Genomic DNA, 57,671 nt, shown 5'->3' with positions numbered 1-57,671 from the left:
CCAACCCATCGATTCCATTAACGCTTCCTAAAACAACTGCTGAAATTATTGATCCACCACCAAAAGCAATTACGATTAGTATTAATGCAAATGGTGAAGTGGCTTGGGATACTCAAGTAATTAGCCTTGATGAGCTTCAAAAACGTTTCCAAGAAGCAGGTCAAGGTGATGTTAAACCAACAGTTCAGCTTCGTGCAGATAAAGAGTCGAAGTACGATACTGTTGCACAGGTAATGTCTCGCGCCAGTGAAGCCGGACTGAGCGATATTGCCTTTGTCAGTGAAAACTAAAATTTAGTTTATCTAATAAAAAAGCAACCAAATTGGTTGCTTTTTTATTGCTCTAATTTATTGATCTTTCATAAGATGCTGGAATTTACTATAGAGCTTGAGCAACTTAGGTGGAATCGCAAAGTTGCAATAACCTTGTGAAGGATTCTTTGCATAGTAATTCTGATGATATTCTTCGGCTGAATAGAACGTTGGAACAGGAGACAATTCAGTCACAATATCAAGATCATCATCTTTTAACGTTTGAATCGTATGTTCCGCTGCTTGCTTTTGCTCTTCATTATAGTAATAAATAACAGAGCGGTATTGCGTGCCGATATCATTACCTTGGCGATTTAAAGTCGTTGGATCGTGAGTCGCGAAGAATACATCGAGTAACTGGGAGTATGTTACTTGCTCTTCATCAAAATCAACCAAGATCACCTCAGCGTGCTGGGTATCTCCTTGACATACTTGCTCGTAGGTAGGGTTAGTCGTGTGCCCACCTGCGTAACCACTAGTTACTTTTTCTACACCGCGTATTTGTAAAAATACAGCTTCGACGCACCAAAAACAGCCGCCGCCAAATAATGCCTGTTGCATTGTTTTTCCCTCTATTTCCTGCCTATTACAATAGGGTTTATGTATTTAAAATACAAAGTAAAGCATGTATAAAAAAGTAAAGAAAAGTGCATTACTTATTTCATTTAGCTTTAGGTAAACCTTGTCGAACGATTTGAGAGAAGTGTTCACTACTCTGATCTGAGAGCTGTTCAAAATTTTCAGTACGTGGATTGATATGTGCAATTTGATACCACTGTTTTAAACTGACGTTTTGATTAAGTGCTTTAAGATCATATAAATAATTAGGTAAGTAACCTGAAGCAATTAGACGATAATCTTTAGGAAGTTGATATGGGTTAATCGCTTGAACCATATCAAAAATTAGAGTTGTACAGTTACTGGTGAGCGTATTGTACCACTCTGGTTTTGTACGTAACTCATCTGATTTTTTAAGATATTCTAAAAATAAAGCTTTTTGCTCAGATCGTGGCATATTGATAGGAAAATTATAAACTTGTTCTTTGCGGATGTTGCTACGCGTATAGACAATATCTTTTTCATCAGAAGCAATTAAGCTCAGTTCATATTTTCTAAAAAAACCACCGATTGCCGAAAACTCTTCAGTTTTTTCTTTGCGAATCTCGATTGAGAAGACTAAAGGTTGTTGATGTGCAAATTCGAAGCTGACCAGTGTATGGGCAATTTGTGGCCCCATCCAGTAAGAAGCAATGATGTTTATTCCATTTAACTGGTTAAGGTCAAAAGTTCGAGTTTCCCAGCGAACATCATAGGTTCCATCGGGATGCCAGTTAAAGTTACGGACATTATGCAAAGTGACAACATCGCCGTGCTTTTCATAGCTCAGCATATTGGCAACTTCAGGGTTCCAGTCACGGTCTTGACGTGCAGTAATCGAAAAATACCAAACGAGAGAGCAGGCAAATGCTAAAAGGTAAATTAGGATGTCTGTACGTCTGCTAACAAGATGGCCTTCCACATATAAGCCAGCCATACTGAGTGCAAAAGCAATCCAGATGCCAATGAGTATGCGGCTGCCTAACCAGCCAAAAGGTTGTTGAACCCAGAGCGCTACACATACCCAAATGCTAGAGAACACAATAAACAGTGTGAATAAACTATGCAAAAGCCCCAAAAGTAGGGCAGTAATAAATTCACGTGTTCCGATATTGTGCATAGGCATCCATAGAATTATTTTTTATAAGTAGCAAACTCGAATGAAGTTCCTGATTTTTCATCAACTTGCTGTTCACTCGCAGTTTTATGAAATTCACTCGGTATTGTTGGATAATGTGCATCACCTTGCACATCTAAGTCAACATGAGTGAGTTCAAGACGGTCTGCAATCGACAAAGTCTGCTTAAATATCTCACCACCACCAATAATGAACAGTGCCTGCTTTTCAGTATTTTTCACATCTTCTAAAGCTGCATTTAAAGCATCTTCAATTGAATAGGCAACTTTAACGCCGTCAAATTGCCAGTTAATGTCACGGGTAATCACCCAGTTCACACGGTTTGGTAGCGCACGGCCCATAGACTCAAGCGTTTTACGGCCCATCACGACCACGCCGCCTTGTGTGATTTCTTTAAAATGCTTTAAGTCGGCAGAAATATGCCATGGCAACGCATTGCCTTTACCAATACAGTGGTTTTTGTCCATTGCCACAACGTGAACAACTTCTACATTTTGCCATGCCATAATCTTATTCTCTAAACCGTAACCTAATGAAATTTGAGTCGTCGTTATACTGCAACTGGTGCTTTAATAGCAGGATGCGACTCATAACCTACAATTTCAACATCTTCAAATTTGAAATCAAATAAGTCTTTTACTTCTGGATTCAGTTTCAATTGGCATAGGGGTAAAGGTTCACGTGTCAATTGAAGTTGTGCTTGTTCAAAATGATTGACATAAAGATGCGTATCACCGCCTGTCCAAACAAAGTCACCGACTCCTAAACCGCACACTTGAGCAATCATATGGGTGAGTAGAGCATAACTGGCAATGTTAAAAGGCACGCCTAAAAACACGTCTGCACTACGTTGATAAAGCTGGCATGACAATTTGTTATCTTGTACGAAAAATTGAAAAAGCGTGTGGCAAGGTGGTAAAGCCACTTGTCCAGCTTCGTTTGGATTCCAGCCGGAAATAATTAAACGGCGTGAATTCGGATTGGTTTTGATTTCATTAATTAACCATTTAATTTGGTCAAAACCATCTTGGTTATAAGTACCATCGGCATTTTTGGTCGCACCGAAATTACGCCATTGATGACCATATACCGGTCCAAGTTCATGTTCTGGGCGGCCAAAACGTGCAGTTTGTTCTGCTGTTGCCCATTCGTCCCAAATTGAAACTTTATTATCTTTTAGATATTGGACGTTGGTGTCGCCTTTTAAAAACCAAAGTAACTCAATCACAATAGAACGGAAGTGAACTTTTTTTGTGGTGAGTAAAGGAAAACCTTTAGAGAGATCAAAACGCATTTGATGACCAAATACAGAACGGGTTCCTGTGCCTGTACGGTCGCCTTTGTCACCGCCATTATCAAGGATATGTTGTAGAAGGTCTAAATATGCACGCATAACACTCTCGAGTTCGGATTAATTCCATAAAATAAAAGGGGGAGATAGCTCAATGATAAATAATTACGCAATAGAGCTGCTTCATCATGAACCACTGAAGATGATACCTGTTGTAGCTCAAGATGAAAATCTAAAAATGGTTGTATAGCATTTCAATGGACGTAATTAGTCAAATCGCTTGGCGCGATTTTGATAAATCGAAACAAGAAAAAAGCCAACCAGTACAAAGCCTAAAGCTTGTAGCGCAAGAATCCATTTATGCTGAGCAGGAAGCAGATACATCAAAATAACAACGATAAAAATAGGATAGATGCTGCTTAAAATTCCAAAGCTCGATTTATATGATTTGTTATTTGAAATTTTGCTATTTAAGTAATGTCCAACATGTAAACCAAAACCGAAAATAAGGCTGAGTACAGTATGAATAGGAGACAAGGGCTGAATTTGATTAGCTACGTAAACTGCCACACAAACGGCAACAATGAAGATGAGTTTGATATGGCGCGGAGCGTTGTACCAATAAGCCAACATGAAAACTAAACCTATTTTTTAAAAAGCGATTGAGGTGAAAAAATAAAAGCAGCAAGTGCCATAAAAGCAATCCCTTGCACGCCCCAGATCAGCAAGTTCGGCATCGCTTTAACAAAAATAAGGGCAAACAAAAGGGCAATAGGGATCCAAGTAAATAGACGGTAGAGTAAACCCGTCGGGTTGCTTTGAGCGAAATGAAATTTAAAATAACGACAGATTAAAAAAATTACCCCAGTTCCAGTAAACATCAGAATCGTATCTAAAGGCAGTGGTTGGTATTGATATAGCGCAATACAACTAAGCAGCGTAATAATCAAAATCACTAGTTTTTTAAGTGTTGGGACTTGCGTGTCAAACCAGAATTCCAGCATGGTATATCTTCATCTTGGGAGAGTAAAAACTGTAGCATAAAAAAAGAAAAGAGGAGCCGAAACTCCTCTAATTTAGATATTAACTATTCTTTTGTGGACCCCAGTCATAAATTTTCTTTTGATAGGCATACCACATCATCCAAAGGCCAATTAGCAACATTGGAATTGTTAGAATCTGTCCTTTCGTCATCCAGCCAAATAGAATAAAACCTTGGTCGGCATCTGGTTGGCGGAAGAATTCCATAACAAAGCGGGCAACGCCATATCCCATTAAGAATAGGGCAGAAACGGCCATACGAGGACGCGGTTTTGAACTAAACCACCACAGAACAATGAATAGAATTAAACCTTCACAAAGCGCTTGATAGATTTGTGATGGATGGCGAACTAGGTGTAACGGATCCGTTGGGAAGATCATACCGAATGGATAATTTGGGTCAGTTACCGCACGACCATATAACTCTCCACCAATAAAGTTACCAATGCGTCCGAACATTAAGCCAGTCGGTACACAAGGGGCGATAAAGTCGAGCGTTTGGAACCATGTTTTTTGGTATTTTTTACACCAAAATAGCATAGCAACCATAACACCGAGAAAGCCGCCGTGGAAACTCATGCCACCTGTCCAGACTTGGAATAACCAAATCGGATTTTCGAGGAATTTATCAAACTCATAGAAAAGGACATAGCCGACGCGACCGCCCAGAACAACACCTAGGGCACCATAGAACACTAGGTCGGAAACCATTTCTGATGTCCAGCCATCACGTTGTTTGGCACGGTAGGAAGCGAGCCCCCAAGCACATAAAAATGCCAATAAATACATGAGTCCATACCAATGGACTTGAAGAGGTCCTAAGTGTATTGCGACCGGATCGATATTAGGATAGGTCAGCATTGCTGCTCCTTGATCTTACGTTTTGACAGATTGTAGCGGAATGATGTGAAAAATGTTGTACATTCAATGTGTAAAGATAGGGAACAAGAATCAATGTGTATTGTGGCTTTAGCATGGCATGTTTTGGATGATATGCCCTTGTGTCTTATGTCAAATCGGGATGAGTTTTATCATCGTCCAACAGCTTTGTTACATCAGTGGGAACATACTCCCATTGTTGCAGGACAAGATTTGCAGTCGGGTGGCACGTGGATGGGCGTTACACCTCAAGGTCGATGGGCTGTTTTAACCAACTTCCGTGATGGGCGAGATCAAAAGTCTTATGAGACTTCTCGAGGGCATTTGGTTCAGGCTTTTTTAGAGTCTGATTTATTGCCGATTCGATTTGCTCAACAATTAGAACAGCAGCAACAGAATTTTGCTGGCTTTAACTTGTTTATGGGAAATGCTGATCAAGCGGTTTATATGAGTAACCGTGGTGAAGCTCCGCAAGTATTGGCTAACGGTGTGTATGTGGTTTCGAATGGCTTGATGTCCGAACATTGGGAAAAAACTAAACATTTACGAACACGTTTTACACAAGAGTTTTTGCCTATGCTTCAGCATCAGACAGAAGAGTTAACTTTGCAACATGCGGCGTGGGATATTCTGGAAGATGAGCGTAAAGTCACAACTGCTTTATTACCGAATACTGGCATTCAAGCAGAGATGGAAGAGTTATTGTCATCTACCTTTATTCAAAGTCCTGTATATGGCACACGCTGTTCGAATTTTCTACGAATGACGAATAATGAATGGCTTTGGTTTGAAAAGACCCAACAAGGTGAGCACAGCGGTCAAATTGTAGAGCAGCAGGTGCCTTTAAATCGATAGCAATAAAAATGCCGATCAATTGACCGGCATTTTTATTGGCATAAACGAATTAGCCTGCGATCACACCGCCATCTTTACGGGTAATCACAACAGTTGCTGAACGTGGACGTGCTGTTTTATTGTTTGGATCTTTCTGGGTTGCTGGCCAGTTACTGTCTGGTGTTGCGTAACTTTTCGAGTCTTCGCCAGGGTGTTGAACATTAATAAAAATAGCTTTGTGATCAGGTGTCATGGCAATACCTGTAATTTCACATTGCTTTGGTCCAACTAAGAAACGGCGTAATGTTGAGTCTGTAACTTTAGCACCGACTAGCGTTTGTTGGCCATTTGACGTAGTGGCAGCAGCACCATCACCAATTTGACCCGGTAGTGCTGCAAGCATCATACAGTTAGTGACATCGGTGTAAGCACCATCATCTGTTTGAATCCAAAGTACGCCACGTGGGTCAAACCACATCCCGTCAGGAGATGACAAATCATTATTGTCGGTTAGACCCGATAAGTTGATATTTGAAGCCATCGATGCTTCTGCACCAAATAGGTAGATATCCCATTTGAAGGTTTCGGCAGTGGTTTTGTCATCAGTTTCTTTAAAACGGATAATGTGACCGTTTACATTACCTTTTTGCTCTTTCGTGCCGTTGTAGAGGTCGGTGTAGTTACGTGGATTAGCTGCATCGGTCGCGTAATCTTTACCACGGTTCGAGTTGTTGGTTAGGGTGACATAAACTTCGCCGTTTACTGGGTTAACTGTACACCATTCTGGACGGTCCATTTTTGTAGCGCCGACTGCATCACCCGCCAAACGTGCAAATGTGACAACGTCTGCCTGAGATTTGAAAGGGTATGTAGTGTTGCTTTCATTTAAGCCATTTTTGCCATAGGCAAGTTCAATCCATTGACCTGAACCATCATTATTAAATTTGGCAACATACAATTTACCCGCGTTCATATATTTGTCGCCAGCTGTATAACCGCCGTTTACGTCTTTGACATCCCATACAGCAGTCGAGACAAATTTATAGATGTATTCACCGCGAGAGTCATCACCCATATAAAACGCTAATGGTTGACCTGCTACGGCACGGCAAGCACTGTCTTCATGTGCAAAACGACCCAGCGATGTTCTTTTAACCGGATTTTGGCGACCATCAAACGGATCGATCTCGACCATCCAACCAAATGTATTCGGCCCATTACGATAATCTTGGGTAGCTTGTGCTGCTTTTACGTCGGCATTCCAGCGGTCATACAAGTCTTGTGACTCTACTTGACCAATTGCTGTTTCCCAGCCGTAGCGTGAACTTACGCCTAAATAAATTTGTCGTCCTTGTTCATCAACGTTAGGGATGAACTCACCATTTTTATCCTTTTCATAAATGATTTTGCCCTCTGTATCTTTTTTAGGGGCACCTTTTTCATCTTTCTCATAACGGTAGAGTTCATCTTTTTTAACACCTAACCCATAACGTTTTAATGCAATTTTTTCTGCATCTGTACGTGCATATTCATCGCTACCTGAACGTTGGAAATAACCAATAAAGTTTTCTTCAGTGGTTAAATAAGTACCCCAAGGTGTATATCCATTACCACAGTTATTATGAGTGCCACGTGTTTGACGTCCAGCAGGTGAGAAGCGAGTTGCAAGCAGGCTTGAACCCGCTGCAGCACCTTCAAAATCCATCTCTGTTGATGCTGTAATACGACGGTTAAAAGCAGAACTTTTATCAATTGTTACTTGTTGAGTTGTTGGATCTTTTTTAATGTGAACAATAGATACGCCATGCGCATTGGTTTCACGAATGACTTCATCTTCAGGGCGGCGTCCATCAACTCTTGTTGGACCTTTTGGGTGAAGGAAGGTCTGGTTGATATATTCGTGATTCATGACTAACAAACCTTGCGCTGAAACACTCTCGTCAAAGCGGTTTGTTGAAGTATTTAAGCCAAAGAAATGCATGCCGTCATGGCAGTCGCCAGAGCGAAACTGGAAACTTGGACCAAGTGGAATTTTATTGTCATCCCAATCTCCAACTTTTGGATTGATTGAATCCCCTAAAGCGTAAATAACATTGGCTTCATAGCCTTCTGGTACAGTCACGATATCGTTGTGGTTTTTTGCCACTGCTGTAAAAGTTAATTTCTCTGGTTTTTTATTTGGATCTACAGGTGGGATTCCACCGTTGTTAGAACCTGAGTCATCATTACTATCATTACAGCCTGTTAAAGTAGAGGCTAAAGTTAAAGCTACAGCACCGCTTGCTGCTTTAGTAATTAAACTACGGCGACTTACATGTTGTTCTAAAATGTCACGAAAGTGGATATTGTCAGAAGTATTATTGTCCAGTTCTTGATCTTCATGATATGGCGTCAGCTCTGTCATGGGAAATTCCTAAGTAAGTAAAGAAATAAAGAGATTGTTCTAAAAATCTTCATTAGCTTAGTTGGGGAGTGTGACGAGGCTTTGACGTTTTGATGATAGGTTTGTGAAATAATTGATCGTTTAGTCAAAAAAAGAAACCTGCACAAGGCAGGTTTCTTCTATTTTGGTGAAAGAGATTATTTTTTCACAACAGATGGAGCAATTGGGTCAGCAGTGATATAGCCAACTGCTGCTGCAAATTTATTGCTGTAGTTTGTATTAATCGCAGTATCAATTTGCGAAAGTAAATCTGCACTGATACCAGTACGAACACCGTTAGTTTCTTTATAGAAACGATTCCATTCATCACCTGGATGTTGGAAGTTACTCATGATGTAAGTCCAACCGTTTACTTCATCGACTGCGTGTAGACCAGTTGATTCTGCACCTGCTGGTGTAGACAAGATACGGATGAGCTGTTTAGTGTCGACATTGTAAGCCCATAAGAAGTTATTTAAGTGGTTACCAGAGTCTTCACCGATAAATAACGTACGTAGCTTTTCAGAGAACTTCAAGTTGTCAGGGCTAGCAATCTGTTCTGGGTCAGCAGTGTTACCTAAGCTGTCAAAGCTAATGTCTTTACCTTTAATGAGAAGACTAGATTGGCTAGGTACCCATTCACTGTTAATTGCCACATTTGAGCTGTCTTTTTGGCCGCCTGTCAGTTTATGCTCCAAAATACCACCAGCCGTGATTTTCGGGAATTTAACGTTGTGCTCAGCAAGGTAACCGCTACCACCTTCAACCATTGAATCAACAATGTTAGCTAAAGCTGAATATGCGCGTTTATCTGCAATATTTACAGTCGTACCTTCGTTCTTGGTCAATGCCATTGAAGCACCAACGTAAGCCGCATAGCGGTGTGTCTCAAGGAAAGCCGCTGCAAGTTTAGTTTTGTCGCTGTTATCTTTAAGCTTAAGATAAACACCAGTTTTGCTCAAATAAGTGAATTTGAAACCTTGTGCTTCCAATTCTGCTTTTTGAGCAGCTTGTTGGAGTTTTAAACGATCTTTCGCAGCTTTTGCTAAAGCTTGCTGTTCAGGCGTACCTTTATCTCCAGCATCAATAGCATCTTTTTCTGCTGTCGTTGCATCACTTGGATATTTGGCAATTTGTAGAACCGATTCGAAAATATCAGTTCCTTTGATACCGCTCTTGATTAGGTTTTCAATCTCTACACTTGTTGCATGACCAAGCTTGATCCATGAGATCTGACCCGTCGTTGTATCTGTAAGTGCTGTTGTATATTTTGCAACGTAAAGTGTGCCGGCAGATAGGTCTTTCTCTTTATCTGCAACGAACATGAAGAGACCACCATTGGTATAGTCGTCACCCATCAAAACTGTACGGTTATCTGGGAAAACTTGTACAAGCTCATGTGAAATACGGCCTAAACAGTAGTGCTTTGTTACACGACCCGTACCATCTGCATTTACGGTAATTTCTGGTAAGTGACCGTAGTTATATGGGTTAGCCGCATTTTCATCACCATACACATTTTTACTGAATGCTTTAAGTGTTGAAAGTGATTGACCTAACTTTTGGTTGAAAGCATCTGGCTCATATTCTTCACTCGATAAATGAGTTCCCCATGGTGATAAGCTTGCACCACAAGTAATCCATAAACCATGCGCACTTGAAGTGTCTACATTGTGATATTTAATTAAAGTCAAATGACCAGTTTTCGGGTCTTGATCTAAAGTAAGCACTGCAATCGGAGATGATAATTTACCGTACGTATCACCACCATTTTGGTCTTTTGATAAATATTCAAATTGAACCACATGGAACACTGGATTCCCAGTTACACCTAATGCTTTCTTGTCTGCATCTGTGAAATCTTTGCCAGTCGCTTGTTTAAAGCTAATCAAAGAACTACCATCTGGACAGTCAGAGAAGAATTGACGTTCTTTACCTGCAACTGATTTATCAATAATTGGCTTATTATTAATGTCAACATAACCACCCGCGATAATCTTTCCGCCTTTACCATCAGGAACTTCTGTACCTGTTAAGAAGAATGGTTTGTAAGCAAGTTGATATTCAGTTTTACTGCCATCTTCCCATGAAATAGCAAGCTTTGATGCACATGCTGTCGTGGCAATATCAGCTACAACGGAAGGAGCAGGCATTGACGTGAACGTTGCATTTTTAAAGTTAATTGGTTTTGATGGAGTGGTAACGTCTGAATCATCATTACTATCGTTACATCCTGCTAACGTTGCTGCCGTAGCCATCGCACCTAATGGAAGAAAAGGGATCCCCGTAAACCATTTTAAAATGTCGCGACGTGTTGGGTGGTTAGAAGCAGTTGTCATAATAAATCCGTAACTTTTGTGAGTATATTTGTTGAGTTGATTCTATGGACTGGAAATGACACTTTTCTTACATTTTTAAGTCACTTTGAAGACAGTTTATTGCTTTGTAGATTAAAAAGTGGTCTATATGAAAAAACCTGAACTTAGAGGTTCAGGCTTTTTCTTAAATATTATTTTATTCAGCAGATTGAGCTTTTCTTTTCTCAAGAATTTTACCGAACAATAATCCAAGTTCGAAAAGCAACCACATCGGGATTGCCAACATCACCATAGAAATTGCATCTGGTGGGGTAATGAACATCGCTACAAAAAAACATCCCACAATGATAAAACGTCTTTTTTCAGCAAGACTTTTTGTATTTACCACACCAATTAAAATCAATAGAAGTGTCGCGATTGGAATTTCAAAAGTGACACCAAAAACTAAAAACAGCTTTAAGCAAAAGCTTAGGTAGCTATTAATATCAGTCATAGGTGCAACAGTTTCAGGCGATACACTAATAAAGAAATGTAAAATCGCAGGAAGTGTAATGTAGTATGCAAAGGCAACTCCCGCATAAAACAAAACAATACTGCCGATGAGTAACGGCAGTGCTAAATGACGTTCTTTTTGATATAACGCTGGGCGGACAAAAGTCCAGATTTCATAAAGAATAAATGGCATTGCCAGCACAAGCGCGACAAATAAATTGAGCTTAAAAGGCGCCATAAAGGTTGCAGTTACATCTGTTGCAATCATTGAAGATGATGCTGGAAGTTGCAGCCTTAAAGGTTCAGATAATAATTGGTAAGTATTATTTCGAAAGGGTAATAAGCAAAAGAATAAAAATAATGTTACCCCGACAATCCTAAATAAATGACGTCTTAAAACGACCAAATGATTCATGATTGGCATTTGGTCTAAACTTTCTTGTGTATTTACAGTCGTTGAAGGCAGTTGGTTCATACGGCAATCTTCAATTTAACGGGAGGTGTTTCTAAAGTGCCGCTTTCAGATACCAAAGGTGTAAATTTGGCAAGAAAGGGCACTTCATAATGACCCGATACAGGGGAGTACATCGTAGACTGAGATATAGTTTCAGCTACCTCAGTTTTTTCTGAGTTGTCTGAAGTAGTCTGTTTTTGTATTTCTTCAAGTTGTTGTTGTACTTTGCGTTCTAGTGCTTCAATGCGGTTGAGTTCTTCTTGCATTTCTTTTCGAAATTCAGAAAGACGCAACTCTTGATCAATCTCATTTTGCAAATTGGTAATATAACGTTTTAGGCGAACATACCAGCGACCAGCAAAGCGTGCGGCTTCTGGAAGTTTATCTGGACCTAAAACTAAAATTGCAATAATTGCAAAACAGAGTAGCTCTGTCATTCCTACATCAAGCATGGTGGAAAACCTTTAGCTTTTCACTGATGTGCTGTCAGGGGTTTTGACTTGGGCATCAATTGTACGTGGAGTATTAAGAGCAGCAGTTTCGTCTTCTTCACGAACTGATTTTTTAAAGTCTTTTACTGCACCGCCTACGTCTTTACCGATATTTTTTAATTTAGATGTACCGAATAATAAAATAACGACAATTGCAAAAATAACGACGTGCCAAATAGATAAACCGGCCATGATCTTATACCTCTTTTCAGTTTGCTTTATATCAACAGGTTGCTATGACAACAATGTGACATTTATATGTCATTTTTAAGACAATAGCCGTCAGTCAAAATCTAAAAGGGTAGTTTTATAAAGGCTGTATTGGATTGTTATTTTAGAGAGAGCTGAGAAAGTGAAGCTTAAATTACTTGAAATGGAGAGTACATTTCACTTTGAAAAGGTGTAGCATAACAAACTGATTTTGATGGGTGAGAGGAGAAAACGTGGCGTTATTATTGCCAATATTGGCGTTTATCACTGGACTTTTACTTGCTCAGACTTCTCTTTCAGAAAAGATAAAACCTGTTCTTTCAGCTTGGCTTGCCCGCTTACTAATTCCAGTTGTGATTATTTACAACATGGTATTTTATCAGCCGGGTAGTTTGAGTTTGATGCTCTTTAGCTTCGGTTCAGCATTTCTTATTTTCTTTGCATATTTAGCTTTATTTAAAGACAGATTATTAGCGCTTTGCGTGAGTTATACCAACATGGGCTGGCTCGGTTTTCCTTTTGCCATGGCTTTATTTGGCCCTGATGCTACTGCCCCAATTGTTGCGCTATATATTGGTATGTCTCTTTTTGGAAATGCATGGGCGGTTACTGCAGTCACTACTGCACCACAAAGTAAGCTCAATATATTAAAAAAGGTTTTAACTTCTCCACCGTGTATTTCAATCTTTTGCGCGCTTGTGCTCAGGTTGTTAGGTGCTCAGCATATCGAGCATCCTGCTATACATTGGGTATATGAGGTTGCCAAGTTCGCAATGACGTTTGCTGGAATGTGTGTATTGGGAATGTGGTTACGTCGTACTCGAGTGCATTTAAAAGACTTAATCTATAGCACCAAAGCTCAAGCATTTAAGGTGGTGTGTGGACTTATTCTTTGTGGCTTAACTTATAGATTTCTACCGATTCCAAATATAAGTCAGCAAATTGGAGTCATGTTTTTAATGTTCTGTTTGCCACCAGCAGCCAATATTGTAGCGCTAGAAACACATTACCAAGGAACAGGAAGATCTGCGGCTTATATCGCTTCTGGGACGATTGTGAGTTGTGTGTGTATTGCGATTTATGCTGTGTTTTTGCATTTTCCAATATAATTTTTAAAGTTCTTTCCCCACATTTGCGTGTGAGAAGGCGGCATGGATGCCGCTAGTTAGACTGTGGCACAAGGACGTGCCATCAGTCTAACAAAAGATTTTTGCTTACTTTTCATCTTTGAAAAGTAAGGGTTGCCTATACAAAGTCGAATACTCTCTAACGTGGTATTCAAAGGCTATATGGAAAAAATTATACTAAACTTTCTCTAAATAACCGCATCGCTTGTCCACGATGACTAATCTTATTCTTGTCTTCTTTAGAAAGTTCAGCGCTAGAAATTTGTAACTCAGGCAACCAGAACAGTGGGTCATAACCAAAGCCGTTTTCACCACGTGCAGCTTCTAAAATTTCGCCGTGCCAGATGCCTTGGAAAATTTGTGGTAAAGGATCTTCCGCATGAGTGACTAAAGCAAGTACGCACACAAACATACCTTCAATCACTTCACCATTTTTACGAAATGGCAAAAGATCATTTAATAATTTGGCATTATTCGCTGCATCGTCACCGTGTTCTCCAGCATAGCGTGCAGAGTAAATGCCAGGTGCACCATCCAAAACAGGAACACAAATGCCTGAGTCATCAGCCATAGCAGGTTTACCTGAAATTTTAGAAGCATGACGAGCTTTAATAATGGCATTTTCAATAAAGCTTAAACCATCTTCAATTGCATCAGGAATATTAAGACGACCTTGAGGAATAATTTCTACAGGTAACTTAAGCTGTTCAAAAAGTTTTTCAAACTCAGCGACTTTACCTTTGTTATTGCTGGCAAGAACTAAACTGCCCTGATCAAACCAATGTGGGGTAGACATAATAAAACCAAACTTTATAGCTAATATCGAACGTGAGTTATGTTACGTGTTTTTTAAGAGGGGATATAGAGGGAAATAAATAGAATATAAAATGAGACAACCTAAACTAAAGCCACCTTGTACAGCATACAAGGTGGCTTTAGTCGAGTAAGGTTTTTTTACGGATGAACCGTTATTATTGTGCTTGAATCCATTTGTCTGCACGGTCACGCGCTGTACGGATTTGTTCTTGAGTTAAGTTCGCCGCTAGAGCGGTTTTCTTACCTTCAGATAGGCTAATCACTTTATTATCGAGCATGCCATCACGAGTTGAAAGCTCATACCACTGGTAAGCACCTACGTAGTTTTTCTTTTGCTCTTCCATCATCGCGAGGTTGTAGCTTGCACGGTTATCACCATTGCTTGCTGCTTTTTCAAAGTATTTACGAGCCATTGACTCATCTTTTTTAACACCAATACCGTCGGCGTACATACGACCCACGTTGAGTTGTGCTGGTGATAAACCTTGATCAGCTGCTGCTTTAAACCATGCGAAAGCTTGTTTTTCATCTTTTTCTACATCTTTACCATATTGGTAGTGTGTACCAAGGTAAAATTGCGCGCCTGCTTGACCAGCTTTTGCAGCTTTCTGAAGGTCATTAACCCCCATTGTTGAAAAGCGTGCAGCCTGACTCGCAACCGATTGTGGCTGGGCGATATAATCTGCATGAGCCTGCATACTTAGCAGTCCTGCAAATAGTGTGCTAAATAATGTCTTTTTCATAGTGCACTCACTCGATAAATAGCGACTTCACCAAACAAATTAGGAACATGTTTGCTTAACAGGCTTCCCTGCTGATTTCCATTGACGGCGAGTCGATTAATAATTTGTATCTGATTTTCAGCACAGAGTGCTTCGAAATCTTTAAATGTACATAGATGAATATTGGGGGTGTTATACCACATATATGGTAAAGCATCCGATACAGGCATCATTCCTTTTAATGCAAGAAAAGAACGAGTCTTCCAATGCGCAAAGTTTGGAAAAGTAATAATTGCCTGTTTACCCACACGCACCATGTCTCTTAATAAAACATCCGGTGCATCTACGGCTTGCAAAGCCTGTGCCATAACCACATAGTCAAAAGACTGGTCGGCAAAACGGCTCAAACCGAGATTCAAATCTTGTTGAATAATATTTAACCCGCGACTGACGGCAATTGCAATCTTTTCTTGATCAATTTCTAAACCATAAGCACGAATTTGATGCTTTTGGCTCATATGAGCGAGTAATTCACCATCACCACACCCTAAATCGAGTACGCTTGAGCCGGGTTTAATCCACTTTTCTGCCAGTTGTTGATCAATACGCATTAACTTGCCTCCAGTGATGTCGATTTTAAGTGTTCTTCACCGCCTAAGAAAGCGCGCATGGTTTTGACATACAGTGGAATCGGGAATAAGAACGAGTCATGGCCTTGCTCAGCATCAATATCGAGATAACTGACTGGCTTATGATTGGTAATAAGTGCATCTACAATTTCTTGCGAGCGACTAGGAGCAAAACGCCAGTCTGTTGTAAATGAGACAATCAGGAACTGACATTTGGTTTTACCCATCGCTTCTGTTAACGAATGATTGTATTCACGAGATGGGTCAAAATAATCTAAAGCTTTGGTCATGATGAGATAAGTATTGGCATCAAAGTTACGGCTAAACTGTTCGCCTTGATAACGAAGATAGCTTTCGACTTGAAACTCAACATCAAAACCATACATAAATTTGCCAGATTTTAAATCACGGCCAAATTTTTGTTTCATGGCTTCTTCTGAAAGATAGGTGATATGACCGACCATGCGAGCCAAAATCAGACCACGTTTCGGGTAGCTATCATTTTCTAAATAACGACCATGATGGAAGTCTGGATCAGATAAGATCGACTGACGTGCAACCTCGTTAAATGCAATATTTTGTGCTGAAAGTTTTGGTGCACTGGCAATAATCACACACTTTTGTAAGCGGTCAGGATAGTCTACTGACCATTGTAGTGCTTGCATGCCCCCTAATGATCCACCCACAACTGCATACCAAGCATCTACACCTAAAAGGTCAGAAAGCATGGCTTGAGTTTTGACCCAGTCGCGTACCGTTACTAACGGGAAATCCGGTCCATAAGGGCGATTATCATTTTCAGGATTTGGTGACGTTGGACCAGTTGAGCCGCTACATCCACCAATATTATTGAGCGAAACTACAAAAAACTTATTTGTGTCGATTGCTTTACCCGGGCCAATACAGCTATCCCACCATCCAGCTTTTTTATCATCTTCATGGTGATAACCCGCTGCATGATGATGTCCGGAAAGAGCATGACAGATTAAAATGGCATTTGATTTATCTGCATTTAAAGTGCCGTAAGTTTCAACCATTAATTCAAAACGTGGCAAAACACGCCCACATTCAAGATGTAATGGTTCTTCAAATTGGAACTTTTGCGGAGTGACTAACCCCACTGAATCAGCTGGAAAAGACACGGGAACATTTCGCCTTTTAAATCTTTCAGGAATAAAAAGAAAGGATACCAAGCTAGGTATCCTTTCAAAAGAGTTTTTTTAAATTAAACAGCGGCGGCAACAACCTGATCTGTACTTAAAACGCCTTGATCAATCAAACGGTTAGTACATGCAATAATTGCTTCAATCGATGAGGTAACTGTATTGTCATGAACACCTGCACCAAATGAACCTTTACCTGTACCTTTGACTTGAAGTTCGATCAAGGTTAATGCTTTCGCATTTGCACCTGAACTAATACTACGTTCTTCATAGTTCAATACGTCAATTGGTAATTGAAGCGCATTTAAGAATGCAGAAATCGGTCCGTTACCTTCACCACGAAGTTGTTGTGTTTCACCTTCAACATCAACATCAAGTTCGATAATTTGAGTGCCATTAATGTCAGATAATCTGTAGTTTTTGACTGTGTAATGGTGGTTTTTCACATCAACATAAGTGTCTTTAAACAAGGTCCAGATTTCTTTTGCATTAATTTCTGTACCATTATCATCAGCATATTGTTGAACAACTTGGCTGAATTCGATTTGTAAACGGCGAGGCAATACAACGTTGTAGTTCGCTTCTAATAAGTAAGCGATACCGCCTTTACCAGACTGACTATTTACACGAATAACTGCGTCATAGTCGCGGCCCAAATCTTTCGGGTCGATTGGCAAGTAAGGCATATCCCAGATTTCTTCGTTTTTCTGGTACTCGAAGCCTTTTTTGATTGCATCCTGATGCGAACCAGAGAATGCAGTAAATACCAAGTCACCTGCATATGGATGGCGAGGGTGTACAGGTAAACCAGTACATTCTTCAACCGTTGCAATCACTTCATTAATGTTAGAGAAATCTAATTCTGGCGCTACACCTTGGGTGTACATGTTCAATGCAATCGCTGCAACGTCAACGTTACCTGTACGCTCACCATTACCGAACACACAACCTTCAACACGGTCAGCACCCGCCATAATGGCAAGTTCTGATGCAGCAATACCACAGCCGCGGTCATTGTGACAGTGAACAGAAATGATTACACCATCACGACGTGCCAAATTACGATGCATCCATTCAATTTGGTCTGCATAAACATTTGGCGTAGAAACTTCTACAGTCGCGGGTAAGTTTAAAATCACTTTATGGTCAGGACGTGCATCCCAAATTTCTGTGACGGCATCACAGACATCTTTTGCAACTTCTAATTCAGTTGCAGAGAAACACTCAGGGCTGTACTGGAAAATCCAGTCAGTTTGAGGGTACTGCGCCGCATACTCTTTAACTTTTTGAGCAGCATTAATTGCTAATTGTTTTGCACCATTAACGTCTACATTCAACACCTTTTGACGGAAGGTTGGAGAGTTAGAGTTATAAATATGCACAATTGCGCGTTTAGCACCTGCCAAAGATTCAAAAGTACGTTCAATTAAATGGTCACGTGCTTGAACCAAAACCTCAATGTATACGTCATCAGGAATATGATTTTCTTCGATTAACATGCGAGTAAAATCGAAATCAATCTGAGACGCAGAAGGGAAACCGATTTCAATATGTTTAAAACCGATTTTTACAAGCATTTTGAACATTTTGAATTTTTGTTCCATGTTCATCGGTTCAAAAATTGCTTGGTTACCGTCACGTAAATCAGTACTCATCCAGATTGGCGCTTTTGTAATTTCTTTATTTGGCCATTGGCGATCTGGTAAATCCACTCGTTGGTACATACGGCGGTATTTTTTGCTTGGGTCAGCCAACATCATGAGAAAACTCCTTGTCTCGTAGCGCAGTTGCTCTGGATATATTTAAAAGGCAACGTCTCTACTTAATATATGGTATCTAATTCAGAAAAATTAAAGGGAACTTCAAAGTGCTGCTTTAGAAAGCAGACAAAATTTTTATACGCGCGCTTGGCGCAGCATCAGGAGTTGCGGATGATGTCTTGCTTGAGTAGGCTGGGCAAACAAGTAATTCGTTTTCATCTCTAGACCGTGAAATAATAAGTTTGATGGTTTGCTGGTAATCTTGATATTTAGATATATCACATCTAAACAATGATTACACCTTGTGCAAAATTCTTATCGTAATTTTAATCTCGGAAATTAGAAAATAATTTTCTAATTTTGCGCAGTTTTATATTTATGAGGAAATAATTTTCATATTTTTGCCATATTTAGGTAAAATAATTTATATGATCTCAATAGGGCAAAAATAAATGTAATTATAGCTCAGCCCACTTTCGCATTAGATTATGGTAAATGTTAGTTAGTTTAATCACTTCGTTATGGTTATCACCCAACTGCATTCTAAGATTTTGAACAGTTTGATCTAAATTAAATAGCATGTGGCGTTCAGCATCATCACGTACCATACTTTGTACCCAGAAAAAAGAAGCAATACGACAGCCAGCAGTAATCGCAGTCACTTCATGTAAACTGGTAGATGGATATAAAATCATATCTCCTGCTGGGAGTTTCACTTCGTGATAGCCATAAGTGTCTTCTACGACCAGATCACCACCTTCATATTCTTCAGGTTCGCTTAAAAATAAAGTGCATGACAAATCGGTTCTAAGCCGTTCGTTGGTACCACGTATGCGTCGGATAGAATTATCTACATGAAAACCAAAAGACTCCTGATTTTCATAACGATTAAAAAGGGGAGGGATAATATCAAGTGGTATTGCAGCAGATAAAAATAATGGGTGAGTGCCTAGTGCCTCAAGAATAATATTGCTCAGATGGTGAGTAAGCGGATGATCTTCAGGTAATTGCTGATTGCGTTTTACAGTTGCAGAGAGTGTACCCGCGGTTACTTTGCCATTGACCCATTCAATCTTCTCCATTTCATCACGGAAATATTGGACCTGTTCTTTACTCAATACGTTAGGAATATGGTGGATCACGGTGATACCTGCGAGTAATAATAGTAGAAAATTAAAATAGCCTCTAACAATAGAGGCTATTTTATATCAGAACCCATAAAAATATTATGGGATTCTAAGTTAACTTAGTATTTAAAGTTAATCGCTAGCACTGCACTACGACCTTCTGCTTCGGTTAAATAATGTGAAGCATAAGCTTTTGGGAAGTAACGCTTGTCAGATAAGTTGTTTAGGTTAAGCTGTAAATTAACATTTTTATTTACGTCATAACGAGCCATGGCATCGTAACGAACATAACCTGAAACATATTTGGTATTTGCAGCATCACCATATACTTTATCCATAGCAACTGCACCACCACCTAAGGTAAGTTGTGGTAATACTTTATAAGTTGTCCAAAGAGTTGCTGAATTTTTAGCTACATTTTGTACTTGATTGCCGTTTGTTGGGCTTGGAACATAGTTGCCGTTACTATCTTTGGCATATCCACCGTCAACGATTTCACTATCTAGATACGTGTAACCAGCAGAGACTGCCCACTTTTCAGTAATATTACCATTCGCACCTAACTCAATCCCGTCAACACGTGTTTCACCAATATTTCTTGTGAAACCGTCTGTGCCTAAAGCACGAGTATTAGTTTTTTCAGTACGGAAGATCGCAGCAGTTAAGTTTAAACGGTCATTTAATACATCCCATTTAGTGCCTAACTCATAAGTTTTAACTTCTTCTGGCTTAAGATTGTTAATTGCGCGTGCTTGCTCATCGGTTGTGTTACGACCTGGAACACTAATTCCTTCTGAACCATCACCAGCATCTACGCCTACTGGGTTAGCTGAAGTTGCATAGCTCAAATAGATAGAGCCATTTTCAACTGGTTTAAATGTTACACCTGCTTGATAGTTAAAGAAGTCATTGCTTGAACTATATTTTGTACCAGCTTTGATGAGTGATGTACCTGAACCTGAGTCCTTATTATATTTGACATCAGTATCAAATTTGTCCCAACGTACACCCAGATCAATTAACCATTGAGGTGTAATTTCAATATTGTTTAATGCGTAAATTGACTGGGTCTTAGACGTAATATTGGTAACATTTGGATTTGCTTGTACATGTCCCAACCATGGATCATTTGGATTAGGGTTGTTTAAGTCAGTACACCAGCCATTTGAATTAGGCAGTGAACAAGCATTGTTTGTACCACTACCACCAATTTTTGAAGTATTTGGATCAGTTACGATGTTTGTGCCGCGATCTGAATCTTGCTTGCTATATTCAGCACCAATATTAAATTTATGCTTAAGCGAGCCTGTATTGAACTTGCCTTTTAATGATAACTGGTCAGTAAAACTGCTCGTATCAGTAATATTTGTGTTTACACGACGCCAAACCTTACCATTTACGATATTACCTTGACTGTCATCTGGTTGAGTCCATAAATAATTATTTTTAGACTTACCATAAACAGCAGTATTGCTAAGGGTCAAATCATCAGTTAGATCATGCTCAAGCTTAAGTGTGCCAATCTGGTTTTCTTGTTTTTGAAAATCACGATTTTTCCAACCGTAATAAGCCCCTTGCTTAACATCAACTGGTTTACCAGCCGTTGCTTTTTTTACTACGTCATATTGGTAAGGGATACCTGAGTCAGGTGTATCATCAGTTTTTAAATAGTAGTAGCTCAGTGTTCCACGAGTAGCGCTATCCAAGCCGAAACTAATACTTGGTGCAATACCGGCACGTTTATATTCAGCACCATTACTTTGTCCAGCTTTGTCATTTTGGTGTCCCATTACTACAACACGGGCAGCAACTCCATTACCAAAATCTTTATTGCCATCTAAAGTGACACGAGCGTAGTTATCTGTGCCTCCAGCAACAGACCCCTCAAGTGAATCACCTTTTTTAGCGACTTTAGTAATCAGGTTAATGCTACCGCCTGAAGTACCTGCACCACCCAAAGCAGATGCAGAACCTTTAATGACTTCAACTTGGTCGACAGCAAACATTTCGCGGTTTTGAGAAGTTGCATTACGAACGCCATCTACATACATCGAACTTTCTGAATTGTAGCCGCGAATGAAAGGACGGTCACCATTTGGATTGCCACCTTCACCTGCACCTAAAGTAATGCCCGGAACTGTACGCAATGCATCTGCTAAAGTTGTTACTTTAGTATCTTCAATAAGTTGTTTTGAAATAACTGAAACTGATTTTGGAGTATCTAAAAGGGGAGCCACGAATTTAGAGTTTGCAGACTGGTCTACTTTTAAAGATTCTTCTTGAGTCGCTTGAGTATGAATCGTTGGTAATTGTGAAATTGCTTCTTGTGCCATGGCTGTTGTTGCAATCATTGATAGCGATGAAGCTATCGCAGAAGAAACAATTTTTTTACGTGTTCTAATCAAAGACATGACTTCAGGACTCTAAAACTAAAAGGTTATGCGAATAATAATAATTCTTATTTATATGTATAGTTTGTGTTAATTGGATTTGCCAATTGAATTGTGAGGAAAATATGAATAATTGAATGGATGAATGTGCATTTATGCAGCTAATCTACTGATTCTTAGTAATTGTTTGTAAAAACGATTAAACTTGAATTTTGATTGTAATTTTAGATTTATGAAGAATAACTAAAAAATTAGTTTTACTTAAGGCTTTATGAAAAATATTTAAAGAATCATAAAATTACTGTGAAATTTACGACAATAACAATGCTAACTTAAATGAAGTGATCGGTTAATTTTGTATATCTTGAAAGTTGTCATATAATACAGCACTTTTAAAAAAACTGTTCCTACTCACTAATTTTTATCGAGGAAGCCATGCAAGTAACGACTGAAGCGGTTTCGGGCGTTGCCCGTCGTTTAAATGTGTCTGTACCGACGAGCCGTATTAACGAGCAATTTGAAGCTCGTTTGAAACGCACTGCCAAAACTGTGAAGATCAACGGCTTCCGTCCAGGTAAAGTACCTGAAAACGTTGTTCGCCGCGAATACGGTGCAAGCATTTATCAAGAAGTTGTAAATGACATCATTCGTGATAGCGTTTTTGAAGCAATTCAACAAGAAAAAATCAATGCGGTAGGTATGCCGAACATTGATAAAGTTGAACATAAAGAAGATGCTTTAGTTTTTGAAGCGACTGTAGAAGTTTATCCAGAAGTTGCAGTACAAGCATTCGACGGTTTAGAAGTTGAACGTAAAACAGCTGAAATTAAAGATGCTGACGTTGATGCTATGATCGAAAACTTGCAAAAACAACGTCAAACTTGGGCTGTTACCAAGGGCATGGCGAAAAAAGACATGCAAGTGACTTTTGACTTTGAAGGCACTATCGACGGTGAGAAGTTTGAAGGCGGTTCTGCTGAAGACTTTAAACTCGTATTAGGTTCAGGTCGTATGATTCCTGGCTTTGAAGACGGCATCGTTGGTATGAAAGCTGGTGAAGAGAAAGTAATTGATGTTACTTTCCCAGAAGACTACCAAGCTGAAAACTTGGCTGGTAAAGCAGCTCAGTTCAAAATCACTGTGAAGCAAGTTGAAAAATCAAAACTTCCAGAAATTGATGCTGAATTCTTGAAAATCTTCGGTGTAACTGAAGAAGAAGGCGTTGAGAAATTAAAAGCTGACGTTCGTAAGAATATGGAGCGTGAAGTTCGCAATGGTTTACGTAACCAAGTTAAACAAGCTGCTTTTGATGCACTTGTTGCTGCGAACGAAGTTGAAGTTCCAACTGCAATGGTTGCTCAAGAAATTGACCGCCAACGTCAACAAATGGTTCAACAATTCACTCAACAATTTGGTGGTGCAGGCGCGCAATCTTTTGACAAGAGCATGCTTCCTGACGAATTGTTCAAAGAACAAGCAGAGCGTTCTGTTAAGCTTGGCGTATTGGTAAGCAAAGTTTTAGCTGACGCTAAACTTGAAGTTGACCAAGCTCGCGTTGATGCTTACATCGACGACATGGCTTCTTCTTACGAAGATCCAACTGAAGTAATTGAATACTTCAAAAATGATGCTCAACAACGTGCTCAAATCGAAGCAGTTGTATTAGAAGATCAAGTTGTTGATCACATCTTAGCTGGTGCTAAAGTGACTGACAAAGCTGTATCTTATGATGACTTATTGAAAGAACAACAAGCTCGCCGTATGGGCTAATCTTTTTAGAAGTTAGAAAAAGGCGCTTAGGCGCCTTTTTTGTTTTTCTTTATGTGGTCAATTTGAGTGCGACATTAAGTACTTAGGTATAAATAATATAATATTTCAGTGCGAACCTTTTGCAATTTGAGAAATTATCCCGCATATTGTTGCCATAGGTTAAGTCACAAAAAATTTAGGAATAAATAACGTATGTATGTTCCAACAATTGAAAATGCTTTAGTTCCTGTTGTGGTTGAACAATCTTCTCGCGGCGAACGTTCTTTTGATATTTATTCACGACTTTTACGTGAGCGCGTCATTTTTTTAACAGGTGAAGTTGAAGACAACATGGCAAATCTAATTGTTGCTCAAATGTTGTTTTTAGAAGCTGAAAATCCTGATAAAGATATCCACCTTTATATCAACTCTCCAGGTGGATCTGTGACAGCGGGCATGGCTATTTATGACACGATGCAGTTTATTAAACCTGATGTCGTAACATATTGTATGGGCCAAGCTGCTTCAATGGGTGCATTCTTATTAAATGCTGGTGCTAAAGGCAAACGCTATTGTCTAGAAAATGCCCGTGTCATGATTCACCAACCATTAGGTGGTTTCCGCGGTCAAGCATCGGATATTGAAATTCATGCGCGTGAAATTCTATTTATTAAAGAACGTTTAAACCGCTTAATGGCAGAGCATAGTGGTCAAGACTACGAAACTGTTGCTCGTGATACTGACCGTGATAACTTTATGACAGCGCAGTCTGCTAAAGAATATGGTTTGGTTGATCAGGTGTTAAGTAAGCGTCCATAAGGACCTTATTATATAAATAACTTGAGATGTTGAAAAAGATCTCCATTTAGTTATTTATGCAGTGCATCTTGCCCTAATATTTAAGATTCTATTTGTGGAGTGAATATGTCCGAACATCCTCAAGGACAAAAACATTGTTCATTTTGCGGTAAAACGCAGTCTGAAGTCGGGAAACTGATTGCAGGTGAGGACGCATATATTTGTAATGAGTGTGTGGATGTCTGCTTAGACCTTGTACAAACCAGCCAACAGGTTGAAGCAGGGGACTGGGCGAGTAAGGCATTGCCAAAACCACATGAAATACGTGCTGCGCTTGATCAATATGTAATTGGTCAAGATCTTGCCAAAAAGACATTATCTGTTGCGGTTTATAACCATTATAAACGCCTAAAAGTTGGTCATAATGGCCATGTGTCTAAAGAAGTAGAAATTGCTAAAAGTAATATTCTATTAATTGGACCTACAGGTTCGGGTAAAACTTTACTTGCGCAAACATTGGCTCGCCTTTTAGACGTTCCATTTGCAATGGCAGATGCAACGACATTAACCGAAGCTGGTTATGTCGGCGAAGATGTTGAAAATATTGTACAAAAACTTTTGCAAAAAGCAGACTACGATGTAGAGAAAGCTCAGAAGGGCATTATCTATATTGACGAGATTGACAAGATTACTCGTAAATCTGAAAACCCGTCAATTACGCGTGATGTTTCTGGTGAAGGCGTACAGCAAGCATTATTAAAAATGATTGAAGGTACTGTGGCGTCTATTCCTCCGCAAGGTGGACGTAAGCATCCGCAGCAAGAGTTTATCCAAATTGACACCTCGAATATCTTGTTTATTTGTGGTGGTGCATTTTCAGGTTTGGAAAAAATTGTACAGCAGCGTCAAGAGAAAGGCGGTATTGGTTTTACAGCTGATGTTAAAAACAAAGATGAAACCAAAAAACTTGCTGAATTGTTTCGTCAGGTTGAGCCAACCGACTTAGTGAAATTTGGTTTAATTCCAGAATTCATTGGTCGTTTACCAGTGATTGCGACACTTGAAGAGTTGGATGAAGAAGCATTAATGCAAATTTTGACTGAGCCAAAAAATGCATTAACTCGCCAGTATCAATATCTTTTCACTATGGAAAATGTTGATCTGATCTTTGAAGATTCTGCATTGCGTGCTATCGCGAAGAAAGCACTTGAACGCAATACGGGTGCGCGTGGTTTACGTTCTATTATGGAGAACGTGCTGCTTGAAACTATGTACGATTTACCAAGTCGTACTGACGTTGGGACAGTCATTATTAATGAAGCAGTCATTAATGGTGAAGCAGAACCTGTTTATAAGGCAGAGCGTCAACCTAAAGAAGCTGCAACACATGAAAGTGTTGCTAAGGCAGATTTAAAGGTTATTGATTCGAAGTCTGCATAGAGATTTCATTCATCTAAAAAGCATGAATCACGCGAGTGATTCATGCTTTTTTTGTTTTCAATTTATGTGCGCGGTGTTAATCTTAAAAATACAAAATACGCATAGTTTTGCGTTGTAAAAAATAAATCAAAAACAAAACGCTTTGAGGGATGCCATGCGTTATTTAATCGTATCTTTGTGCTGTGCCGGACTGTTTGTGGGTTGTCAAAGTTCATCTCATTTAGAAAAAAATACGGGTGAATTGACTGCAACCTTACCTAAAGTTGATGTTGAAAAAGAACCTGGTTTATTTGATCAATATCATGTGGGTGGTTTTGCTGTAGGTGGTTGGGTTAATCAAAAATTGGGTCAGACTTTTGTTCCAGTCAAACCACAAAATCAACAAGCTGCTGTTGTTTATCTTTACCGACCAGACACGAAATGGAATCGTCAGGAAATTGCAGCGATAAATCTCTTTGTGAATGGCAAGCGCATTCCGAGTCTATTACATAATCATTATTACTGGATTGAATTGCCTGCAGGCACTTATCGTCTTTCTGCGAGCCGTCCTTTATTGGGTATTCATTTTCAAGAACCGAAATATATTGATATCAATGTTGAGGCGGGAACGTCTTATTATTTGAAATATGATGAAGAGAACAAAATGGACCGTGGCGAACACACTGGCCCATTTATGTTAATGCAAGACAATATTGGACGTAGAGAGATAGCATTTACTGAGCTTAAATCTTCTAGCTACAACTTTGTGGCTGAAGATGCTTCAGGAAAGATCCGTCATAAACCACAGGAATTAAAGCCAGCCAAATATGATGAAAAATCAGATGTACATCTGATTAAGCCATTTAAATTATGGAATCCTTTAACTTGGTAATGGACTGCAAAAGATAAAGAAAAGTTAAGACTTTTCTTTATCTTTCATGAGTGGGGCAAGAATTTTAAGCATCTCTTCTTGCATATGATCCCTTGCTTTAGGGTCATTAAAGGTCTGTTGTCCTAACTCCATCATGTATTCTGAAATTTGCCCCATAATTTGCACGTTCTTGCGTGTAATTGATTGGCCTTCAGGAGTTTTTAAAAACTTCAAATTTGCTTGAACTTCCTCTTCAGTATAAGTCTTAAGATAAATATCCTGTAAAGCTTGAGCGGTTTTTGGGTTGCTAATGAGCTGATTGCTCGAATCTTTCAAAAGTAAGCCTAACTTTTTCGCGGCCTCTTTTTCTTTGGGACCTAAAGTTTTGATACCCGTGATATTACTAACGATCTGTTCTGCCTGTTGATCATAGTAAGGCGTTAATTCATTAATTGATTCTTTAAGCAGGTAATCAATCTGGCTCATTTGCATGAGTTCTTTGACTGAACTTAATTTGGCAGGAGAAGCAAATAAGCTTGTGGTAATACAGCTTAAGCAGAGACTGATCGAAAGATTTTTAAGAATAGGGCGAATAGTCATGAAATGACCTATATTCAATATATGGCGAGAGAGTGCATTTATTAATAGCACAGATTGAAGAAGTAATTGTTACAATTCTTTTCAGATTTTAAAATAAAAAAAGAATGCAAAAAAAAGCACCGAATTCGGTGCTTTTCTTGATTAGCCTGCCGCAGCGTCGACTACTGGGATTTTTCCAATTTTCGCTTGCCAGATTTTTGGAGCTACTGCGTGAATTGAAGTACCGTTTACATCAACTGCAACAGAAACAGGCATATCTTCAACTACGAATTTGTAGATTGCTTCCATACCTAAGTCTGCAAACGCAACCACTTCAGCTTCGCGAACAGCTTTAGATACGAGGTAAGCCGCACCACCAACTGCCATTAAGTAAGTTGCTTTGTTGTCTTTGATTGCTTCAATTGCTGTAGGGCCACGATCAGCTTTACCAATCATACCGAATAGACCAGTATGTTCGAGTACTTTACGTGTGAATTTATCCATACGTGTTGCAGTTGTAGGGCCAGCAGGACCAACGACTTCATCACCCACTGGATCAACAGGGCCAACGTAGTAAATAAACTTACCTTTAAGATCAACTGGTAATTCTTCACCGTTGTCGATCATTTCAACCATACGTTTGTGTGCCGCATCACGACCTGTGTACATTGTTCCGCTAAGAAGTAATGTGTCGCCCGGTTTCCAAGAATCCATTTCTGCTTGAGTAATGGTATCAAGGTTTACGCGCTTAGATTGTGAAGAGTCCCAAGTTACTGAAGGGTAGTCTTCAAGTTTTGGTGCTTGAATATGAGCTACACCTGTACCATCAAGCTGGAAGTGAGCATGACGAGTAGCAGCACAGTTAGGAATCATACCTACTGGTTTACCAGCAGCGTGACATGGGTAGTCTTTGATTTTAATATCAAGAACAGTCGTTAAACCACCAAGACCTTGAGCACCAATACCAAGTGCGTTTACTTTTTCAAAGATTTCGATACGAAGTTCTTCGATTTTATTCTCTGGTCCACGGCGAAGTAATTCGTCCATGTTGATTTCTTCCATGAGTGCTTCTTTAGCAAGCATCATGGCTTTTTCAGCAGTACCACCAATACCAATACCGAGCATACCTGGAGGACACCAGCCTGCACCCATTGTTGGAACAGTTTTAAGAACCCAGTCAACAATCGAGTCAGATGGGTTAAGCATTGCAAGTTTAGATTTGTTTTCTGAACCGCCACCTTTAGCAGCAACAGTAATATCTACTTTGTTACCCGGAACGAGTTTGTAGTGAATTACAGCAGGGGTATTATCTTTTGTATTTTTGCGACCAAATGCAGGGTCAGCAAGTACAGATGCACGAAGAACGTTGCTGTTTTCAAGGTAACCTTGGCGAACACCTTCGTTTACTGCATCGTCTAAACTCATTGTTAAATCAAATTTAACATCTAAGCCCACTTCAAGGAAAACGTTAACAATACCAGTATCTTGGCAAATTGGACGATGACCTTCCGCACACATGCGAGAGTTAATTAGAATCTGTGCAATTGCATCCTTTGCGGCTTTGTTTTCTTCGCGATCATAAGCACGGCTCATCGCTTGGATAAAGTCTTGCGGGTGATAGTACGAAATAAACTGTAGGGCGTCCTTGATCGATGTAATCAAGTCATCTTGTTTGATAATCGTTGTCATACCAGAAAATCTCTTGAGCGGGCTGTTAGCTAGCGGGCTAAATTATATGACAAAAAGACAGTGTTGTGGGAGATTGGTTGATCTTTTGACCTAAAGTCGCATAAGAAGATATTGAAGTGATTTAAAAGAGAGAAATCGGAAAATTATTTATTTTTGAATGACTAAAATAAAAAAAGCCATTTGAGCGGGCATCAAATGGCGAGAGGTAGTAAAGGTGAATTATATTAATTATTTGGCAGCAGCTTGCTGTTCTGCCTGAATTGCGGTTAATGCAATGGTAAAGACGATGTCATCTACCAATGCTCCACGAGACAAATCATTAACAGGCTTGTTCAAACCTTGCAGCATTGGACCCACACTTACAACATTTGCAGCACGCTGTACTGCTTTGTAAGTGGTATTACCCGTATTTAAATCTGGGAAGATAAATACATTGGCACGGCCAGCAACGCGTGAGTCTGGTGCCTTTTGTCGTCCCACACTTTCAACGGAAGCTGCATCGTATTGAAGTGGACCATCAATGAGTAAGTCCGGGCGACGTTGCTGGGCAATTTGAGTTGCTTGCTGTACTTTTTCAACATCAGCACCTGTTCCCGAAGTACCAGTTGAGTAGCTGATCATGGCAATACGTGGGTCAATTCCAAATGCTTTCGCTGAGTCAGCCGACTGAATTGCAATTTCAGCAAGTTGCTCTGCTGTCGGGTCTGGGTTAATTGCACAGTCACCGTAGACATAGACTTCATCTGGTAAAAGCATAAAGAAGATTGATGAAACCAGTGAATAATCAGGGGCTGTTTTGATGAGCTGGAATGCTGGACGAACCGTATTGGCCGTGGTGTGTACCGCACCTGAAACTAAACCGTCGACTTGATCTAAAGCTAACATCATGGTGCCAAGCACTACGGTATCTTGAAGCTGTTCTTTCGCTTGAAGTTCGTTGAGTTTACCTTTACGTAGCTCAACCATTCGTGCAACGTATTGGTCACGAATACTATCAGGGTCGACAATTGCCAGCTCAGCAGGCAATTCAATACCACGTGCTTTTGCAACATCCTGTACGACATCTGGTTTAGCCAGCAAAATACAGTCAGCAATACCACGTGCTTGACAGATTGCCGCAGCTTGTATGGTGCGTGGTTCATCACCTTCAGGTAGTACAATTCGTTTTTTCGCTGCAATTGATTTTTGCACCAGTTCATGACGGAAAGCCGATGGCGACAGGCGAGGGGTAGCTGCATTGTGGCTGTGCTGTTTAAGCCATTCAACATCAATATGACTTGAAACAAATCGGGTCACTTGCTCAGCACGTTCAGTATCGTCGGTTGGAATTTCATTGCCAAAATTAGATAAACGCTGTGCAGTTTCAAGTGTGTTTAAACGGGTATGTAAAATCGGCAACCCTTGTTTAATCGCACTTTGACAAAACTCTAAAAGCTCGGGTGCTGGAGCTTCTCGTTCTGTAAGTACTAAACCCGCTAGAGGAATACCATTACTAGTTGCTAAACTACTTGCGAGTAAAACGTCGGTACGCTCAGATGCACTAATAATCAATTCGCCTGCAATAAATTTATTCAGTTCATATTCAATGCTTGAAGCAATTAAACTCGAATGCAAAATACGACGGGTTTTTGCTTCACCTTGATGTACCCATTGCCCATCAATGACATTTGCAATATCGAGAGTTCTTGGCACGCTTAGCGTGTTACTAAATGGAACCAGTCCAATGATTGGTAAATCGCTTGAGCCGAAATAGCGATTATATTTTTGCAGTTCGATCGTAAATTTTGCGATTTCTTCAGTCGGTCGTAACGATGGATCAAACGCAACAGGAATTTGTGCTGTTTCTTCAGTTAATCCGCGGGTACGCATAAAGAGTACACCAGCAGTACGATTTGAAGCTGCGCCGCCAAATTGACGTAAATGAGCATCTACTTTTTCTGCGGCTTTTTTCGGGTTTTGAATATCTGCTGTGCTGACCAATACGACTTCTGCATCAAGCGCTTGTGCAAGACTTGCGTTGAGCTCACTGGCGAAGTGGTCTTGTCCGTTAGGTAATAAGCCTTCCACAATAATGACATCGTGGTCTGCTGCAACGCTACGGTGAAGACTAACAGCTTCTTCAAGTAATTCATCTACTTCCCCAGCGGCAATAAGCTGAGTTAATTTTTCATGCGAAATAGATTGAACGGTTTTACTTTGAAATAAGTGACCAAATAATGAAGTGGTTCGGTCAAGATGCTCTTGGTCTTCTTGAGAAAATGGTTTTAAAAAGCCAGCTTTAATCCCGTTGCAATCAAGTGCGTAAATCATGCCTAAACAAGCAGAGGTTAAGCCAACCCCTTCGCCTGTAGGAATCAATAAAATTGTATTCATATAAACCTATAAATAAATATCGAGTTTTCGCTGAGCTCTAATTAAGCAAGGCTTGCTACAGATGCAGCATTTTCTGCCGCTTCAACAACTTGACGAGTTTCTTTGGCAATACGACCTTCTTCATCTGTTGGAATGACCCAAATTTGTGGTCCTGTTCCATTGTCGATTCGGCCTTCAGTGCCACGTTTTAAGTTATTGTTTTGATCTTTATTAAGCTGCAAACCAAAATGAGGTAAATAAGCTAAGGTTTTTTCACGAATATAAGCTGAGTTTTCGCCAATACCGCCCGTGAAGATTAAGCCGTCTAAAGTTGGTAAGCCACAGCTTAATGCAGCAAGTGATTTTGCAAGGCGATAGCTAAACACTTCAATTGCAAGACAAGCATCTTCATTGCCATTTTCAGCAGCTTCAATCACTGTACGCATGTCATTAGACAGGTGAGATAAGCCTAGTAAGCCACTTTCGTTATTTAAAACTTTATCAATTTTTGCTAAATCCCAACCGAGGTTTTTCGCAAGGAAGCTATGTAAGCTTGGATCAACATCACCACTACGGGTTCCCATCACTACGCCTTCAAGTGGAGTGAGGCCCATAGAGGTATCAACACTTTGTCCATTCCACACTGCGCAAGTTGAACTGCCGTTTCCTAGATGCGCTGTTAGCCATCCACCTTTTTTCAGGCTACCTGCGAGCTCACTCGCTTTGTCAGACACATAGGCGTGGCTTGTACCATGGAAACCATAACGGCGGACGTTGTGGTCAGTATATAAAAACTTAGGAATTGCATAACGGTATGCATGCGGTGGCATGGTCTGATGGAATGCAGTATCAAATACGGCAACCTGAGGTAATTCAGGAAATAGGCGTACGGTTGCGTCGATACCAATTAAATGTGCTGGGTTATGAAGCGGAGCCAAAGGCGTTGCTGCACGAATACGTTCAATAATTTCAGGAGTGAGTAATTCTGCTTTGGTTAAACTACCACCGTGTACAACACGATGTCCGATTGCTTGCGGTTTGTAGTTGGCAAGACGTGCAAGTAAAGTTTCTAAAGCTTTGGCATGGTCAGCATAAGGAATTGAAAGTTCCAGTGGTTCACCACCAACTGTAACTCCCTTAATACGAGCATCAGCTGCCCCCAAGTTTTCTGCTAAACCGTAAATACGGTCTTCACGACGCTCTGAAACCAGTGCGTATTTAATAGATGAAGAGCCGCAATTGATAACTAATACTGATATAGCCACGTTGAAATACCCAAGTCCTGATTTAAAATAGTTTTCCTAACTTCCTGTTCAAGATGTATTATTTTTTCATACAGATTGAACGGGTTGTCATGTTTTAACATGTGTTGTTTTTCTGTCCAAGATAGACTTTAGCCCATTAGACTTAAGCACTATCGACCATCAAATTATTTGTAACTAATATTTGTCCAGTATAAAGCTTAACCACTGTATTCCTTGTTTTTTTATACGCATAGAAACGAGTTTTTTGTATATATTTATGAAAAAATAAACCCGAATGAAGCATGTGTTTTAAATGCTAGAAACCAAACCTTTATTGAATAAGTGAGTTGGTTCTTTAAGTTAAATTTTAAGCATATATTACAAATAATATACGTAATTGAAATTAAGTTTTGATGGTATTTAAGGGCGTTAAAAAGAACCTAATATGGATTTATAAGTACTAAAAATTAGAATGAAAAGCTCATCATTTATATATTGTTAAATATATTTTATTATATTGATTTACAATAAATTTACCGTATTTTTGAGATTTGGTTTAGCTGTAAATATACCTAAATATTAAATAAGTTTTTTGTCTAAAATATAAACTCGTTATGTCTTTAAAAGTTGTACTGAGGCCATTACAGCAACATTGGCTGGGGTTGCATGTCGCTTTTTGCCTGAATAATATTGTTCATCCTTTTTTCAAATGATCATAAAAAATATATCATTTGGTCTATTTTTCTTTTCCGGCTTATCCGGTTGTACAGGAGCGTCCAGCATGGACTTGCCGAATCCAATATTGGCAAAAGTGACCGAGCGTGTAATCGCCCGTAGTCAAAAAACTCGTTCTGCATATTTACAACGTATTGAACATGCACAAGGCAAATTTCCTGCTCGTGGGGCACTTTCATGCGCCAATCTGGCTCATGGTTTTGCCAGCATGGAAGACAATGAAAAATTAATTATTAAAGTAGGTCGTGAACCAAATATTGGTATTGTGTCGTCATATAACGAAATGTTGTCGGCTCATGCACCTTATAAAACATTTCCAGATTTAATTAAAACAGCCGCTCGTGAAAATGGTGGCGTGGCACAGTTTGCAGGTGGTGTTCCTGCGATGTGTGACGGTATTACCCAAGGTAATGCTGGTATGGAACTCTCATTGTTCTCTCGTGAAACGATTGCAATGAGCACAGCGATTGCATTGTCTCATAACATGTTTGACGCAGCTTTGTGTCTGGGTGTTTGCGACAAGATTGTACCAGGCTTATTAATTGGCGCTTTACAGTTCGGCTATTTACCTACTATTTTTGTGCCAGCAGGCCCAATGACGAGTGGGCTATCTAACGATGAGAAAGCTAAAATTCGCCAGCAATTTGCAACGGGTCAAGTTGGCCGAGATGCTTTGTTAGAAGCTGAGTCAGCTGCTTATCACGGACAAGGGACTTGTACTTTTTACGGTACAGCCAACAGTAATCAAATGTTGATGGAAGTCATGGGTTTACATTTACCAAGCGCTGCATTTGTTCATCCTCACACACCATTACGTGATGCACTTACCGCAGAAGCTGCGATTCGTGTACTTGATTTAACAGTTGAGCGTGGAAACTACACGCCGATTGGTCATGTTGTCGATGAAAAAACAATTATAAACGGCATCGTGGCGTTACTCGCTACAGGTGGTTCAACCAACCATACTTTGCATTTGATTGCGATTGCTCGCGCCGCTGGTGTCTTGATTGACTGGGATGACTTCGATGAGTTGTCGACTGTTGTTCCATTGCTCGCAAAAATCTATCCAAATGGTAAGGCCGATGTAAACCATTTCCAAGCTGCGGGTGGGGTTGCTTTCCTCATTCGTAACTTACTTGAAGCAGGCTTGTTACATAACGATGTAACGACAGTGGCTGGTAAAGGTTTGCAGCATTACACCAAAGAACCGAAATTGATTGATGGTAAGCTCACTTGGGTTGATGGTGTGGTTCAAAGCCTTGATGACAAGGTTCTACGTAGTATTGATGAGCCGTTTCAACCAGATGGTGGCTTGCGTTTAATGCAAGGTCGCCTTGGTCGTGGTGTTATCAAGATTTCTGCTGTTGCGCCAGAGCACCGTAAAGTTAAAGCTCCAGCAATCGTGTTTGATTCTCAAGAAGCGGTACAAGCAGCGTTTGATCGTGGTGAGTTACACCGAGATTTTATTGCAGTCGTTCGTTTCCAAGGTGCGCGTGCTAACGGTATGCCTGAATTGCATCGCTTAACGCCTGTGTTGGGTGTTTTACAAGATCAAGGTTTCCACGTTGCATTAGTAACCGATGGACGTATGTCTGGTGCTTCAGGCAAAGTTCCTGCGGTGATTCATTTATCTCCAGAAGCCTTGCTAAATGGGCCGATTGCTAAAGTTCAAACAGGCGATATGTTGATTATTGATGCTGAGGCTGGCGTACTCGATGTTGAAATAGATGAACAGACTTGGCAGTCGCGTCCTGTTGCACAGCCAGAACATCAGGCAGAAAACGAAGTTGGTTTTGGCCGTGAATTATTTGGTGTTTTCCGTGCTGCTGCTGCGCCAGCTGAACATGGAGCATCTGTATTTGGTGCATTGGTTGGTGAAACTTCACCAGAGCAGATTTGAGTCAAAGGAACTGAAAAATAATGATTAAAATTGAAGATATCGTCAAATTAGGCCCAGTCATTCCAGTATTGGCATTTGATTCTGCTGAGCAAGGTGAAGATGTATCACGTGCGTTGCATGCTGGTGGTGTAAAAGTCCTTGAAATTACGTTGCGTACTGCCGCGGGTCTTGCTGCTATTGAGCGTGCGAGCCAATTGGCGGATGACATTGTGGTAGGTGTAGGAACGATTACCAAGCCAGAACATTGTGCTCAAGCTAAAAAAGCAGGCGCTCAATTTGGTGTTTCTCCTGGTTTGACCAAAGATCTGCATTTGGCTGCACAAGATGCTGGCTTACCTTTATTACCGGGTGTGATGACACCAAGTGATCTGATTCAGGCGATTGAGTTAGGTTATGAGATTGTGAAGTTCTTTCCAGCTCAACAAGCAGGTGGAGTTGAGATGCTAAAAGCATTTTATGGTCCATTTCCAAACTTACGTTTTTGCCCGACTGGCGGAATTACAGCAGAGTCAGCGCCAGATTTCTTAAAGCAACCAAACGTATTGTGTGTAGGTGGTTCATGGTTAACGCCTAAAGCTGCTGTAGCTGCACAAGATTGGGCTGAAATTACTCACTTAGCGCAAATTGCGAGTCAGTTGAGAGCGTTGTAAATGTAGTCAATATTTATAAAAAATGAAGTGCATTCTATGTGCTTTACGGCTGTATTGAGGTGGCCAGTTTGTGCTGGTCACACCTAAATATAAAAATTTAGTGTCTTAACAGTAGGAATTACTGTGGTTGAAGACCTTTGTTTGGGCAGTGTGCCTAAATAGCATTATTCCAAGGAGAAGTATCACATGGAGACCGTTCAGGGTGGCATGTTGCTTATCTACACTGTAATCGCGATTATTGCATTGGTTGTCATGATCGCGAAGTTCAGAATTTATCCATTTCTTGTTCTTATTATTGTTTCACTCGGTTTGGCTTTGGCTGTTGGCATGCCAATGGGCGATATTGTTAAATCATATGAAGCTGGTACTGGTAAAACCTTGGGCCACCTTGCGATTGTAATCGCACTGGGAACGATGCTCGGTAAAATGATGGCCGAGTCGGGTGGTGCTGAGCGAATAGCAATTACCTTAATTAAATGGTTTGGTGAGAAAAATATTCACTGGGCCATGATGTTTATTGCGCTTATTGTTGGTCTTCCCGTATTTTTCGAAGTAGGTTTTGTTCTACTCATTCCAATTGCGTTCAACATTGCTAAGCGAACCGGAAAATCATTACTGGTTGTGGGCTTGCCAATGGTCGCAGGCTTATCTGTTGTGCATGGCTTAATTCCACCACATCCGGCGGCATTGTTGGCTGTACAAGCCTATCATGCTGATATTGGTAAAACGATTGCGTACAGTTTAATCGTTGGTGTGCCAACAGCAATTGTTGCAGGGCCATTGTATGCACTTTGGATTAATAAATACGTCAAATTGCCTGAAAATAATCCGTTAGCAAAACAATTTATTGAAGCAGATACAAATAGAACTCGTGAGTTACCAAGCTTTGGGATTACCTTATTTACGATTATGCTACCAGTAGTGTTGATGTTAATCGGAAGTTGGGCAGATCTGTTCTTTGCGCCACAGACTTTCGCAAATGATTTACTACGTTTCATTGGTACTTCTGATATCGCATTGCTTATTGCTGTACTGGTCAGCTTTATTACTTTTGGTACGATGCAAGGCTTTAACCGTGAACAAATTGAAAAATTCTGTGGCGGATGTTTAGCTTCTATTGCCGGAATCATGTTGATTGTTGGTGCAGGTGGGGGTTTTGGTGGCATTTTACGTGACACAGGGATTTCTAATGAGATCGTGTCCACAGCCTTAAAAGCAAATTTGTCGCCATTATTGTTGGGTTGGTTTGTTGCAGCATTGATTCGTTTGGCAACAGGTTCTGCAACGGTGGCTATGGCTACAGCATGTAGTATTGTTGCTCCAATTGCAGCCACGGCAGGTGTTGCTGTTAGGCCAGAACTTTTAGTACTTGCTACAGGCTCAGGTTCATTGGTTTTCTCACATGTAAATGACGCAGGATTCTGGTTAATCAAAGAATATTTCGGTATGACAGTGGGGCAGACGCTCAAGACTTGGTCGGTATTGGAAACGATCATTTCAGTGTTGGGTTTATCTTTTACGCTACTGCTTAGCACTATTTTATAATTAAAGGTGAGTAATCCATGATTGTGATTGCAATGGGTGTCTGTGGAACAGGTAAAACCCTGATTGGTGAATTATTATCAGAGCGTTTGGCTTGTGAATTTCTCGACGGTGATACGCTTCATTCGGCTGCAAATAAAAGTAAGATGAGCCAAGGGATTCCTTTAACTGATGATGATCGTCTGCCATGGTTACAGGCGATTCGTCAGGTGATTGAAACCAAACAAAGAGATGGTGAAACAGCTGTATTTACATGCTCATCTTTAAAACGCATGTATCGCGATATTTTAAGAGGGCAAGATCAGAATGTTAAGTTCGTCTACCTCAAAGGCTCTTATGAGTTATTGCAGCAAAGACTTGCGGCAAGATCAGGTCATTTCTTTGATCCATCATTGCTACAAACCCAGCTTGATACATTAGAAGAACCAGATATTCATGAAGCAATAACGATTGATATTGCTTTGACACCTGAGCAGATTGTTGCGCAAGTCATGCAGCAACTTGGTGTAGTTAGTGATGTCTGCCAAGAATAATCATAGAAAAGTTTAAATGATAAAAAAACGCCTGATATTGATCAGGCGTTTTTTTGAAGTGTTAAATCTATTATTGGCGAATTTGACCGTCACCCAACACAATCCATTTCTGAGAAGTTAAGCCTTCTAAACCAACTGGACCGCGGGCATGAATTTTATCTGTAGAGATACCAATTTCTGCGCCTAAGCCATATTCAAAGCCATCAGCAAAACGAGTTGAAGCATTGATTACAACTGAGCTTGAATCTACGCGAGCTAAGAATTGACGAGCCAAAGTATAGTTTTCAGTCACGATTGCATCGGTGTGATGTGAACCATATTTGTTAATATGGTCAATTGCTTCATCAATACCACTCACTACCTTAACTGCAAGAATTGGCCCTAGATATTCGGTGTACCAATCTTCCTCTGTCGCTGGTTTTACAGAAGCACCTAAAATGCGACGTGTTTCTGGACAACCGCGAAGCTCAACTTGTTTTTCAGCATAGAGTTCAGCAATGCGTGGTAAGAAAACATCTGCAATTTTTTCATCAACGAGCAGAGTTTCCATCGCATTACAAACGCCATAACGATGTGTTTTTGCATTTAAGGTAATTGGTAAAGCTTTTTGCAAATCTGCTTGTGCTTCAACAAATACATGGCAGTTACCATCAAGATGCTTAATGACCGGAATGCGCGCTTCATTAGTTACACGTTCAATTAAGCTTTTGCCACCACGTGGAACGATTACATCTACATATTCCGCCATGGTAATAAGATGACCAACAGCCGCACGGTCAGAAGTGTTAATCACTTGAACTGAATCTTCAGGTAAGCCAGCAACTTTTAAGCCATGCTTAATCGCTTCAGCAATTGCTTTATTTGACTCGAGTGCTTCTGAACCACCACGTAAAATAATGGCGTTGCCCGATTTAATGGCTAAAGATGCAGCTTCAAGGGTTACGTTTGGACGTGATTCGTAAATCATCCCAACAACACCTAAAGGCACACGCATTTTACCAATTTGAATGCCTGTGGGGCGATATGCAAGATCCGTAATTTCCCCAATTGGATCGACAAGTGCAATCACATCTTTTAGACCTTGCAACATTCCTTTAAAACGTGCGGGCGTAAGTTCAAGACGATCAAGCAATGCGCTGTCGAGCTGATTGCTACGACCTTTATCCATGTCGATTTGATTCGCTGCCAAAATTGCTGCCTGATTATTTTCTAAAGCAGTATAAATAGCAGAGAGAGCATGGTTTTTTAGTGAGGTAGAAGCACTTGTAAGGACACGAGAGGCCTGACGTGCTTGTTGCCCAACTGTTTGCATATATTGTTCAATTGAATCTTGCATAGCATTTTTTAATCATTTACCAATGAGTAAGATAGTAGCAGTCAAATGCGGAACAATGAATGGCTTTTTTTGAAAAATGTGACCGCCATAAAAAAACATTTAAATATTTTGCAAACTATTAGCGACTTAAACAAGATGAGCGGTCATTTGAGCGATTGCGTATATTTCACACAATTGTTTAGAATGTTATTGTGCAATACAAACTAATACAAATTTTAAAGTTTTGTGCATAAAAGATTACGTGTTCAAGAAGGAACTCTTGCAGCATAAAAAAATTACAGCAAGGAGGAAGCAAGGATATGAATTCCATTATTCAAATGGATTCGGAGATCAACCAAGCTTATGCCGGTTTTGGCTTTTTCGATATCTACCATAGAGATAGTTTTAAACAACCTGCTCGTACTACATGGATTGACGGCTGGAAAATTGAATATATGGCAATTGCCGACCCAAAAACGATTCACAATACGCCAATTGTGATTGTGGGCGGAGCTTTCCAGAATTTTAATTCTTATAAATATTGTGTTGAACAATTGTTTGAAAGCGGTCCGGTCATATTAATTGATTTACCTTCTATGGGCGCAAATCAGCAAATTACCAATCGGGACACAGGAGTATCAGCAGGTACTTTAGAGCTACCTGATTTGTCTAAAATGTTGGGTCGCTGGTTAGATATTGTTGGACTACAAAAAGTTTCTGTGATGGGAATGTCTTTGGGGTCAGTGATTGCTTCTTGTTTTGCTTATCATCGTCCAGAATTAATGGATCGCATGATTTTGATGGGGGTTATGCAAAAGACCCGAAAAAGTTGGCGAATGATTTTGGAAGAGTCGCTCAAGCTCATGCAAGAAAACCGCATGGAAGAGTTTGGGCAAGCTGTAATTTTATATTTAGTTAATCATGCAAAATTAGATAAAACCCGCATGTCACCAACAGCTAAAAAATTATTTTTTAGGCAAATGGCTGAGTTTACGGGTACAGAGCGAGAACGTTATGAAATTAACTGTAATCGTCTTTTGCGGTTAACTGATGTACCCATTCCAGAGTGTAAAACGCTGGTTGCAGCAGGGCAGTACGATAGTTTTACTCTGCCTCATGAAAATGCGAACTTTGCTTTGCAATGCCCAGATATGGAATTTGCCCTTATTGCAAATGCGGACCATGTGCCACAGTTGCAGCGTCGTAAAGAAACCATGAGTTTGTTCACTTCATTTTTAAAAGGTGAATCTATCCAAAATTTGGATGGCATTATTCCTATGACACGTGAACAAATGCAAAACATGGAGCGCCGTGGTGAAGAGCGAGTTCGGGTTTTGCAACCAAAAACCCAACTTACTCACCGAGAGTCTGATGTAGAGGTACCTGTAACGATCGTTGATGTCACTTTCTTCGGTATGTATTTAAAAATGCATGATTTTTCGCAGCTTGATTTTGTGAATGATCATCCACGTGATTTGGCACTACATTTAAAAGATGAAGAAGGTAGCTTTGCAATTGAGTGCTTAATTTTTGAGAGTACAGAGCAAGGCATTCGAGCTTTATTTAAACATGGTAGTTTCGAACTTGCTGATCGTTTAAGCCGTTTTATTACTCGTCAAAAACAAGCAGCTTAATAATATAGTTAGAGATGGAAGCTCATTTATTCCGAGCTTCCATTTTTTATTTATTATTTTATTTGTGCGTGAATGGTCCAGACCAAGTCACCTAAATGTTGCTCATGACTATCTTGAGAAGCTTGTCCAAAGAAAATTTGTGGTTGTTCCACGCTAACTTGATCGAACTCTGTATCTTTAAAAAAGTCTTCAACTTCTTTGGGGCTTTTGAAGTGAAAACTAAACGAGCTTCGAGACATTAATTTCAATAATTTACTGCTATTCCAGATGATGCTGGCAAGTTTGTTTTTAACTGGTTCAGGGTAGAGATCCGTTAAATAATGAAAATTTTTAAAAGAAGCGCCATAGTGAGCAATCGATTGAATCAGCTGTTTTAATAAATCTTTATCAAAGTAATTAATTAAACCTTCACTAATCACAACCAATGGGCGGTTCGGGTCAAATACTTCAAATGCTTGTGCAAAAGCTTCGGTAAATAAATCAACCGATAAAATTTCAGGCGCATTTTTTTCAATTTGTTGTAACGCATTTTGTTTGGTTTGTGCCATATCGGGTAAATCAAGCTCCCGATAGGTAATCGAAGGGTAATGCTGTCTAAACCACCAGCCACGTGGAGACAGGCCACATGCTATTTCTAGAACTTGTAAATCAGGACTTTCTTGAATGAGTTGTTCTAAGTGATGGTCAAGCATGATATGGCGTTGTTTGAGCGTAGTGCGCATGCTACCGCCCACATATTTCTCAGCCCAAGATTCTATTGGGTGAACCAAATACGCCAGTGATTTGCCTTTGGTTGTAGCAAGTGCTTCATGAGAGATCCCCATTTGATACCAGATATAGCCCGTATAGTGGGCTGTAAATGAGATGTGGCGGTGTTTTGAAAGGTGTTGTGTCATTCGTCCTGAGCTCGATTTATTGTTTTTCTGTGATCTTCATTATTCATAACAATGAAGAGGGTTTAATGCATTGATGTTGAATGAACCTGCATGACGGAGTCCTGTCAATTAGGTTCGCATTCTGGGATGAACTTTCAGTTAGAGTTACTTTTCTTTTGGGAAAAGTAACCAAAACCATTGTCATACGCAAAACCTGTTCACTTTCTGCATCTATCAAATATATTGAAGCAATCAATATCCTTCAGCAGATGAGCAGGTTGCGTATGACTTAACCGCGTATCAGATAGTGAATAGGTTTTTGTAGCCAATTAAAATTTTTACTAACTTAAATCGAATTTTTAAACTCTTCAATGGCTGTTTTGACAGCTTGCCACTCGTCGCCAAGCGATAAGGTTTCACCAATCTGAATTTGTGGAATTTGACCACGCATGCGTTCTAAACGTTCTTGATTTGGTCGATCTAAGTTTGCAATACCTTCAAGTGCTGTACATGCCGCACCTCGGTCATTACACACGAGCCCCATATCACAACCCGCGGTTAAAGCAGCTTGAATACGCGCATCTGCGCCACCTGCTACACAAGCAGCTTGCATGCTTAAGTCATCAGAGAAAAGTACACCATCAAACTTCAAACGGTTGCGTAGAACTTCTTGAATCCAGAACGGTGAAAAACCTGCTGGATTTGGATCGATCTGATCATAAATCACATGTGCAGGCATGAGTGCATCAAGCTGTGGCATCAGCTTAATAAAGCTTTGCATGTCATGGTTGTAAATTTCATCATAGCTACGGCTATCGATTGCAGCTGCGATATGAGAGTCGGCTTTCACTGAACCGTGGCCCGGGAAGTGTTTGCCGGTGTTTGCCATTCCAGCTTTTTTCATGCCTTGCATAAATGCACCAGCAAGCGGGGCAATATCCTCAATATTTTTAGAGAAGCCACGATCACCGATCACATCACTAATTGCATTAAGGTCTAAAACGGGTGCAAAACTAAAATCGATACCTACAGCCAAGACTTCAGTTGCCATTAACCAGCCGCATTGTTCAGCCAGTTCGAGTGCTTTTTGAGGTTGAGTAATATAGAGGTCACCAAAACGACCCATGGCCGGTAATAAGGTAAAACCTGATCTTAGGCGCTGAACTCGCCCACCTTCTTGGTCGACAGCAATTAAAATATCTGGACGAATTTGACGCATGTGGTCCGTTAATGCACGGACTTGTTGTGGAGATTCAATATTTCGTGCAAATAAAATCATGCCACCGACTTGCGGAGCGCGTAATAGTTCAATATCTTCTTGAGTAAGTTCTGTGCCGGCGATGTCCAGCATCAATGCGCCAATCATATTGGTTCCATTTGAATTTTGATTGAAAAACAATAAGCGAATTTTGCAATGTTTTGCTACATTTTGTCAGTACAGAATATGATAAAACTACACGGTATAAACAATTTAGTTGGTTAAGATTTTGAATCTGCTTAGTTCATATCGAAAACAGAGCGTGTAAGATAGGAACACCCAAGGAAGTATTAAAAATTTATGAAACTTCAAACTATAGCTTGTGCAGTAGCGATCGCGACTGGCGGTTTATTCTTCACTCATACGATGAATGAAGCGAGAGCAGCAACCAATACTGCTGTGGTTTCTCAATCGATCCAGCCAACGCAAGAACAGGCTTTGGTGGCTCGCCAACTGGCAACTTTAGTTGATCGCCAACATTATTTGAATATGCGTCTGGATGCAACGACATCAAATCGTATTCTCGATATGTATTTAGATAGTCTTGATCCGGATCACTCTCTATTTTTAGACGCTGAAGTTCAAAATTATAAAAAACTATATGGTTCAAATTTTGGTGCTTCTTTAAAAGCGGGGAATTTGACTGGACCATTTGCAATTCATCAGCAATATCGTGAACGCTTAAAACAATTTTATGAGTTCATGTTAGCCGAGCTAAAACAGCAGCAAAATTTAAAACAGCCAAATAGCTATATTGAAGTTGATCGTGAAAAAGCACCGTATTTTAAAACATCGGCTGAGCAACAAAATCACTGGCGTAAAATGTTGGTTTCACAGTTAATCAATTTGACGATTAGCCGTGAAGAAGAGCAGGCGAAACAAAAAGCGCTTAAAGAAAATCCATCACTTGCTGATGGTCAAGATTTAACTGGCCCAGAAGATTTAACACCAGCTCAGACTTTAACTAAACGTTATACGCGTCAGCTTGAAAGAATTAGTCGTGTGAAAAGCGATGATGTGTTGGATAAAACATTAAATGCCATGTTGGCAACTTATGATCCACACAGTAACTATTACCCGCCAATCGATGCGATAGAATTGAATCGCCAAACGACCTTGCAACTAGAAGGTATTGGTGTATCGATTCGTCCAGAGCGTGGCAATGAAGATTACACCAAGATTGAAACCATTGTAGAAGGTGGTCCTGCAAGTAAGTCTGGCCAAGTGAAATCAGGAGATCGAATCGTTGGTGTCGCCCAAGAAGGCGAGAAAATGATTGATGTGGTTGGTTGGACAAGTTCTGAAATTGTTGGACTCATTCGTGGTAAGCGCGGAACTAAAGTTACGTTAAAACTTCTTGGTGCTGGCGCATCAATGAGTCAAGCACGTAATGTGACCTTAGTGCGTGATGTGATTCAAGAAGAAGATGCTGGTGTTCGTTCACGTACAGTTGAAGTGACACGTGATGGTAAAAAGCATGTGTTGGGCGTAATTGAAATTCCATCATTCTATTTTGACTATCGTTCACGTCGTGCGGGTCAACAATACCGTTCAGTTTCTGAAGATACTGCCAATGCTTTTGAAGCGTTAAAAGCGAAGAAAGTAGAAGGTATTATTATCGACTTGCGTAATGACCCAGGTGGTTCATTAGAAGAAGTTGCACGTATGCTGGGTCAAGTGATTAAGTCAGGTCCAGTGGTTCAAATCCGTGATGGCAATGGCAACGTAAGTGTTTTTGAAGACAACGACGGTGGTCAGCAAGTTTACACAGGTCCACTCGCTGTAATGGTGAACTTGGCATCTGCATCTGCAAGTGAGATTTACTCTGCTGCAATCCAAGACTATGAGCGCGGTATTATTATTGGTAGTACAACGACTGGTAAGGGTACAGCTCAGGTGCAACTTGATACTCTGGCATACGGTCAAGCGACTTTAACTCAGCGTAAGTTCTACCGTATTACAGGTGGTAGTACACAAAATAAAGGTGTAGTGCCAGACATTAAACTCGTCGATATCTATAACGAAGAGTTTGGTGAGCGTAAATCGAAGAATGCATTGAAGTGGGACACAATTCCTACAGCACCATTTAAACGTGAAGGCTCTGTGCAACCTTATGTGGCCAAGTTGTCTCAATTCTCTGAACAACGTGTTGCTAATGATGCCCAGTTTAAATATCTAAATAAACGTACTGCGATTGCTAAAGTGACGAGCGACCAGAAACAAGTGGTGCTTGATATTGATAAACGCCGTGCTGAATTACTTGGTTTAGAGAAACAAACTTTAGATGCAGAAAATGAACGTCGTGCTGCAACTGGTCAAAAGCCTTTTGCAAACTGGGAAAGCTATCAAGCTTCATTAGATGCTCTAGCTGAATCTCGCGCTAAAATGAAAGCATCTCAACGCCCTGCATTACCAGAAGAAGAAACTTTTGTGACTGAAGCTGCAAATGTACTCATGGACTATGCAAAATTGCAAAATCGCTAAGTATTACTAGGTCTTAAGAGAAAAGCATGCTGTTATCAGTGTGCTTTTTTTATTTTTCATGTCAGTAAACTGTCACGCATTTATCATCAAAATGTCAAAAAAACTGCTTAATCTTTAAGCATGAAAATAAATACATTGATGGATGGCGCTATGCAAAGCTCATACGCGACAGCACTATTAAAACAACAGCAACTTCCTGAAAGCTTCCAATTCTTTTTTAAACAAAAGCAGCAGCTATCTAATACGCATTCATTGCATGATTTGGTGCGCCCACGTTTAAAAATTGCGATTGTGACGGAAACTTGGCCACCTGAAATTAATGGTGTGGCACTTTCACTCTTACAACTATGCCAAGGTTTACAGAAACAGGGGCATAAGATTTTACTGATTCGTCCAGAGCAAAAGGCAAAATGCCATGACTTTACGCCAGAGCAAGAATGTCTGGTGATGTCGCAGGCGATTCCAAAATATCCGACTTTGCAGTTTGGTTGGCCACAATATTTAAAAGTATCGAAAGCTTTTGAAAAGTTTGTACCGGATGTGGTTCACATTGTGACCGAAGGACCGTTAGGTTTAACTGCCATGCAAGCTGCTAAGGCAAAAGCTATTCCGGTTTCTAGTGGCTTTCATTCGCCATTTCAAGATTTTAGTCGATTCTTCGATTTGGCTTTTTTGGTTAAACCGATTCAAAAATACCTGTGCTGGTTTCACAACAATACTCAAGTAACTTGTGTGCCAAGTAAAGATACACAAGAAGCATTACGCGGTTTTGGCATTACTTGCCCGCTGGTTGTTGTTGGACGCGGCGTAGACACAACGAGATTTACACCAAAGCATCGCTCTGAAAATTTGCGAAAGCAATGGGATGCCGATGAGAATACTCGCGTTATGCTTTATGTGGGGCGTTTGTCGCCAGAAAAAGAAGTGCAAGTGCTCATTGATAGTTATGCCAACTTACAAACTGTTAGGCCCCATAAAACGAAATTAGTTATTGTGGGAGATGGCCCAGATTTTGCTCGTTTAAAGTCACTACCTGAAGCGAAGGGTGTTATCTTTACCGGAAGTTTGAGAGGTCAAGATTTGGCGGTTGCCTATGCGAGTGCCGATGTATTCGTATTTGCGAGTCAAGTTGAAACGTTTGGTAACGTAGTTTTAGAGGCGATGGCAAGCGGTTTGCCAGTTATCGCGTATGATTATGCATGTGCACATCAATATTTAACCCATGGTGTGAATGGCTGGTTAAGCCCACTTGGACAAAAAAGCCACTTTATACAACAAATTTATCAGCTTCCTTCAGTACAACAACTTAGAGAAATGGGCGTACAAGCCTGTCATAAAGTACAGCAAAGCGGTTGGCAACTTCCGGTTCAGCAATTGGAGCAGGCATTTTATCAGGTAGTGAAGGAGCCCTCGGCGGACTTCACCTAAGTATCCTAAAATAGGAGAATGACCATGAAATTTAAGAATGCAAAAATAAAAATACTCGATTTAGATTTGAGAGGCTGTTTATATCTTAACAATTTTTCTCACTCACAGCGTGTTGCCCTTTTCTTCAAAATCATCAGTCGTGTGGGTGATGGTCCATTTTGGTATCTAATGCTGGCAATCGTGTGGGGGATGCAAGGCATCACCTATAGCCTGCAAATCATCTACTTGTTATTAGGTGGTTCTATTGGCACGGCAATCTATAAATTTTTAAAACATAAGACAACACGACCTCGTCCTTATCAAGTGCATCAGGTGATTGTGCTCGGTGAGAGACCACTTGATCATTTTAGCTTTCCATCGGGTCATACACTTCATGCAGTGATGGTGACAATTGTTTTGGGTTATATCCAGCCCGCTTTGCTTGCGGCGATGTTTCCTTTCATGGTGCTTGTAGCATTGTCTCGTATGGTGCTTGGTCTTCATTACCCAAGTGATGTGATTGTGGGTGCGCTTATTGGTGCGGCGGTCGCGGGTATGATTATTTTTATGGCTCCGCTATTGAACATCGCTTTATAAGTATCGGTAATTTTTATCAGCTTAAGCTATCGATTAGGTTTGTGGATTTGCTAAAGTACACAGTTCGTGATTTAGCAGATTAAACAGATAGGAGCCGCTATGGGCTTACGTTGGACAGATACGATTGATATTGCCATTGAATTGTCAGAAGCACATCCAGAAGTTGATCCGCAATGGATTCGTTTTACCGATTTACATGCATGGGTGTGCGCATTACCAGACTTCAGCGATGACCCAAATAAATCGACAGAAGGATTGCTAGAAGGGATTCAAATGGCCTGGATAGACGAAGTTCGCTAAAAACAGTAGAAAAAATCGCAACTTTTACACATTCAAAGCTGATTATTGCCTATGACATCGGTATAATGCGGCAAATTTTTCAATGTTTAAATTTTAAAATAAAGGAGCCACTCATGGCTATTGAACGTACTTTGTCTATCGTAAAACCTGATGCAGTTTCTAAAAACCACATCGGTGATATTTTTGCTCGTTTTGAAAAAGCGGGTTTAAAAATTGTTGCGACTAAAATGAAACACCTTTCTCAAGCTGATGCTGAAGGTTTCTATGCTGAGCATAAAGAACGTGGTTTCTTTGGTGACTTAGTTGCATTCATGACTTCTGGTCCAGTTGTAGTATCTGTTCTTGAAGGCGAAAATGCAGTTCTTGCACACCGTGAAATCTTAGGCGCTACAAACCCTAAAGAAGCTGCTCCTGGTACTATCCGTGCTGACTTTGCTGTAAGCATCGACGAAAACGCTGCTCACGGTTCTGACTCAGTTGCTTCTGCAGAGCGTGAAATTGCTTACTTCTTTGCTGACAACGAGATCTGCCCACGCACTCGTTAATCGAAAGCATTCAAACCAGATAAGTGGTATACTACTTATCTGGTTTTTTTATTCTCTCAAGAGAATATTGTTTGATTCTTGAACAATATCTTCAGTTTTTTGACATGGTTTAGGTAAATACACATGAGTTCTGCAGAGGTCGTTTCATCTGAAAATCTTGATGGACAGCAGCAATCTTCGTCCAAGCTGGTAATTCCTGCTGCCGAAAATAAAGTGAATTTACTCGGCATGTCTCGTACTGAATTAGAAAAATTTTTTGAAGATATTGGCGAGAAAAAGTTTCGTGCCGGTCAGGTCATGAAATGGATACATCAATACTTCATTACTGATTTTGCTGAAATGACCAATATTTCAGGAAAATTGCGTGCGAAGCTTGAACAGATTTGTGAAATCAAAGCTCCTGAAGTGGTTCACCGTCACTATTCAAAAGATGGTACACGTAAGTGGGTTTTTCGTGTGGGCGATGGCGCAGGTTCTTTAGTTGAAACTGTATTAATTCCTGCCGAAGATAAAACAGGCTTGCGTAAGACTTTGTGTATTTCGTCACAAGTCGGGTGCGCATTAGACTGCTCATTTTGTTCAACAGGTAAACAAGGTTTCCAACGTGATTTAACGCCAGATGAAATCATTGGACAGCTTTGGATGGCAAACTATTCTTATATGGAAGAAGTGCCCGTTGCCGAGCGCGAGCGTTCAGTGACCAATGTCGTGATGATGGGTATGGGTGAACCATTGCTCAACTATGATGCCGTATTAAGCTCAATGCAGATTATGCTTGATGACTTTGCTTATGGTATGTCTAAGCGTCGTGTGACTTTATCAACATCAGGTGTTGTACCTAAAATTGATCAGCTTGCAAAAGACATTGATGTTGCTTTAGCAATTTCTTTACATGCACCAAACGATGAATTACGTAATGAATTAGTGCCAATTAATAAAAAATATCCATTGGCTCAGTTGATTGCAGCATGTCAGCGTTATATTGCCAAAGATGGTAATGAAAGTACGCGTAAACATGTGACTATTGAATATGTGATGTTAGAGGGTGTAAATGATCAGCCTGAACATGCACAGCAAATGATTAAATTATTAAAAAACTTACCAAGTAAAATTAATTTAATTCCATTTAACCCGTTCCCGCATGCACCATATGGTCGCTCAAGCCGAAATCGAATTATCTCGTTCCAAAAAACTTTGTCTGATGCTGGATTTGTGTGTACGATTCGTCAAACACGTGGTGATGATATTGATGCTGCATGTGGACAGTTAGTTGGTCAAGTGGCCGATAGAACTCGTCGTGCTGAACAGTGGCAGAAAAAAGTCACACAGCGTCAAGAGATTTTGCGTACACAGGGATAAAATTGAGGGCAGGCTTTGAGTACTCCAAAGTTAAAAACGGTATTATGTATGGGGGTTGCAGTTGCATTTCTGGTAAGTGGTTGCCAGACAACGCATGTGCAAAAGAAAGACCCAGAAAAAGCGGTAAAAGTGCGTACACAACTTGCTGCTGAACATATCCGTTCGGGTGACTTGGATTCAGCAAAGCGAGCTCTTGATCAAGCTTTAAGTGTAGATAGCCGTGATGCAACGGCAAACATGATGATGGGCATTTTACTACAGCAAGAAGGTAGTAAGCCGAACTTAGAAAAAGCAGAACATTACTTTAAACGAGCAATTTCATCTGAACCAGATAATGCTCAAGCACATAATAACTATGGTACGTACTTGTATCAAATGGAACGCTATAATGATGCGATCGAGCAATTTCGTATTGCTGGCACAACATTAGGTTATGACCAACGCTATCAGGCGTTAGAAAATCTAGGGCGTATTTATTTAAAATTGGGTGATGTTGCGAATGCTGAAAAAACATTCAAACAAGCACTCCTTGCTAACCGCGACTCTTATATTTCAATGTTAGAGTTAGCGGAAATTTTTTATTTGCAGCAGCAGATTCCGGCTGCTACACAAATGTATGAGCAATATGTTCATACAGTGGGGCAGAAAAATCAGGGTGCAAGAGCACTTTGGATTGGTGTAAGAGTGGCTCGAGCCAATGCGGATAAAATGGGAATGCAAGTGTTAGTAAACCAGTTACGTGCTTTGTTCCCGGAAAGTCCAGAATATCAACGTTATTTGCAATTACAGTATAGTACTGAGGCCGTATGGAAATAAATCCTAATTCACAGCAGCCAACTGGCTCAAGCTTACCGACTTCTGCTTTAGGAAATATTCAACGTCCTGGTGAGTATTTACGTCAAATTCGAGTTGCTCAGAATAAAGAGTTAGGGCAAGTTTCTTCAGATTTAAACATGCCGGTTAAGACTCTAACCGCTTTAGAGCAAGATGATTACAAGTCATTGCCAGAAGCGACTTTTATCAAGGGCTATTACCGTTCATATGCAAAATATTTAAATACAGATGCGACGGCAATTATTCAGCGCTTTGATGAAATTTATGCAAATGATACCGGGCTTTTACCAAACCATGCCTTAAACAACTCACCGATTAAAATCATGGGTAAACTCCCTGGTTCTAATAGTGACCGTAATAAGAAATGGTTAAAGCGTGCACTTCTTGCAATCGTGGTTATTGCTGTTGTGTCATTGATTGTCATGGGTATTCAAAAATGGACTTCTAAGAAAGAAGATGCTGATTTACCTAAAGTAAATCAATCTAGTGTTGAAGTTTTGCCTATGAAAGGAAATGCCACCTCAACAGTGGGTGATCAATTGGTGCTAAACTTTAACCGTCCAACGTCTGTTCATATTGTTGATGCAACAGGTAAAGTTTTGGCGACAGGCCGTCAGTCATCAACTTTAAACTTAAATGGCGAGTCTCCATTTCAGATTCGTCTTGATGATGCAACTGCGGTGTCATTAAGTTTAAACCAAGAACAGATTTCATTGTCTCCATATACGGTAAACGGTAAAGCTGAATTCCGTTTATCCCGCTAATACCATGAGTTGAGCGATACAATGATAGAGAACCCAATTAAACGTCGACCAACACGCAAAATTCGTGTTGGGTCGGTGTATGTCGGTGGCGATGCACCTATTAGTGTGCAAAGTATGACAAACACTGAAACTTGCGATGTTGATGCAACCGTTGCTCAGATTGAGCGTTGCGTTGATGCAGGTGCTGATATTATGCGTGTTTCGGTCCCATCTATGGAGGCTGCTGAGGCATTTGGTGCAATTCGTAAGCGCGTTTCAGTACCATTGGTTGCCGATATTCATTTTGACCATAGAATTGCTTTGGCAGTTGCAGATTATGGTGCAGACTGTTTGCGTATTAATCCGGGTAATATCGGGTCAGACCAGAAAGTTCGTGAGGTCGTTGCTGCGGCACGTCATCATGGTATTTCAATGCGTATTGGTGTGAATGCGGGTTCTCTAGAAAAAGATTTACAGAAAAAATATGGCGAGCCTACAGGGCAAGCACTTCTTGAATCAGCTTTACGTCACATTGATATTTTAGACCGCCTTGATTTTCATGAGTTTAAAGTTAGCGTAAAAGCCTCAAATGTGTTTTTAACCATGGATGCTTACCGCTTGCTTTCTCAGCAAATTGATAATCCATTGCACCTTGGTGTTACCGAAGCGGGTATTTACCGTACGGGTACTGTGAAATCAGCGATTGCCCTTGGCGGATTATTGATGGAAGGTATTGGCGATACAATGCGTATTTCGCTTGCTGCCGAACCAGAAGATGAAATCAAGATTGGTTTTGATATCTTAAAATCGCTTGGTCTACGCTCTAACGGGATTAACTTTATTGCTTGTCCGAGTTGTTCTCGCCAAGAATTTAACGTTATTCAAGTGATGCAAGCTTTGGAAGAACGTTTAGAAGATATTCGTACTCCAATGGATGTGTCAGTGATTGGTTGTAAGGTAAATGGCCCGGGTGAAGCAAAAGAAGCCGATATCGGGGTTGTTGGGGCTGCGCCTCGCTCACTGGTTTATCGTAATGGTGAGAAAAGCCATTTAATCGATACCGATCAATTGGTTGATGAAATCGAAACAATGGTTCGTCAACGTGTCCAAGAGCTTGAAGAAGCTAAATCTAAAGAAATTATTCGTAGTTCATCATGAGTTCAATTGTCGCAATCAAAGGTTTTAATGACGTCTTGCCAACGCAAACAGTAGCGTGGAGACGTCTTGAGCAACATTTAGCATCGTTAATGGATGCTTATGGTTATCAACAAATTCGTTTACCGATCGTTGAGCAAACGGGCTTGTTTAAACGTGCTATTGGTGATGCCACCGATATTGTTGAAAAAGAAATGTATACCTTTTTCGATAAAGGCAACCCACCAGAGTCATTAACTTTACGTCCGGAAGGTACAGCTGGTTGTGTTCGTGCGTTGGTTGAACATAATTTGTTGCGCGGCGCTACGCCACGTGTGTGGTATATGGGACCTATGTTCCGTTATGAAAAACCACAAAAAGGGCGTTACCGTCAGTTCCACCAGTTTGGTGTAGAAACTTTTGGCGTTGCGACTCCTGACATTGAAGCTGAAGTTATCTTGATGACAGCTCGGTTATGGAAGCGTATGGGCGTTGATCACATGGTTCAACTTGAGTTGAATACTTTAGGTGAAAAAGATGAGCGTACAGAGTATCGTAATGCTTTAGTTGCTTTTTTAAACGAGCACAAAGATGCGTTGGATGAAGACTCACAGCGTCGTTTAACAACGAATCCATTACGCATTTTAGATTCTAAAATTGAATCTACTCAGAAAATTCTGGAAAATGCACCGAAATTATATGACTTTTTAAAAGAAGATAGTTTAAGTCACTTTCAACAGTTGCAAGATTATTTGACTGCTGCAGGCGTTAAATTCGTCATTAATCAAAAATTGGTACGTGGTCTAGATTACTACAATAAAACCGTTTTTGAATGGACAACAACTGCACTTGGTTCGCAAGGTACTGTGTGTGGAGGTGGCCGTTATGATGGTTTAGTTGGTCAGTTAAAAGGTAAGCCAGATCAATCTGTACCTGCCGTTGGCTTTGGTATGGGAATGGAGCGCTTATTGCTTTTAGTTGAGCAAGTTGAAAAAGCTGAAGTTATTCGTGATTGTGAAGTCTTCTTGGTTGCAGAACCTGCTTATCAAACGAATGCTTTGATTTTAGCGGAACAATTACGTGACCAGTTAGAAGCTGCAAATAGCAGTATTCGAATCAAAACAGGTTCACAAGGCAGCATGAAAAGCCAGATGAAAAAAGCTGATCAGGCTGGAGCGATCTTTGCTTTGATTTTAGGGGAACGAGAGTGGGAAGCGCAGCAGTTTGCTATTAAAGAGTTAGCAACAGCTGAACAGTCACAAGTCGCAATTGCTGACCTTGTACCATTTTTAATCCAAAAATTTACAAAATAAACTGAACATCTGGAAAAGGACAATCACATGAGCTTAAGTGATGAAGAACAATTCGACAGCTTAAAGTCGTTCGCCAAAAAATATGGTTCTGCCATGATTAGCGGAATTCTCATTGCGTTGATTGCCTTTTTTGGGTGGACTTACTGGCAAAAAAAGAATCTGGCAACTAGTCAGGTAGAAACTGCAAAAGTACAGCAGTTAATGGATGAGGCAAATGCGAGTGCCGATAATCCGAATGCTTTAAGTTCGGTAACTGCATCAGCAGATAAAATTGTAAAAGATGATATCGACTCTGTTCAGGCCATACAGACTCAGTTTGTATTAGCAAAATTAGCCTATGAAAAACAAGATTATGCTGCTGCTGAAAAAGCCTTAAAGAAAGTTGAAAATTCAAAAGTTAAAGATGAAGGTTTGATTCAAGTTGTAAAATTGCGTTTAGCAGATGCACAATTGGCGCAAAACAAATATGATGAAGCACTAAAAACTCTGTCTGGTAACGTCGATCCTGCATTTAAAGCAACGGTAGAAGAGTTACGTGGCGATATCTTTGTTGCTAAGAAAGATGTTGATTCTGCTAAAAAAGCGTATCAGGCAGCTTGGAATTCGTTACTAGAACGTAAACAAGAGCGACAAATTTTACAAATTAAACTCGAAAGTGTTGGCGTTTTAGTTGAAGATCCACAGATTGAGCGCCCAATTTTGGAAACACAGGTGGAAGAGTCTTAATGAATCAGAAATTCAAACTGCCTTTGGCAATTGCAATCGCATCGGCTGTACTGGTGGGATGTTCTAGTAATAAAGTAAAAGAAGTTAAACCAAATCCTCTACCGAAATTGACCGAGTCGAAAAAGACCTTAACGCCAGTGTTTTCGCGTAGTGTTTCTTCTACTGATAAAGCTGATCCATTACGTTTGCAACTTGATGCAAACGATGGTGTGGTTTTCACGCTTGATCCAAAAGGTGAAGTAGCTGCATACCGTGGTAAACAACGCATTTGGGAAAAGAAAGTCAGCAAATTAGGCTTGAGTTCTGGTGTTGAAGCTGCTGAAGGAATTGTTGTTGTTGGTAATAGTAAAGGTCAACTCTTTGCACTAGATCAAGCGACAGGCGAACAGAAGTGGGCTGCACAGTTATCTGGCGCATTGTTAAGCCCGTCATTGGTTCAATCTGGACGTGTTATTACCATTGCGAATGATGGTACTGTATTTGCACATGATGCTACTTCAGGCCAACAAGTTTGGGCTTATAAGTTACCGAATGTCCAATTTAGTTTACGTGGCCAGGCATCACCAGTTAGCCTTGACCCTCGTACTGTATTAATTGCTTCTGCGAATGCATATGTTTATGCAATTGATACCATTAGTGGTATTCCGCGTTTCCAACGTCGTGTTGCGGTAAGTGAAGGTCGTTCTGATATTCAACGTTTAATTGATATCGATGGTGATCCTACTGTAGCTGGACAGTTTATGGTAACGACCAGTTTCCAAGGTCAAGTGACTGTAACAGATCTTGCTTCTCAACGTGTAGTTTGGAGTGAAGATTCGAGCAGTACTAAACGTCCAGAAGTTTATGACAATAAAGTATTTGTCTCTTCAACAGATGGTAAGTTAACAGCTTACGATTTAGCATCTGGTGAAAAAATCTGGGAAAATGATAGTTTGTTAAACCGTCATTTAAGTAACCCAGTTGTGTTAGGACAAGATCTTGTTGTAGGTGATTTAGATGGCGTATTACATCTTGTTGAACCAACAACAGGTAAGTTAATTGGTCGTTCAAAAACAAGTGGTGAAGTTAACACATTGCGTGTTATCGAGAATCAACTTTATGTTTCGACCCGAAAAGGCGATTTAAGTATTTGGCAGAATCGTTAATTTCGTTCGCTTGTGCTAAAATAAGCGCTTAACAAATTATGCTGTTAAAAATATCGGGGTGTTTGAATTAAATCAGTTCAAAGCCCCGTCTTTTATTATGGTCATCCCTGACCTTAAAATATATCTCCTGTACTGTTTTTAATGCTCATGCCATGAGATATGGCTGGTCTTGAATTAAGGTTATTGTATGAAACCCGTTATTGCGCTCATTGGTCGTCCGAATGTCGGAAAATCAACGTTATTTAACCAGATTACCAAGAGTCGTGATGCACTTGTAGCCGACTTCGCGGGCCTGACTCGTGACCGTAAATATGGTGATGCGACTTATCAGAATAAGTCTTTCATTGTCGTTGATACTGGCGGTATTGGTGAAAATGAGGGCGGTATTGATAACTACATGGCCGAGCAGTCAAAAACAGCAATCAATGAAGCAGATATCATTATTTTTGTGGTTGATGCTCGTGCTGGTTTATTGGCTTCAGATGAGCAAATTGCCCGTGAACTACGTACTTTGGGCAAGAAAATTTATCTTGTTGCGAACAAGGTAGATGGCGTTCATGCAGAAGCGGCTTTGGTTGAATTCTACAAACTTGGTATGGGTGAACCTTTACAAGTTGCTGCCAGCCATGGCCGTGGCGTACAGCAAATGCTTGAAGATGTTCTTGAGAATGTTCCTGAAGACGAAAGTGAAGAAGAACATGACAAAGCAACAGGTTTACGTTTAGCTATTATTGGTCGTCCAAACGTTGGTAAATCTACCTTGGTCAATCGATTACTTGGCGAAGATCGTGTAGTAGCATTTGACCAACCTGGTACAACCCGCGATTCGATTTATATTCCTTTTGAACGTGATGGCCGTCAATACACATTAATTGACACAGCTGGTGTGCGTCGTAAAGGTAAAGTAGAAGAAATGATTGAGAAATTCTCAATTGTGAAAACGCTACAAGCAATTAAAGATGCACATGTGGTTGTTGTAGTTCTCGATGCTCGTGAAGGGGTTGTTGAGCAAGATTTGCATTTAATTGGTTATGCGCTTGAAGCTGGGCGTGCCATGATGATCGCCATTAATAAATGGGATAACATGAGCGAATATGATCGCAAACAATGTAAATTGGATGTTGATCGTCGTTTTGACTTTATTCCATGGGCGAAAGTGCACCTTATTTCAGCATTGCATGGTACGGGTGTAGGGGATATGTACCCAACTATTCACCGTGCTTATGACTCGTCGCATTTAAAAGTTTCACCTGCGAAATTAACCCAAATTTTGAATGATGCTACAGATGCACATCAACCGCCAATGGTGAGTGGAAAACGTATTAAAATGCGTTACGCGCATATGGGTGGACAGAACCCACCAACGATTGTGATCCATGGTAATAAGGTTGATAAGACTCCTGCGGATTATCGTCGTTACTTAGAAAACGTGTTCCGTAAAGTATATAAACTTGAAGGTACACCAGTTCGTATTGACTTTAAAACTTCTGAAAACCCGTTTGAAGGTCGTAAGAGTCAAATTGATGAACGTACTGCTGCGCGTCGTCGTCGCTACATTCAGAAATTTAAAAAAGCAGAGAAAAAATTTAATCGTTAAGCTTTTTAACGTTCAAAAACCCAAAGTTTTCTTTGGGTTTTTTATTGCAAATAAATGAGCACATGCCAAGAGTTATGAAAAAGTGTGAGTATTAAACGTAATTTTTTGTAAATTTTATAACGAATGCTATAA

The 57,671-nt window shown here is 40.2% G+C and carries 51 protein-coding genes and 1 pseudogene (1 of these 52 cut by a window edge); 25 read left to right on the top strand and 27 right to left on the bottom strand.

Annotated features, from left to right (window positions below; genetic code table 11):
• Positions 1-290, top strand: partial view of an ExbD/TolR family protein gene (locus tag I7H67_RS07560; protein ID WP_003654800.1) — the 3' portion only. It extends 115 nt beyond the left edge of the window; the window shows 290 of its 405 coding nt (coding positions 116-405); its start codon lies beyond the left edge, outside the window; its stop codon occupies positions 288-290.
• A gap of 57 nt (positions 291-347) precedes the next feature.
• On the opposite strand, the gene msrA is transcribed toward I7H67_RS07560, so the two are convergent.
• The 7 genes and pseudogenes from msrA to lgt all read right to left on the bottom strand — a co-directional run bounded on the left by msrA (position 348) and on the right by lgt (position 5,239).
• Positions 348-872: a peptide-methionine (S)-S-oxide reductase MsrA gene (gene msrA, locus I7H67_RS07555; protein WP_013199005.1), complete on the bottom strand. Its 525-nt coding sequence runs from the start codon at positions 870-872 to the stop codon at positions 348-350.
• Between the two features lie 100 nt (positions 873-972).
• Positions 973-2,028: a DUF4105 domain-containing protein gene (locus tag I7H67_RS07550; RefSeq protein WP_198307494.1), complete on the bottom strand. Its 1,056-nt coding sequence runs from the start codon at positions 2,026-2,028 to the stop codon at positions 973-975.
• Positions 2,029-2,042: 14 nt separating this feature from the next.
• Entirely contained in the window at positions 2,043-2,552 is a 510-nt protein-coding gene (locus I7H67_RS07545) for a dihydrofolate reductase (RefSeq protein WP_003654807.1), read from the bottom strand.
• A 44-nt stretch (positions 2,553-2,596) separates the two neighbouring features.
• Positions 2,597-3,439 carry a thymidylate synthase gene (gene thyA, locus I7H67_RS07540; RefSeq protein WP_003654809.1) on the bottom strand — a complete coding sequence of 281 codons (843 nt, stop codon included), beginning with the start codon at positions 3,437-3,439 and terminating at the stop codon, positions 2,597-2,599.
• A gap of 161 nt (positions 3,440-3,600) precedes the next feature.
• Positions 3,601-3,970, bottom strand: a pseudogene (locus tag I7H67_RS07535) (hypothetical protein); the annotation flags it as partial.
• An 11-nt stretch (positions 3,971-3,981) separates the two neighbouring features.
• Entirely contained in the window at positions 3,982-4,341 is a 360-nt protein-coding gene (locus I7H67_RS07530; RefSeq protein WP_198307493.1) for a hypothetical protein, read from the bottom strand.
• A gap of 79 nt (positions 4,342-4,420) precedes the next feature.
• Positions 4,421-5,239 (bottom strand): prolipoprotein diacylglyceryl transferase, encoded by an 819-nt coding sequence (gene lgt, locus I7H67_RS07525; protein ID WP_005302151.1) that lies wholly within the window; start codon positions 5,237-5,239, stop codon positions 4,421-4,423.
• Between the two features lie 93 nt (positions 5,240-5,332).
• Between lgt and I7H67_RS07520 the strand changes: the two genes are divergently transcribed.
• Positions 5,333-6,112 carry an NRDE family protein gene (locus I7H67_RS07520; RefSeq protein ID WP_198307518.1) on the top strand — a complete coding sequence of 260 codons (780 nt, stop codon included), beginning with the start codon at positions 5,333-5,335 and terminating at the stop codon, positions 6,110-6,112.
• A 49-nt stretch (positions 6,113-6,161) separates the two neighbouring features.
• Here the strand turns inward: I7H67_RS07520 and I7H67_RS07515 are convergent, their stop codons facing one another.
• From I7H67_RS07515 to I7H67_RS07495, 5 genes are all read right to left on the bottom strand, one after another.
• On the bottom strand, positions 6,162-8,495 hold the full coding sequence (locus tag I7H67_RS07515) for a PhoX family protein (protein WP_198307492.1): 2,334 nt from the start codon (positions 8,493-8,495) through the stop codon (positions 6,162-6,164).
• Positions 8,496-8,671: 176 nt separating this feature from the next.
• Positions 8,672-10,852, bottom strand: coding sequence for a PhoX family protein (locus I7H67_RS07510; RefSeq protein ID WP_198307491.1), 2,181 nt, complete (start codon positions 10,850-10,852; stop codon positions 8,672-8,674).
• A 175-nt stretch (positions 10,853-11,027) separates the two neighbouring features.
• The gene (gene tatC / locus I7H67_RS07505; RefSeq protein WP_198307490.1) at positions 11,028-11,798 is read right to left on the bottom strand and encodes a twin-arginine translocase subunit TatC; all 771 of its coding nucleotides are present in this window, start codon (positions 11,796-11,798) and stop codon (positions 11,028-11,030) included.
• Positions 11,795-12,229, bottom strand: a complete 435-nt coding sequence (gene tatB, locus I7H67_RS07500; RefSeq protein ID WP_198307489.1) for a Sec-independent protein translocase protein TatB — start codon at positions 12,227-12,229, stop codon at positions 11,795-11,797. The genes tatC and tatB overlap by 4 nt, the downstream gene beginning before the upstream one ends.
• Positions 12,230-12,241: 12 nt before the next feature.
• On the bottom strand, positions 12,242-12,460 hold the full coding sequence (locus tag I7H67_RS07495) for a Sec-independent protein translocase subunit TatA (protein ID WP_004794775.1): 219 nt from the start codon (positions 12,458-12,460) through the stop codon (positions 12,242-12,244).
• Between the two features lie 251 nt (positions 12,461-12,711).
• On the opposite strand from I7H67_RS07495, the gene I7H67_RS07490 reads away from it, so the two are divergent.
• Positions 12,712-13,587, top strand: a complete 876-nt coding sequence (locus I7H67_RS07490; protein ID WP_198307488.1) for an AEC family transporter — start codon at positions 12,712-12,714, stop codon at positions 13,585-13,587.
• Positions 13,588-13,777: 190 nt separating this feature from the next.
• Here I7H67_RS07490 and rdgB read toward each other — a convergent pair whose 3' ends face one another.
• The 7 genes from rdgB to I7H67_RS07455 all read right to left on the bottom strand — a co-directional run bounded on the left by rdgB (position 13,778) and on the right by I7H67_RS07455 (position 22,233).
• Positions 13,778-14,401, bottom strand: coding sequence for an RdgB/HAM1 family non-canonical purine NTP pyrophosphatase (gene rdgB, locus I7H67_RS07485; protein ID WP_198307487.1), 624 nt, complete (start codon positions 14,399-14,401; stop codon positions 13,778-13,780).
• Positions 14,402-14,576: 175 nt separating this feature from the next.
• Positions 14,577-15,164, bottom strand: coding sequence for a tetratricopeptide repeat protein (locus I7H67_RS07480; RefSeq protein ID WP_151988853.1), 588 nt, complete (start codon positions 15,162-15,164; stop codon positions 14,577-14,579).
• A complete protein-coding gene (gene metW, locus I7H67_RS07475) occupies positions 15,161-15,754 on the bottom strand; it encodes a methionine biosynthesis protein MetW (RefSeq protein WP_001217230.1) in 594 nt (197 codons plus the stop codon). Before metW ends, I7H67_RS07480 begins: the two co-directional genes overlap by 4 nt.
• Complete coding sequence (gene metX, locus I7H67_RS07470; protein ID WP_049837917.1) at positions 15,754-16,914, bottom strand: homoserine O-succinyltransferase MetX; 1,161 nt, start codon at positions 16,912-16,914, stop codon at positions 15,754-15,756. Before metX ends, metW begins: the two co-directional genes overlap by 1 nt.
• Before the next feature lie 83 nt (positions 16,915-16,997).
• Positions 16,998-18,695, bottom strand: a complete 1,698-nt coding sequence (leuA, locus tag I7H67_RS07465; RefSeq protein WP_013198991.1) for a 2-isopropylmalate synthase — start codon at positions 18,693-18,695, stop codon at positions 16,998-17,000.
• Positions 18,696-19,153: 458 nt separating this feature from the next.
• Complete coding sequence (locus tag I7H67_RS07460) at positions 19,154-19,837, bottom strand: Fe2+-dependent dioxygenase (protein ID WP_198307486.1); 684 nt, start codon at positions 19,835-19,837, stop codon at positions 19,154-19,156.
• Positions 19,838-19,941: 104 nt separating this feature from the next.
• Positions 19,942-22,233 carry a TonB-dependent receptor gene (locus tag I7H67_RS07455; RefSeq protein ID WP_198307485.1) on the bottom strand — a complete coding sequence of 764 codons (2,292 nt, stop codon included), beginning with the start codon at positions 22,231-22,233 and terminating at the stop codon, positions 19,942-19,944.
• Between the two features lie 414 nt (positions 22,234-22,647).
• Between I7H67_RS07455 and tig the strand changes: the two genes are divergently transcribed.
• The 4 genes from tig (at position 22,648) to I7H67_RS07435 (ending at position 27,070) form a co-directional block, all read left to right on the top strand.
• Complete coding sequence (gene tig, locus I7H67_RS07450; protein WP_151821260.1) at positions 22,648-23,982, top strand: trigger factor; 1,335 nt, start codon at positions 22,648-22,650, stop codon at positions 23,980-23,982.
• A gap of 192 nt (positions 23,983-24,174) precedes the next feature.
• Positions 24,175-24,780 carry an ATP-dependent Clp endopeptidase proteolytic subunit ClpP gene (gene clpP, locus I7H67_RS07445; RefSeq protein ID WP_003654845.1) on the top strand — a complete coding sequence of 202 codons (606 nt, stop codon included), beginning with the start codon at positions 24,175-24,177 and terminating at the stop codon, positions 24,778-24,780.
• A 105-nt stretch (positions 24,781-24,885) separates the two neighbouring features.
• Positions 24,886-26,199, top strand: a complete 1,314-nt coding sequence (clpX, locus tag I7H67_RS07440; protein ID WP_005302193.1) for an ATP-dependent Clp protease ATP-binding subunit ClpX — start codon at positions 24,886-24,888, stop codon at positions 26,197-26,199.
• Between the two features lie 154 nt (positions 26,200-26,353).
• Positions 26,354-27,070, top strand: coding sequence for a DUF2846 domain-containing protein (locus tag I7H67_RS07435; protein ID WP_198307484.1), 717 nt, complete (start codon positions 26,354-26,356; stop codon positions 27,068-27,070).
• Positions 27,071-27,094: 24 nt separating this feature from the next.
• Here I7H67_RS07435 and I7H67_RS07430 read toward each other — a convergent pair whose 3' ends face one another.
• The 5 genes from I7H67_RS07430 to I7H67_RS07410 form a co-directional block, all read right to left on the bottom strand.
• Entirely contained in the window at positions 27,095-27,649 is a 555-nt protein-coding gene (locus I7H67_RS07430) for a DUF2059 domain-containing protein (protein ID WP_151828188.1), read from the bottom strand.
• A 141-nt stretch (positions 27,650-27,790) separates the two neighbouring features.
• On the bottom strand, positions 27,791-29,317 hold the full coding sequence (locus I7H67_RS07425) for a fumarate hydratase (RefSeq protein WP_005302199.1): 1,527 nt from the start codon (positions 29,315-29,317) through the stop codon (positions 27,791-27,793).
• Between the two features lie 228 nt (positions 29,318-29,545).
• The gene (pta, locus tag I7H67_RS07420; protein WP_198307483.1) at positions 29,546-31,690 is read right to left on the bottom strand and encodes a phosphate acetyltransferase; all 2,145 of its coding nucleotides are present in this window, start codon (positions 31,688-31,690) and stop codon (positions 29,546-29,548) included.
• Between the two features lie 41 nt (positions 31,691-31,731).
• On the bottom strand, positions 31,732-32,934 hold the full coding sequence (locus tag I7H67_RS07415; protein WP_198307482.1) for an acetate/propionate family kinase: 1,203 nt from the start codon (positions 32,932-32,934) through the stop codon (positions 31,732-31,734).
• Positions 32,916-33,035 carry a hypothetical protein gene (locus tag I7H67_RS07410; protein WP_081399210.1) on the bottom strand — a complete coding sequence of 40 codons (120 nt, stop codon included), beginning with the start codon at positions 33,033-33,035 and terminating at the stop codon, positions 32,916-32,918. The genes I7H67_RS07415 and I7H67_RS07410 overlap by 19 nt, the downstream gene beginning before the upstream one ends.
• A 659-nt stretch (positions 33,036-33,694) precedes the next feature.
• Here I7H67_RS07410 and edd point away from each other — a divergent pair.
• The 4 genes from edd (at position 33,695) to I7H67_RS07390 (ending at position 38,273) form a co-directional block, all read left to right on the top strand.
• The gene (gene edd, locus I7H67_RS07405; RefSeq protein WP_198307481.1) at positions 33,695-35,548 is read left to right on the top strand and encodes a phosphogluconate dehydratase; all 1,854 of its coding nucleotides are present in this window, start codon (positions 33,695-33,697) and stop codon (positions 35,546-35,548) included.
• A gap of 20 nt (positions 35,549-35,568) precedes the next feature.
• Positions 35,569-36,198, top strand: a complete 630-nt coding sequence (gene eda, locus I7H67_RS07400; protein ID WP_198307480.1) for a bifunctional 4-hydroxy-2-oxoglutarate aldolase/2-dehydro-3-deoxy-phosphogluconate aldolase — start codon at positions 35,569-35,571, stop codon at positions 36,196-36,198.
• A gap of 186 nt (positions 36,199-36,384) precedes the next feature.
• Positions 36,385-37,743 carry a gluconate:H+ symporter gene (locus tag I7H67_RS07395; RefSeq protein WP_004794740.1) on the top strand — a complete coding sequence of 453 codons (1,359 nt, stop codon included), beginning with the start codon at positions 36,385-36,387 and terminating at the stop codon, positions 37,741-37,743.
• Positions 37,744-37,760: 17 nt separating this feature from the next.
• Positions 37,761-38,273, top strand: a complete 513-nt coding sequence (locus I7H67_RS07390; protein ID WP_198307479.1) for a gluconokinase — start codon at positions 37,761-37,763, stop codon at positions 38,271-38,273.
• Positions 38,274-38,343: 70 nt separating this feature from the next.
• Here the strand turns inward: I7H67_RS07390 and I7H67_RS07385 are convergent, their stop codons facing one another.
• Positions 38,344-39,609 (bottom strand): glutamate-5-semialdehyde dehydrogenase, encoded by a 1,266-nt coding sequence (locus tag I7H67_RS07385; RefSeq protein WP_005302218.1) that lies wholly within the window; start codon positions 39,607-39,609, stop codon positions 38,344-38,346.
• A 299-nt stretch (positions 39,610-39,908) separates the two neighbouring features.
• Between I7H67_RS07385 and I7H67_RS07380 the strand changes: the two genes are divergently transcribed.
• Positions 39,909-41,222: an alpha/beta fold hydrolase gene (locus I7H67_RS07380; protein WP_198307478.1), complete on the top strand. Its 1,314-nt coding sequence runs from the start codon at positions 39,909-39,911 to the stop codon at positions 41,220-41,222.
• Between the two features lie 53 nt (positions 41,223-41,275).
• On the opposite strand, the gene I7H67_RS07375 is transcribed toward I7H67_RS07380, so the two are convergent.
• Positions 41,276-42,118 (bottom strand): class I SAM-dependent methyltransferase, encoded by an 843-nt coding sequence (locus tag I7H67_RS07375; protein WP_198307477.1) that lies wholly within the window; start codon positions 42,116-42,118, stop codon positions 41,276-41,278.
• Between the two features lie 325 nt (positions 42,119-42,443).
• Complete coding sequence (gene nagZ, locus I7H67_RS07370) at positions 42,444-43,463, bottom strand: beta-N-acetylhexosaminidase (RefSeq protein WP_198307476.1); 1,020 nt, start codon at positions 43,461-43,463, stop codon at positions 42,444-42,446.
• A 192-nt stretch (positions 43,464-43,655) separates the two neighbouring features.
• Here nagZ and I7H67_RS07365 point away from each other — a divergent pair, with 192 nt between their 5' ends.
• The 13 genes from I7H67_RS07365 to der all read left to right on the top strand — a co-directional run bounded on the left by I7H67_RS07365 (position 43,656) and on the right by der (position 57,539).
• Complete coding sequence (locus I7H67_RS07365) at positions 43,656-45,839, top strand: carboxy terminal-processing peptidase (protein ID WP_004794726.1); 2,184 nt, start codon at positions 43,656-43,658, stop codon at positions 45,837-45,839.
• Between the two features lie 138 nt (positions 45,840-45,977).
• On the top strand, positions 45,978-47,267 hold the full coding sequence (locus I7H67_RS07360) for a glycosyltransferase family 4 protein (RefSeq protein ID WP_198307517.1): 1,290 nt from the start codon (positions 45,978-45,980) through the stop codon (positions 47,265-47,267).
• Between the two features lie 24 nt (positions 47,268-47,291).
• Entirely contained in the window at positions 47,292-47,843 is a 552-nt protein-coding gene (locus I7H67_RS07355; protein ID WP_013198979.1) for a phosphatase PAP2 family protein, read from the top strand.
• A gap of 99 nt (positions 47,844-47,942) precedes the next feature.
• A complete protein-coding gene (iscX, locus tag I7H67_RS07350) occupies positions 47,943-48,143 on the top strand; it encodes a Fe-S cluster assembly protein IscX (protein WP_004698764.1) in 201 nt (66 codons plus the stop codon).
• 113 nt (positions 48,144-48,256) lie between these two features.
• A complete protein-coding gene (gene ndk, locus I7H67_RS07345; RefSeq protein WP_003654870.1) occupies positions 48,257-48,688 on the top strand; it encodes a nucleoside-diphosphate kinase in 432 nt (143 codons plus the stop codon).
• Positions 48,689-48,811: 123 nt separating this feature from the next.
• On the top strand, positions 48,812-50,047 hold the full coding sequence (rlmN, locus tag I7H67_RS07340; protein ID WP_005302240.1) for a 23S rRNA (adenine(2503)-C(2))-methyltransferase RlmN: 1,236 nt from the start codon (positions 48,812-48,814) through the stop codon (positions 50,045-50,047).
• A 15-nt stretch (positions 50,048-50,062) separates the two neighbouring features.
• Complete coding sequence (gene pilW / locus I7H67_RS07335) at positions 50,063-50,863, top strand: type IV pilus biogenesis/stability protein PilW (protein ID WP_198307475.1); 801 nt, start codon at positions 50,063-50,065, stop codon at positions 50,861-50,863.
• Positions 50,854-51,645 carry a helix-turn-helix domain-containing protein gene (locus I7H67_RS07330; RefSeq protein ID WP_005302244.1) on the top strand — a complete coding sequence of 264 codons (792 nt, stop codon included), beginning with the start codon at positions 50,854-50,856 and terminating at the stop codon, positions 51,643-51,645. Before pilW ends, I7H67_RS07330 begins: the two co-directional genes overlap by 10 nt.
• 21 nt (positions 51,646-51,666) lie before the next feature.
• The gene (ispG, locus tag I7H67_RS07325; RefSeq protein WP_004698760.1) at positions 51,667-52,782 is read left to right on the top strand and encodes a flavodoxin-dependent (E)-4-hydroxy-3-methylbut-2-enyl-diphosphate synthase; all 1,116 of its coding nucleotides are present in this window, start codon (positions 51,667-51,669) and stop codon (positions 52,780-52,782) included.
• Positions 52,779-54,071, top strand: coding sequence for a histidine--tRNA ligase (gene hisS, locus I7H67_RS07320; protein WP_198307474.1), 1,293 nt, complete (start codon positions 52,779-52,781; stop codon positions 54,069-54,071). The genes ispG and hisS overlap by 4 nt, the downstream gene beginning before the upstream one ends.
• 27 nt (positions 54,072-54,098) lie before the next feature.
• Positions 54,099-54,797: a YfgM family protein gene (locus I7H67_RS07315; protein WP_004794712.1), complete on the top strand. Its 699-nt coding sequence runs from the start codon at positions 54,099-54,101 to the stop codon at positions 54,795-54,797.
• A complete protein-coding gene (gene bamB, locus I7H67_RS07310; protein ID WP_198307473.1) occupies positions 54,797-55,942 on the top strand; it encodes an outer membrane protein assembly factor BamB in 1,146 nt (381 codons plus the stop codon). The genes I7H67_RS07315 and bamB overlap by 1 nt, the downstream gene beginning before the upstream one ends.
• 187 nt (positions 55,943-56,129) lie before the next feature.
• Positions 56,130-57,539, top strand: coding sequence for a ribosome biogenesis GTPase Der (gene der / locus I7H67_RS07305; protein ID WP_198307472.1), 1,410 nt, complete (start codon positions 56,130-56,132; stop codon positions 57,537-57,539).
• The last annotated feature ends 132 nt before the right edge of the window (positions 57,540-57,671 follow it).

Origin of the sequence: Acinetobacter sp. ACIN00229 (assembly GCF_016106645.1) — a bacterium.
In the GTDB taxonomy this organism is placed as follows: Bacteria; Pseudomonadota; Gammaproteobacteria; order Pseudomonadales; family Moraxellaceae; genus Acinetobacter; species Acinetobacter oleivorans.
The sequence above is the reverse complement of the archived record's forward strand: the minus strand, read 5'-3'. Positions and strand labels throughout refer to the sequence as shown.

Coding starts and splice junctions, on each gene's coding strand:
- msrA (WP_013199005.1), bottom strand. CDS start 872: ATGCAACAGGCATTATTTGGCGGCGGCTGTTTTTGGTGCGTCGAAGCT.
- I7H67_RS07550 (WP_198307494.1), bottom strand. CDS start 2,028: ATGCACAATATCGGAACACGTGAATTTATTACTGCCCTACTTTTGGGG.
- I7H67_RS07545 (WP_003654807.1), bottom strand. CDS start 2,552: ATGGCATGGCAAAATGTAGAAGTTGTTCACGTTGTGGCAATGGACAAA.
- thyA (WP_003654809.1), bottom strand. CDS start 3,439: ATGCGTGCATATTTAGACCTTCTACAACATATCCTTGATAATGGCGGT.
- I7H67_RS07530 (WP_198307493.1), bottom strand. CDS start 4,341: ATGCTGGAATTCTGGTTTGACACGCAAGTCCCAACACTTAAAAAACTA.
- lgt (WP_005302151.1), bottom strand. CDS start 5,239: ATGCTGACCTATCCTAATATCGATCCGGTCGCAATACACTTAGGACCT.
- I7H67_RS07520 (WP_198307518.1), top strand. CDS start 5,333: ATGTGTATTGTGGCTTTAGCATGGCATGTTTTGGATGATATGCCCTTG.
- I7H67_RS07515 (WP_198307492.1), bottom strand. CDS start 8,495: ATGACAGAGCTGACGCCATATCATGAAGATCAAGAACTGGACAATAAT.
- I7H67_RS07510 (WP_198307491.1), bottom strand. CDS start 10,852: ATGACAACTGCTTCTAACCACCCAACACGTCGCGACATTTTAAAATGG.
- tatC (WP_198307490.1), bottom strand. CDS start 11,798: ATGAACCAACTGCCTTCAACGACTGTAAATACACAAGAAAGTTTAGAC.
- tatB (WP_198307489.1), bottom strand. CDS start 12,229: ATGCTTGATGTAGGAATGACAGAGCTACTCTGTTTTGCAATTATTGCA.
- I7H67_RS07495 (WP_004794775.1), bottom strand. CDS start 12,460: ATGGCCGGTTTATCTATTTGGCACGTCGTTATTTTTGCAATTGTCGTT.
- rdgB (WP_198307487.1), bottom strand. CDS start 14,401: ATGTCTACCCCACATTGGTTTGATCAGGGCAGTTTAGTTCTTGCCAGC.
- I7H67_RS07480 (WP_151988853.1), bottom strand. CDS start 15,164: ATGAAAAAGACATTATTTAGCACACTATTTGCAGGACTGCTAAGTATG.
- metW (WP_001217230.1), bottom strand. CDS start 15,754: ATGCGTATTGATCAACAACTGGCAGAAAAGTGGATTAAACCCGGCTCA.
- leuA (WP_013198991.1), bottom strand. CDS start 18,695: ATGATGTTGGCTGACCCAAGCAAAAAATACCGCCGTATGTACCAACGA.
- I7H67_RS07455 (WP_198307485.1), bottom strand. CDS start 22,233: ATGTCTTTGATTAGAACACGTAAAAAAATTGTTTCTTCTGCGATAGCT.
- tig (WP_151821260.1), top strand. CDS start 22,648: ATGCAAGTAACGACTGAAGCGGTTTCGGGCGTTGCCCGTCGTTTAAAT.
- clpP (WP_003654845.1), top strand. CDS start 24,175: ATGTATGTTCCAACAATTGAAAATGCTTTAGTTCCTGTTGTGGTTGAA.
- clpX (WP_005302193.1), top strand. CDS start 24,886: ATGTCCGAACATCCTCAAGGACAAAAACATTGTTCATTTTGCGGTAAA.
- I7H67_RS07435 (WP_198307484.1), top strand. CDS start 26,354: ATGCGTTATTTAATCGTATCTTTGTGCTGTGCCGGACTGTTTGTGGGT.
- I7H67_RS07430 (WP_151828188.1), bottom strand. CDS start 27,649: ATGACTATTCGCCCTATTCTTAAAAATCTTTCGATCAGTCTCTGCTTA.
- I7H67_RS07425 (WP_005302199.1), bottom strand. CDS start 29,317: ATGACAACGATTATCAAACAAGATGACTTGATTACATCGATCAAGGAC.
- pta (WP_198307483.1), bottom strand. CDS start 31,690: ATGAATACAATTTTATTGATTCCTACAGGCGAAGGGGTTGGCTTAACC.
- I7H67_RS07410 (WP_081399210.1), bottom strand. CDS start 33,035: ATGTTAAAACATGACAACCCGTTCAATCTGTATGAAAAAATAATACAT.
- edd (WP_198307481.1), top strand. CDS start 33,695: ATGGACTTGCCGAATCCAATATTGGCAAAAGTGACCGAGCGTGTAATC.
- eda (WP_198307480.1), top strand. CDS start 35,569: ATGATTAAAATTGAAGATATCGTCAAATTAGGCCCAGTCATTCCAGTA.
- I7H67_RS07395 (WP_004794740.1), top strand. CDS start 36,385: ATGGAGACCGTTCAGGGTGGCATGTTGCTTATCTACACTGTAATCGCG.
- I7H67_RS07390 (WP_198307479.1), top strand. CDS start 37,761: ATGATTGTGATTGCAATGGGTGTCTGTGGAACAGGTAAAACCCTGATT.
- I7H67_RS07385 (WP_005302218.1), bottom strand. CDS start 39,609: ATGCAAGATTCAATTGAACAATATATGCAAACAGTTGGGCAACAAGCA.
- I7H67_RS07380 (WP_198307478.1), top strand. CDS start 39,909: ATGAATTCCATTATTCAAATGGATTCGGAGATCAACCAAGCTTATGCC.
- I7H67_RS07375 (WP_198307477.1), bottom strand. CDS start 42,118: ATGACACAACACCTTTCAAAACACCGCCACATCTCATTTACAGCCCAC.
- nagZ (WP_198307476.1), bottom strand. CDS start 43,463: ATGATTGGCGCATTGATGCTGGACATCGCCGGCACAGAACTTACTCAA.
- I7H67_RS07365 (WP_004794726.1), top strand. CDS start 43,656: ATGAAACTTCAAACTATAGCTTGTGCAGTAGCGATCGCGACTGGCGGT.
- I7H67_RS07360 (WP_198307517.1), top strand. CDS start 45,978: ATGGATGGCGCTATGCAAAGCTCATACGCGACAGCACTATTAAAACAA.
- I7H67_RS07355 (WP_013198979.1), top strand. CDS start 47,292: ATGAAATTTAAGAATGCAAAAATAAAAATACTCGATTTAGATTTGAGA.
- iscX (WP_004698764.1), top strand. CDS start 47,943: ATGGGCTTACGTTGGACAGATACGATTGATATTGCCATTGAATTGTCA.
- ndk (WP_003654870.1), top strand. CDS start 48,257: ATGGCTATTGAACGTACTTTGTCTATCGTAAAACCTGATGCAGTTTCT.
- rlmN (WP_005302240.1), top strand. CDS start 48,812: ATGAGTTCTGCAGAGGTCGTTTCATCTGAAAATCTTGATGGACAGCAG.
- I7H67_RS07330 (WP_005302244.1), top strand. CDS start 50,854: ATGGAAATAAATCCTAATTCACAGCAGCCAACTGGCTCAAGCTTACCG.
- ispG (WP_004698760.1), top strand. CDS start 51,667: ATGATAGAGAACCCAATTAAACGTCGACCAACACGCAAAATTCGTGTT.
- hisS (WP_198307474.1), top strand. CDS start 52,779: ATGAGTTCAATTGTCGCAATCAAAGGTTTTAATGACGTCTTGCCAACG.
- I7H67_RS07315 (WP_004794712.1), top strand. CDS start 54,099: ATGAGCTTAAGTGATGAAGAACAATTCGACAGCTTAAAGTCGTTCGCC.
- bamB (WP_198307473.1), top strand. CDS start 54,797: ATGAATCAGAAATTCAAACTGCCTTTGGCAATTGCAATCGCATCGGCT.
- der (WP_198307472.1), top strand. CDS start 56,130: ATGAAACCCGTTATTGCGCTCATTGGTCGTCCGAATGTCGGAAAATCA.